Annotated in this window: 47 protein-coding genes and 1 tRNA gene (1 of these 48 cut by a window edge); 20 read left to right on the top strand and 28 right to left on the bottom strand. The window is 67.7% G+C overall.

The features are described 5' to 3' along the window. Window positions 1-134 precede the first annotated feature (134 nt). From FGL98_RS10645 to istB, 3 genes are read left to right on the top strand one after another with little or no spacing between them, the layout of a single operon-like run. Entirely contained in the window at window positions 135-551 is a 417-nt protein-coding gene (locus tag FGL98_RS10645) for a hypothetical protein (protein ID WP_146316741.1), read from the top strand. Continuing rightward, the gene (gene istA / locus FGL98_RS10640; RefSeq protein WP_146316740.1) at window positions 544-2,142 is read left to right on the top strand and encodes an IS21 family transposase; all 1,599 of its coding nucleotides are present in this window, start codon (window positions 544-546) and stop codon (window positions 2,140-2,142) included. The genes FGL98_RS10645 and istA overlap by 8 nt, the downstream gene beginning before the upstream one ends. After that, on the top strand, window positions 2,139-2,957 hold the full coding sequence (gene istB, locus FGL98_RS10635; protein ID WP_146316739.1) for an IS21-like element helper ATPase IstB: 819 nt from the start codon (window positions 2,139-2,141) through the stop codon (window positions 2,955-2,957). Before istA ends, istB begins: the two co-directional genes overlap by 4 nt. An 869-nt stretch (window positions 2,958-3,826) precedes the next feature. Here the strand turns inward: istB and FGL98_RS10630 are convergent. The 4 genes from FGL98_RS10630 to FGL98_RS10615 form a co-directional block, all read right to left on the bottom strand. Beyond that, the gene (locus FGL98_RS10630; protein ID WP_186526097.1) at window positions 3,827-5,938 is read right to left on the bottom strand and encodes an oxidoreductase; all 2,112 of its coding nucleotides are present in this window, start codon (window positions 5,936-5,938) and stop codon (window positions 3,827-3,829) included. Between the two features lie 54 nt (window positions 5,939-5,992). Then, window positions 5,993-7,426: an NAD(P)/FAD-dependent oxidoreductase gene (locus FGL98_RS10625; protein WP_146316737.1), complete on the bottom strand. Its 1,434-nt coding sequence runs from the start codon at window positions 7,424-7,426 to the stop codon at window positions 5,993-5,995. A 544-nt stretch (window positions 7,427-7,970) separates the two neighbouring features. Then, entirely contained in the window at window positions 7,971-9,101 is a 1,131-nt protein-coding gene (locus FGL98_RS10620) for a site-specific integrase (protein WP_146316736.1), read from the bottom strand. Between the two features lie 510 nt (window positions 9,102-9,611). Then, on the bottom strand, window positions 9,612-10,808 hold the full coding sequence (locus FGL98_RS10615) for an IS110 family RNA-guided transposase (RefSeq protein ID WP_146316735.1): 1,197 nt from the start codon (window positions 10,806-10,808) through the stop codon (window positions 9,612-9,614). Window positions 10,809-11,322: 514 nt separating this feature from the next. On the opposite strand from FGL98_RS10615, the gene FGL98_RS25400 reads away from it, so the two are divergent. Continuing rightward, the gene (locus FGL98_RS25400; RefSeq protein ID WP_186526096.1) at window positions 11,323-11,472 is read left to right on the top strand and encodes a hypothetical protein; all 150 of its coding nucleotides are present in this window, start codon (window positions 11,323-11,325) and stop codon (window positions 11,470-11,472) included. 60 nt (window positions 11,473-11,532) lie between these two features. Continuing rightward, the gene (locus FGL98_RS10610) at window positions 11,533-12,648 is read left to right on the top strand and encodes a tyrosine-type recombinase/integrase (RefSeq protein ID WP_146316734.1); all 1,116 of its coding nucleotides are present in this window, start codon (window positions 11,533-11,535) and stop codon (window positions 12,646-12,648) included. A 220-nt stretch (window positions 12,649-12,868) separates the two neighbouring features. On the opposite strand, the gene FGL98_RS10605 is transcribed toward FGL98_RS10610, so the two are convergent. The 15 genes from FGL98_RS10605 to sigK all read right to left on the bottom strand — a co-directional run bounded on the left by FGL98_RS10605 (window position 12,869) and on the right by sigK (window position 28,419). Further along, window positions 12,869-12,942 (bottom strand) — tRNA-Ile (locus tag FGL98_RS10605). 100 nt (window positions 12,943-13,042) lie between these two features. Continuing rightward, window positions 13,043-13,720: a response regulator gene (locus FGL98_RS10600; RefSeq protein WP_146316733.1), complete on the bottom strand. Its 678-nt coding sequence runs from the start codon at window positions 13,718-13,720 to the stop codon at window positions 13,043-13,045. Beyond that, the gene (locus FGL98_RS10595; protein ID WP_146316732.1) at window positions 13,717-16,248 is read right to left on the bottom strand and encodes a DUF4118 domain-containing protein; all 2,532 of its coding nucleotides are present in this window, start codon (window positions 16,246-16,248) and stop codon (window positions 13,717-13,719) included. Before FGL98_RS10595 ends, FGL98_RS10600 begins: the two co-directional genes overlap by 4 nt. 44 nt (window positions 16,249-16,292) lie before the next feature. Then, the gene (kdpC, locus tag FGL98_RS10590) at window positions 16,293-16,868 is read right to left on the bottom strand and encodes a potassium-transporting ATPase subunit KdpC (protein WP_146316731.1); all 576 of its coding nucleotides are present in this window, start codon (window positions 16,866-16,868) and stop codon (window positions 16,293-16,295) included. Window positions 16,869-16,876: 8 nt separating this feature from the next. Continuing rightward, window positions 16,877-18,895 carry a potassium-transporting ATPase subunit KdpB gene (gene kdpB / locus FGL98_RS10585; RefSeq protein WP_146316730.1) on the bottom strand — a complete coding sequence of 673 codons (2,019 nt, stop codon included), beginning with the start codon at window positions 18,893-18,895 and terminating at the stop codon, window positions 16,877-16,879. After that, complete coding sequence (gene kdpA / locus FGL98_RS10580) at window positions 18,895-20,538, bottom strand: potassium-transporting ATPase subunit KdpA (RefSeq protein WP_146316729.1); 1,644 nt, start codon at window positions 20,536-20,538, stop codon at window positions 18,895-18,897. The genes kdpB and kdpA overlap by 1 nt, the downstream gene beginning before the upstream one ends. Continuing rightward, window positions 20,538-20,642 carry a K(+)-transporting ATPase subunit F gene (gene kdpF, locus FGL98_RS10575; protein ID WP_222432112.1) on the bottom strand — a complete coding sequence of 35 codons (105 nt, stop codon included), beginning with the start codon at window positions 20,640-20,642 and terminating at the stop codon, window positions 20,538-20,540. Before kdpF ends, kdpA begins: the two co-directional genes overlap by 1 nt. A gap of 55 nt (window positions 20,643-20,697) precedes the next feature. Further along, window positions 20,698-21,504 (bottom strand): DUF1295 domain-containing protein, encoded by an 807-nt coding sequence (locus FGL98_RS10570; RefSeq protein WP_146316728.1) that lies wholly within the window; start codon window positions 21,502-21,504, stop codon window positions 20,698-20,700. Continuing rightward, a complete protein-coding gene (locus FGL98_RS10565) occupies window positions 21,504-22,760 on the bottom strand; it encodes an SAM-dependent methyltransferase (RefSeq protein ID WP_146316727.1) in 1,257 nt (418 codons plus the stop codon). The genes FGL98_RS10570 and FGL98_RS10565 overlap by 1 nt, the downstream gene beginning before the upstream one ends. Further along, on the bottom strand, window positions 22,757-24,025 hold the full coding sequence (locus tag FGL98_RS10560) for an SAM-dependent methyltransferase (RefSeq protein WP_146316726.1): 1,269 nt from the start codon (window positions 24,023-24,025) through the stop codon (window positions 22,757-22,759). The genes FGL98_RS10565 and FGL98_RS10560 overlap by 4 nt, the downstream gene beginning before the upstream one ends. Beyond that, window positions 24,022-24,759 (bottom strand): DUF1365 domain-containing protein, encoded by a 738-nt coding sequence (locus FGL98_RS10555; RefSeq protein WP_146316725.1) that lies wholly within the window; start codon window positions 24,757-24,759, stop codon window positions 24,022-24,024. The genes FGL98_RS10560 and FGL98_RS10555 overlap by 4 nt, the downstream gene beginning before the upstream one ends. Then, the gene (locus FGL98_RS10550; protein WP_146316724.1) at window positions 24,750-26,015 is read right to left on the bottom strand and encodes an NAD(P)/FAD-dependent oxidoreductase; all 1,266 of its coding nucleotides are present in this window, start codon (window positions 26,013-26,015) and stop codon (window positions 24,750-24,752) included. Before FGL98_RS10550 ends, FGL98_RS10555 begins: the two co-directional genes overlap by 10 nt. 65 nt (window positions 26,016-26,080) lie before the next feature. After that, entirely contained in the window at window positions 26,081-26,800 is a 720-nt protein-coding gene (locus FGL98_RS10545; protein WP_186526095.1) for a class F sortase, read from the bottom strand. A gap of 219 nt (window positions 26,801-27,019) precedes the next feature. Continuing rightward, the gene (locus tag FGL98_RS10540) at window positions 27,020-27,829 is read right to left on the bottom strand and encodes an anti-sigma factor (protein WP_146316722.1); all 810 of its coding nucleotides are present in this window, start codon (window positions 27,827-27,829) and stop codon (window positions 27,020-27,022) included. Then, window positions 27,826-28,419 carry an ECF RNA polymerase sigma factor SigK gene (gene sigK, locus FGL98_RS10535; protein WP_146316721.1) on the bottom strand — a complete coding sequence of 198 codons (594 nt, stop codon included), beginning with the start codon at window positions 28,417-28,419 and terminating at the stop codon, window positions 27,826-27,828. Before sigK ends, FGL98_RS10540 begins: the two co-directional genes overlap by 4 nt. A gap of 199 nt (window positions 28,420-28,618) precedes the next feature. On the opposite strand from sigK, the gene FGL98_RS10530 reads away from it, so the two are divergent. Genes FGL98_RS10530 through FGL98_RS10520 form a run of 3 tightly spaced genes read left to right on the top strand, consistent with a single transcriptional unit; the run spans window position 28,619 to window position 30,776 of the window. Continuing rightward, window positions 28,619-29,242, top strand: coding sequence for an ABC transporter ATP-binding protein (locus tag FGL98_RS10530; protein ID WP_146316720.1), 624 nt, complete (start codon window positions 28,619-28,621; stop codon window positions 29,240-29,242). Beyond that, window positions 29,239-30,012: an ABC transporter permease gene (locus FGL98_RS10525; RefSeq protein ID WP_146316719.1), complete on the top strand. Its 774-nt coding sequence runs from the start codon at window positions 29,239-29,241 to the stop codon at window positions 30,010-30,012. Before FGL98_RS10530 ends, FGL98_RS10525 begins: the two co-directional genes overlap by 4 nt. 47 nt (window positions 30,013-30,059) lie before the next feature. After that, window positions 30,060-30,776 carry a response regulator transcription factor gene (locus tag FGL98_RS10520; protein WP_146316718.1) on the top strand — a complete coding sequence of 239 codons (717 nt, stop codon included), beginning with the start codon at window positions 30,060-30,062 and terminating at the stop codon, window positions 30,774-30,776. Here the strand turns inward: FGL98_RS10520 and FGL98_RS10515 are convergent. Further along, window positions 30,749-32,146, bottom strand: a complete 1,398-nt coding sequence (locus FGL98_RS10515) for a sensor histidine kinase (protein ID WP_146316717.1) — start codon at window positions 32,144-32,146, stop codon at window positions 30,749-30,751. The genes FGL98_RS10520 and FGL98_RS10515 overlap by 28 nt on opposite strands. A gap of 113 nt (window positions 32,147-32,259) precedes the next feature. On the opposite strand from FGL98_RS10515, the gene FGL98_RS10510 reads away from it, so the two are divergent. From FGL98_RS10510 to FGL98_RS10500, 3 genes are all read left to right on the top strand, one after another. Further along, a complete protein-coding gene (locus tag FGL98_RS10510; RefSeq protein ID WP_146316716.1) occupies window positions 32,260-33,075 on the top strand; it encodes a COG4705 family protein in 816 nt (271 codons plus the stop codon). A gap of 470 nt (window positions 33,076-33,545) precedes the next feature. After that, window positions 33,546-35,975: an ATP-binding cassette domain-containing protein gene (locus FGL98_RS10505; RefSeq protein WP_186526094.1), complete on the top strand. Its 2,430-nt coding sequence runs from the start codon at window positions 33,546-33,548 to the stop codon at window positions 35,973-35,975. Continuing rightward, entirely contained in the window at window positions 35,968-36,672 is a 705-nt protein-coding gene (locus FGL98_RS10500) for a response regulator transcription factor (protein ID WP_146316714.1), read from the top strand. The genes FGL98_RS10505 and FGL98_RS10500 overlap by 8 nt, the downstream gene beginning before the upstream one ends. 54 nt (window positions 36,673-36,726) lie before the next feature. Here FGL98_RS10500 and FGL98_RS10495 read toward each other — a convergent pair whose 3' ends face one another. Beyond that, entirely contained in the window at window positions 36,727-37,068 is a 342-nt protein-coding gene (locus FGL98_RS10495; protein WP_146316713.1) for a hypothetical protein, read from the bottom strand. 16 nt (window positions 37,069-37,084) lie between these two features. Here FGL98_RS10495 and FGL98_RS10490 point away from each other — a divergent pair, with 16 nt between their 5' ends. From FGL98_RS10490 to FGL98_RS10475, 4 genes are all read left to right on the top strand, one after another. Further along, complete coding sequence (locus tag FGL98_RS10490) at window positions 37,085-38,128, top strand: sugar ABC transporter substrate-binding protein (RefSeq protein ID WP_146316712.1); 1,044 nt, start codon at window positions 37,085-37,087, stop codon at window positions 38,126-38,128. Further along, on the top strand, window positions 38,128-38,949 hold the full coding sequence (locus FGL98_RS10485) for an ATP-binding cassette domain-containing protein (protein WP_246136492.1): 822 nt from the start codon (window positions 38,128-38,130) through the stop codon (window positions 38,947-38,949). Before FGL98_RS10490 ends, FGL98_RS10485 begins: the two co-directional genes overlap by 1 nt. Beyond that, window positions 38,950-40,233 carry a sugar ABC transporter permease gene (locus FGL98_RS10480; RefSeq protein WP_146316711.1) on the top strand — a complete coding sequence of 428 codons (1,284 nt, stop codon included), beginning with the start codon at window positions 38,950-38,952 and terminating at the stop codon, window positions 40,231-40,233. Between the two features lie 120 nt (window positions 40,234-40,353). Next, window positions 40,354-40,959 (top strand): hypothetical protein, encoded by a 606-nt coding sequence (locus tag FGL98_RS10475; protein WP_222432111.1) that lies wholly within the window; start codon window positions 40,354-40,356, stop codon window positions 40,957-40,959. On the opposite strand, the gene FGL98_RS10470 is transcribed toward FGL98_RS10475, so the two are convergent. Genes FGL98_RS10470 through FGL98_RS10450 form a run of 5 tightly spaced genes read right to left on the bottom strand, consistent with a single transcriptional unit; the run spans window position 40,956 to window position 46,764 of the window. Continuing rightward, window positions 40,956-41,933, bottom strand: coding sequence for an aldo/keto reductase (locus tag FGL98_RS10470; protein WP_146316710.1), 978 nt, complete (start codon window positions 41,931-41,933; stop codon window positions 40,956-40,958). The genes FGL98_RS10475 and FGL98_RS10470 overlap by 4 nt on opposite strands. Before the next feature lie 25 nt (window positions 41,934-41,958). After that, window positions 41,959-43,359, bottom strand: a complete 1,401-nt coding sequence (locus FGL98_RS10465) for a GDSL-type esterase/lipase family protein (protein WP_146316709.1) — start codon at window positions 43,357-43,359, stop codon at window positions 41,959-41,961. A 56-nt stretch (window positions 43,360-43,415) separates the two neighbouring features. Beyond that, a complete protein-coding gene (locus FGL98_RS10460) occupies window positions 43,416-44,177 on the bottom strand; it encodes an enoyl-CoA hydratase/isomerase family protein (protein WP_146316708.1) in 762 nt (253 codons plus the stop codon). Beyond that, complete coding sequence (locus FGL98_RS10455; protein ID WP_146316707.1) at window positions 44,174-45,400, bottom strand: CaiB/BaiF CoA transferase family protein; 1,227 nt, start codon at window positions 45,398-45,400, stop codon at window positions 44,174-44,176. Before FGL98_RS10455 ends, FGL98_RS10460 begins: the two co-directional genes overlap by 4 nt. Then, entirely contained in the window at window positions 45,397-46,764 is a 1,368-nt protein-coding gene (locus tag FGL98_RS10450) for an MFS transporter (protein ID WP_146316706.1), read from the bottom strand. Before FGL98_RS10450 ends, FGL98_RS10455 begins: the two co-directional genes overlap by 4 nt. Window positions 46,765-46,887: 123 nt before the next feature. On the opposite strand from FGL98_RS10450, the gene FGL98_RS10445 reads away from it, so the two are divergent. Together FGL98_RS10445 and FGL98_RS10440 are read left to right on the top strand one after the other, a co-directional pair. Next, window positions 46,888-47,589: a FadR/GntR family transcriptional regulator gene (locus FGL98_RS10445; RefSeq protein WP_146316705.1), complete on the top strand. Its 702-nt coding sequence runs from the start codon at window positions 46,888-46,890 to the stop codon at window positions 47,587-47,589. A gap of 95 nt (window positions 47,590-47,684) precedes the next feature. Then, entirely contained in the window at window positions 47,685-48,128 is a 444-nt protein-coding gene (locus FGL98_RS10440) for a protein-tyrosine phosphatase family protein (RefSeq protein WP_146316704.1), read from the top strand. Between the two features lie 230 nt (window positions 48,129-48,358). Here FGL98_RS10440 and FGL98_RS10435 read toward each other — a convergent pair whose 3' ends face one another. Continuing rightward, complete coding sequence (locus FGL98_RS10435) at window positions 48,359-48,673, bottom strand: hypothetical protein (RefSeq protein ID WP_146316703.1); 315 nt, start codon at window positions 48,671-48,673, stop codon at window positions 48,359-48,361. Window positions 48,674-48,676: 3 nt separating this feature from the next. After that, entirely contained in the window at window positions 48,677-49,150 is a 474-nt protein-coding gene (locus FGL98_RS10430; RefSeq protein WP_146316702.1) for an Rv1352/Rv1906c domain-containing protein, read from the bottom strand. A gap of 177 nt (window positions 49,151-49,327) precedes the next feature. Here FGL98_RS10430 and FGL98_RS10425 point away from each other — a divergent pair, with 177 nt between their 5' ends. The 3 genes in view from FGL98_RS10425 to FGL98_RS10410 are tightly spaced (at most 2 nt apart) and all read left to right on the top strand, a layout consistent with a single transcriptional unit that may run on beyond the window. Beyond that, window positions 49,328-51,382: a hypothetical protein gene (locus FGL98_RS10425; protein WP_146316701.1), complete on the top strand. Its 2,055-nt coding sequence runs from the start codon at window positions 49,328-49,330 to the stop codon at window positions 51,380-51,382. Window positions 51,383-51,384: 2 nt separating this feature from the next. Then, on the top strand, window positions 51,385-53,472 hold the full coding sequence (locus tag FGL98_RS10420) for a type I restriction-modification system subunit M (RefSeq protein WP_246136491.1): 2,088 nt from the start codon (window positions 51,385-51,387) through the stop codon (window positions 53,470-53,472). Next, window positions 53,469-53,799, top strand: partial view of a restriction endonuclease subunit S gene (locus tag FGL98_RS10410; protein ID WP_146316700.1) — the beginning only. 812 nt of this gene lie beyond the right edge of the window; only the first 331 of its 1,143 coding nucleotides appear in the window; its start codon is at window positions 53,469-53,471; the stop codon falls past the right edge of the window. Before FGL98_RS10420 ends, FGL98_RS10410 begins: the two co-directional genes overlap by 4 nt.

Here is a 53,799-nt window from a genome sequence, read left to right as displayed (position 1 = left end):
CACCTTGAAAGTGCCTGTCCTGTAGAGATCCTGAGTTGTCGCAAACCCAAGTATCTCTTACAGCACAGGCACTTTCACGTCCCCCGACCGCGCGTCACACCTCAACCCGTGAAAGACGCAGGCTAGCACTGCCGGTGACCACCTACGAGAAGAGTTCGATGTCGGACATCGCGCTTGGGTCGCTTCGTACGAGCGCCATCGAGGAGGTCGTAATCGTTGGTCGCCGCGGCCAGGTGTTCGCCGCATGCAGTACGTCCGAGCTGCTCGCCATGTCCCGGCTACCAGGAGTCGACCTGGTAGCCGATCCAGCCGAGGCGACGGTGACCGAGCACGAACTGGAGGCCGTGAGTCCAGGTGGTGTCGCCTGCCATGAGCATGGGACCACTCTGAGCGGTTTTCTGCCAATCTCATGGGACCAGCTTGTTGCCAGTTATGGGACCACCCGGCGTGTCGTGCCGGTGGAGTCCTCGGGTCGCTCGTTGACTCGCCTCGTCGTATTCGTCGGCGTGGAGGTCAACAGCGGTGGTGTTCCGGGAGGTTGGAATGGTTGAGGTGCGTGAGGTCCTGCGCAGCTGGCTCGACGGGGTCGGGCTGCGCACGGTCGCGGCGCGGGCGGGAGTGGACCGTAAGACGGCACGCCGGTACGTGCAGGCCGCGCAGGACGCGGGCCTGTCCCGGGAGGCCGGTCCGGACGCGTTGACTGACGAGCTGATCGGGGTCGTGGTCGGCGCGGTGCGCCCGTCCCGCCCGAACGGGCACGGGACCGGCTGGGACGAGCTGCTGGCTCGTCGGGAGCAGATCCGTGCCTGGTTGGACGTGCCGGACGCGTTGAGTGTGGTCAAGGTCCACGAGCTGCTGACCCGGGCCGGCTGCACGGTGCCGTATCGCACGGTGCACCGGTTCGCGGTGGCCGAGTGCGGGTTTCGCGCGAAGGAGACCACGGTGCGGGTGCTCGATGGGGAGCCCGGGGTGGAGTGCCAGATCGACTTCGCGCAGATGGGCCTCATCATCGACCCGGAGACGGGCAAGCGCCGCAAGGTGCACGCGCTGATCTTCACCGCGGGGTACTCGCGGCACATGTTCGTCTGGTTGACGTACTCGCAGACGTTGGCCGCGGTGATCGCCGGGTGCGAGGCCGCGTGGGCGTTCTTCGACGGCGTGTTCCAGGTGATCATCCCCGACAATCTGAAGCCGGTCGTCACTGACGCAGACCCGGTCAACCCGAGGCTGAGCACGGGTTGGTTGGACTACGCCCAGCATGTCGGGTTCGCCACCGACACCGCCCGGGTCCGCCGGCCTCGGGACAAACCCAAGGTCGAGCGGACCGTGCAGTACGTACGCGGCAACTTCTTCGCCGGCGAGACGTTCGCCGACCTGGCCGACGCGCAAGCCCGCGCGACGGCCTGGTGCGCGACCACGGCGGGCACACGGATCCACGGGACCACCGCCGCGCGCCCGATCGAGGTATTTCAGACCGACGAGAAGCCGTGCCTGCTCCCGGTTCCCGAACCGTACGATGTGCCGACGTTCACCCGAGTCAAGGTCCACCGAGACTTCCACGTCGAGGTCGCCCGCGCGCTGTACTCGGTGCCCGAGGCCTGGCTGGGCCAGCACCTGGACGCCCGCGCCGACTCCCAGCTGGTCAAGCTGTCCCACCGCGGGCAGCTGGTCAAGACCCACCCGCGACAGCCGCCGGGCGGCAGGTCCACGGACCCGGCCGACCTGCCCGAGGTCAAGGCGGGGTACGCGATGCGAGACCTGACCAAGCTGATCGCCACGGCGGCGAATCACGGTGAGAACATTGGCATCTACGCCGAACGGTTGTTGGACGACCCGCTGCCGTGGACCCGGATGCGGTCGGTGTACCGGTTGCTCGGGCTGGTCCGCCGGTACGGGCCCGGCCCCGTCGAGGACGCCTGCTCCACCTCGCTAGACCTGGACGTCGTGGCCGTCGGCAAGATCGCCGCGATGCTCGAAAAGGCCACCGAGAGAAAAACGCCCGACCTGCCGACCGCAGCCGGGTCACAGTCCGGGCGGTTCGCCCGCGACCCCGGCGAGTTCGCCATGGCCGGCGGCGCCATCCAGCTGACCCTCATCCGAGGCGGACTGTCCGCCACCCCCGAACAGGAGACCAACCAATGACCACCACCACGCGTGAAGAGGCCGGACCGATCGACCCCGTGAGCACCGACCTGACACGAATCCTGCGCACCCTCAAGCTCGGCGGGCTGAAGGACACCCTGCCCGAACGCCTCGCCCTGGCCCGGACCCGCAAGATGGGCCACGCCGCGTTCCTCGAGCTGCTGCTGTCCGACGAGGTCACCCGCCGCGAGTCCCGCTCCGCGACACTACGCGCCCGCACCGCCGGCCTGGACCCCGCCATGCGGTGGGAGACCTGGACCGAACCAGACGACCTGCGCTACGACCGGGGCCTGGCCTCGGACCTGACGAGTCTCGCGTTCACCGAGGCCGGTCACAACGTGCTGATCCTCGGCCCCGTCGGCGTCGGCAAGACCCACCTCGCACACGCCCTCGGACACGCCGCGATCCGCCGGCGACTGTCCGTGGTCGCATCCCGCGCCGACAAGCTGTTCACCCGACTGAGAGCAGCCCGCCTCGACAACACCCTGGCCGCGGAGATGCGCCGCTTGGCCCGCGTCGATCTCCTCATCCTCGACGACTTCGCGCTCAGATCACTCGACGCGATCGAGACCAACGACTTCTACGAGCTGGTCGTCGAGCGACACCACAAGGCATCCACGATCGTGACCTCAAACCGTGAGCCGGCCGAGTGGCTGACTATGACCAGCGATGCGCTGCTCGCGCAATCCGCGATCGACCGGCTCACCTCCGCAGCACACACCCTGATCATCGAAGGCCCCTCCTACCGGCAACGAGACCGCCCCACCCGGCGCGCCGACCTTGACTCCGAAAGCGAGGACCACGATGCTCACTGACATGACCAAGTGGTCCCATCCTCGTGGCAACGAGGTGGTCCCATCACCCTGGCAAGTGACAGGTGGATCGACTGTCGGCTTCGCTCAACGTCGAGCGATCATCGATGCGGCCGCTCAGCGTGAACGGAGCGCAGCGCGCCGGATCGTGATGCGCTTTCGCCTGTCCCCGACCGAGCTCGTCGGTGACGATGCAGTGTCCGGAGTTGTATTCAAGCGTCCGGACGGCACGACCGAGACACTCGAGACATCCCTCGTTGTGCGAGCCATCGGATTTCGAGGTCGCGCGGCACCCGGCCTGCCATTCGACGACTCGGCTGGCGTCATCCCGAACGTGGCGGGGAGGGTGACGGATCCGACGACGAAGCAACCTGTCCGCGGCGTGTATTGCACCGGCTGGATCAAGCGCGGCCCAACGGGAGGGATCGGAAGCAATCGTGCCGACTCCGCCGAGACGATCTCCTCGCTGCTCAGCGATCTCGCTGAACAGCGTCTCGCTGAGCCAAGCGAGGATGTGCCTCGGCTCATCGACCTCATATCGGACCGTCGTCCGGATTTGGTCGATGCCCCTGGATGGTGGCGGATTGATGAGGCGGAGAAGAGGGCCGGTAGTGCGTCCGGCCGGCAGCGGGTCAAACTACCCACCTTCGAGGGGCTCCTGCGCGCGGCACGTGGTGGATAGTGCCTCTTCAAGTCACCGATGGACAGATCGTCGAGGGGTCGCCGTTACGGGCCATGACTCGTCCGCGCACGGCTGGTGTTGCCGGACAGGGTCCACACCTGGCTAATCCGACAAGTGTGAGGCCCGAGAGCCTATCGATTCCGCTCTCCCATGACATGCACGCTTGAGGTGCATGTGCCGCGACGGCGGGTCATCTCTGGCGATATCCCTGCAGAGTCAGCCGCAGCGGCTCGCGCTTGTACGCGTGTGCGATCGCGGGATCGGGCGACTCGAACTCGCGCGCCAGGCGATGACCATCGAACATCGCTTCGGCCATCGCGCGTGGCGATAGAGCGTCCCCGACGCAGTGGACGGCTTGGATCTCCGAGTCAGCCAGTGCCTCGCGATCACTGATGAGCTCTTGGTAGAGCTTGTCCACCGGGGCCCGCATTGTCACCAGGACGAGTGCGTCGGTCTCCAGCGAGAACGGCTCATCAAATTCGCCCAGTCCGACGACACGCCTGCGGTGGGTTGCGGTCAACGAGATGTTGCGATGCACCACCACACCGCTGCGGTGAAGCGCCGCTCGGATCGTGGGACTCTCCAACGTCATGTCTGCCTCGGCTGCCACCTGCACGTGGGGGGTGACGACGGCGACTTCGTACCCCTCATCTGCGAGGAGCTGAGCGAGGCCGGCGCCCATGTAGTAGCCCTCGGTGTCGTAGACCGTGATGTGGCTTCCCTCAGCAGGGCGTTGGTCTTCCACAATCAGTTGCTCGGGTGTGTACACCCAGTCGGCGTCTTCAACGAGTCCTGCCAGTGGCGCGTGTGTTCCGGGTGTGGCTCCTGTGCGCAGCCAGCGAGCTCCAGTCGCTACCACCACATGAGAGGCTCCGTAGTTGCGGACGTCGGTGGCGTCGAGCCTGGTCGATGGGATGAACTGCAGGTTTGGGAGCTTGTCGATCTGGATCTGTCGGTGGTCGATAAACCGTGTCCACTCCCGCATGCCGGACAGCCCGGCGACAGGCCGGAGATGCCCGCCGAGGTGCTCCGTCGCGTCCACCAGGTGCACCATCTCGGCTCCCCGTCTCGCCAGACCGATCGCAGCCTCCATACCTGCTGGGCCGGCGCCCACCACCAGGACGTTGACCTCAGGGTTGGTCAGAGGTTCGAAACGCTCCGGGTGCCACCCGCGTCTGAACTCCTCCCCTGCGGTCGCGTTCTGGGCACAGGCGAGATTGCCTCGGTCAAGGCTGCTGATGCAGTAGTTGATCCCCATGCATTCGCGGATGTCCTCGGTGCGTCCCTCCTGGACCTTCGTCGGGAAAAAGGGGTCCGCGATGGACTGACGGGCCGAGCCAACGATGTCGATGAGGCCGGATCGCACGGCCTGCGCCATAAGATCAGGGCTCGTCAGTCGCGACACTCCGACCACCGGTTTCTCCGTAGCTCGGCGAACCCGACCAATACGCTCGAGGTTCCGGCCTTCGGGAAAGAGTCGCGAGGGACTGATATCCGTCTCCCAGTCTAGACTTGACCCGAAGTTCAGGTCCCAGAGGTCGACCAGTGGGTCGCCCATCCTGACAAGTGCCACGCTGTCGTCAATGCTGTGCCCCCACGGACCTTGGGTTTCGATCGACAACCGTGTCGCAACGGCGCAGTCAGCACCCACGGCGCCACGTACCTGGCTGAGCGTCTCGAGCCAGAACCTCGCGCGGTTCTCCAAAGATCCGCCATATCTGTCGGTGCGATGGTTATGAAAGGGCGACAGGAACTGGGCGAACAGATAGCCATACCCCGCGAGCACGTCCACGATGTCGTAACCCACATCGCGAGCGCGCACTGCGGCGTTCACGAAGGACCGCTGAACCCGCTCGATGTCGTCTAGCGTCATAGTCTTTGGAGTCTCCGGCGGGTACGACGGCGGGGGTACCTCAGATGACAGGCCGGAGGCGGAGAGCGCGGGTTCACGGGAGAGTCGACGTAGCGCCTGAGCGCCACCGTGATGGAGTTCAATACTGGCCAGCGCGCCATGATCATGGACGGAATCCACCATCAACCTGTGCCGACAGGCGTCTTCCTCGTCCCAGAAGTCGCTTGAATGCAACGGCCACTCATCACTGCTGGGGCCGACACTGGAGAACTCCGTGGACACGGCCGCCCACCCGCCTTCCGCGCGAACCGCCCGGTACGCTGCCCAGGTGCCCGGACGGAGAGTCCCGTAGGCGGTGCCGTGAGGCACGTTGTAGAAGCGGTTGCGAAGCGTCTTGGGGCCGATAGCGATCGGTTCGAAGAGTATTTTGTGATGTTCAGCCGTCGACATGACGTTCACCATCTTTTGTCTGAGTCTCAGTTTGACGCATCGTCCAGTGGGTGGTCACCCGGCGAAGGATGTGGGATCTATGCGGGTGAGAACATTGGTCATCACGTCGACCCGCTTCTCCTCGTCCTGCTTCCGCTCCTGCCGGAGCATTGCCGCCTTAACTAACTGTCCGCCCAGGAAGCGGAACGGTTCAGGGGGTAGGCCGCGGCCAGCCGGCGGGCGCGTGAGGAACGAGGAGGCCAGTCCGTCGTCGGCCCCAGTTGACAGGCTCGCCAGGATGCGGGCGCCTAAGACGGAGGGGCCGACGCCGTCGCCCGAGTAGCCGGTGCCGAAATATACGCCGGGATGGTCCGGCAGCTCACCAAAGAAGGGCAGCGACGACAGCGAGTACTCGACGGGGGCGCGCCAGGTGGAGATCACCTCGGCGCCGGCCAGAGCTGGTACTGACCGGGTCATATGATTCATCAGGCTCGCACGACGCGGTGCCGTCCTGAACTGTGTGCTTGCACCTCGCACGCCCCAGCCCAGACCGAGTCCGGCTTTGCCGAAGAGGACTTTGTCATGTTCCAGGGGGCGCCAGTAGTCCAGGAGTCGGCCGGAGTCGGATACGTTCGTGGTGACCGGCGGCGTGTGTGACGGTGAGCCAGGCCGGACAACGACGTTGTCGGAGGCTGTCATGAGGAGGTGTCGTCGTAGCGCCGGGAACTGGTTGCACCATGCGTTGATGGCCAAAACCACCGAGTCGGCACGTACCGACCCATGGGTGCTGCGCACCACGGTCGCCCCGTGCTCCGAGTCCAAACCGGTCATCGGGCTGTGCTCGTGGACAGTGACACCAAGGGAGCGGGCGGCCCGAAGGAGTCCGCGGACGAGGCGGCCGGGATGGACGCCAGCGCAGCTGGGGTCGAGTACGCCAGAACGTACCGGGGCGCCGGCGATTCGCGTTGCGGTGTCCATGTCGACCTCAATGAAGGGGGACCCGCTGTGGGAGAGGGCAGCCGCGAGGGTGGTATTCCAGGCGCCGTCCTGGCTGCTATTCGTGGACGCCCAGAGCCAGCCGTTGCGTTCCAGTCCGGCCTCGATGTCGTGTTCTTTACAGAACCGCTCTACATAGTCGATCACCTCGACCGATGCTCGTGCGACGTCGAGCGCTTCGGTCTCCCCTCCGGCCTGCATAAGAGCCGGCAGTTTCGGCCACAAGTTCATAAGAATGCCGGCGTTGGCGCCGCTCGCGCCGGACCCGCATACCCCGGCCTCAAGTAGCACGACGTCAAGGCTCGGGTCTCGTTGCTTGAGCTCAATCGCAGTCCAGAGCCCGGTGAACCCGCCGCCGACGATGCAGACGTCGGCCCGGAGTGTCGACGTCAGGGCCCCACCGCCAGGGTGAGGTTCCTCGGCGGCAAGCGCATCCACCATCCAGTAGGACTGCCCGTCCAACTCGGGCGGGTCGAGGTGGCCAATGCCCGGGACCGTCCACGCGCGGCTCATCGGTGCTCCTCGGTGTCGATAGTGCGACGTACCGGGAGACCGTCCAACACTGCGTCCACAGTCACGCGGCACTCGATACGGTCCAGGCCGCCAGCACCCACCTCGAGACGGGTGTAGCTGTTTCCACTATCCGTCTGCGCAGCGCGCAGATGGGCCCGCGCATCCGGGGCTCCGCAGACACGCTACCAGAGTGTGATGCCACATCGATGAAGTTGCGGGACATCTTTGTTCTCAACGATATCGGCCGAAAGAGTGATGCGCAGACTTGATTGGTCGCCATTGTGCGAGCCTATTGGGGTGAGGTGCTCGAAGCCTGCCTGACGGTGGAAAGAGTCCGGCGACAATTGTCGGGATACAGACAAGAACCGTCTGGTCCATGATGTGAGTCAACTCTGGGCGAGTTACACCAGCATGACTGGAACAGCGGTACTCTTCGTCGTCGGAAACCGTTGCCCTGTACGTGAATTGGCGGGTGCCATCAGCCAGGCTGGTGATGGTGAGAAGGGAGTACATAGCGGCCAAGACCACCGGTGGACCCGGGCGGTCAAAGCCCGAGTTGGAGCACTGCGGACCCATCCAGCGGGTTCCAGTCGCGGTCGTAGACATCGACCATGGCGTCCGAGGTGTGGCGAGTCTGGCGGCGGACGGCGCGGGTGCTGGCGCCGTTGCGGCGAGCCTGGGTGACCATGCCCGCGCGCAGCGAGTGCCACCCGTAGTTCGGCGGGTGGTAGCCGGCCGCGCCCAGGCGACGCTTGAGCAGGGCATTCAGCCCCGAGCCCGAGATCGGGTCCGCGCCGATTCGGCCGAACTTATCGACGGGGCGCAGGAGGGGAGTGGACGGGTCGAGTGGCGGGGCCGTATCGGCGCAGACGTGCTCCCAGTCGGCCGGATTACTGGGAGTGACCAGTGTGAGCTCCATGGCTTCGGGCCGAGTCGCGGCCGCAATTAGGTGCAGCCAGCGGATGCGGGCGCAGGGCACACAGGTCACGGAAGCGGTGCCGAACGGGATGCCGAGCACCGCTCCGCGCCCCTCCTGGTCGGTCTTCGATCGGCCCAGCCGCACTTGAAGTCCGTCTGCGGTGACCGGCGCCGGGTGTAGCTGGGCGGTCGTCAGCGCGGCGGCCTCGGAACGGCGTAGCGCGGCGGTGAACCCGAGGAGGATCGCGAGGGTATCCCGGGCCGCGATGACGCCCGCCGGCCACCTGCGGTGGTCCATGGCGTTGATCAGGGCAGTAACGTCGTTCAGAAGCAGGGGATGCTTGGCGGCCCGGGGCTCCTGGCGGGTTCGGCGGACGGCCTTCACCGCGTTGGCTACGTCGGGGTGGCTGCCGAGGCCGCGTCCTGAGCCGGTCTGGTAGGCCATCCAGGCGATGGAGGCGACGTGCCGGCCGATCGAGGATGCCTTGAATTGTGGGGTTCCGTCGGCCCGGGTGAGCTTGGCCTCGGCGAGCACGTACATACCCACGAGCTTCGGGTCGACTGGCAGTGCGTCGAGGCTGTGTCGGGCGCACCAGGTGGCGTACTGGTTCCAGTCGGGCTGCAAGTATCGGCGGGTGTTGTCGGCGATGGTCCGCTGCGGCAGGTCGGCGTGCTCGGCCGCCAGAGCCGCCAGCTCGACGCGAGCATCGTTCGCGGTCAGGGTCGCGGTCGGAGGCCGTTCGTCGACTGTGTTCACGGGGGCGTTCTCCGAGGGTTGATGCGGGTAAGGCACTAATCCGTAGGCATCAACGCCGCAGGGGCGAAGCGACCAGGGGAGCATCGAGGAACACCTCGCGGCGCCGGTAAGCCTTGTACACAGCGATGTTGTGGTGGAGCGACTGCGGTGCGCGTCAGGCCCGTCTCGGTCGGCATGGGGACCACCAGACTCGCGTCGGGTAACCGATGGGAGCCGGCGCCCTCGCTTTGCCCGGTCGCAGGTCGACGGACAGCGATCAGCGCGGGCGAGCCGGCGAGGACGACAGACCGGGCCAGACTCACCAGGCGCTTTGCTGAATGGAGACTGCCTTGGGCTGGCACCTGAGTCGAGCGGTCGAGCAGCACGATTGGCCTTCGCCTTGTTGAGGTAGCCGATGACGCGGCGGGAGCAGAGCGCAGCGATACCGACGGCGCTACAGCGATGCGAGTTGTCCGGCCTACGCACGAGCTGCACTCACCGTGCGGGGGGGGGGTGTCCCTATGGTTCTTGTCAAGCCGCTGACGGGGCTTTTGTCGTGTAGGGGGTGCCATCGCGGAGCATCGCGTAGAGGACGTCGCAGCGGCGTCTGGCGAGACAGATGATCGCGGCGTTGTGCTTCTTGTTCTGGGCCCGTTTGCGGTCGTAGTAGGTCCGGGAGGCGGGGTCGTGCAGGGCGGCGAACGCGGCTTGGAACATGGCGTTCTTGAGTTTCTTGTTCCCGCCTCGGTTGGGGTGTTCGCCACGGATCGAGGACCCCGACCGGCGGGTGACCGGGGTCAGGCCGGCGTAGGCGGCCAGGTGTCCTGGAGTCGGGAATGCGGAGCCGTCGCCGACCTCGAGCAGGATGCGGGCGCCGGTCCTGACCCCGATGCCGGGCATCGAGGTCAGGACCGTGGAAAGAGGGTGCGCATCGAGCATCTCCTCGACCTGGCGTGCCGCGTCGGCACGCTCGGCCAGCAGTCCCGCCAGCTGGGTCGCGAGCTTGGGCAGCACGCGCTCGGCCGCCGTCGTGCCGGGCACCACGACGGTCTGCTCGTCCAGGGCGGCCAGGACGGCGTCGACGATCTTGGTATGGATGCGTGGCGCGCGGGGTTTGGCCACGGCCGTCAGCCGGCGACGTCCCGCGGCGCGCAGCCCGGTCGGCCCACCGAACCGGGTCAGCAGCTCCAGGACGGCCTTGTGGTGCAGCCAGCCACCGATCGCCCGCTCCAGGGCGGGGTGAATCTGGGTGAGCAGTCCGCGGATTCGGTTGGTGACCCGGGTGACCTCGGCTGCCAGGTCGTCGTCATAGCCGACGGTGACTTCCAGGTCTGCCAAGGCCTCGTCACCGACGTCCACACGCCGCAGCGCGTGCGGCATCGACCGTGCGGCTTCGGCGATGATGTACGCGTCTCGGGCGTCTGTTTTGGCGTTGCCCGGGTGTAGGTCGGCGATCCGGCGCATCGCCAGTCCGGGCAGGTAGGCCACGTCCACGCCGGCGTCGCGAGCCACGGTGACCGGTAGTGCGCCGATGGTCGCGGGCTGGTCGACCACGACCAGCACCCGGCCGCGGTTGGCGAGCTTGTCGAACAGTGCCCGCAGCTTGGCCTCGTCCTGCGGCAGCGGCTTGTCATGCACGCGTTCCCCGTCGGGGTCCAGCCCGCAGGCGTGGTGCTCTTCCTTGCCGACATCCAGGCCCAGGAACACCGCGTACTCCGGACGAGTCATGAACTCCTCTTCCTCCCACTTGATGAGCTGGTCACCAGATCAGGCGAAGGATGTCGGCACCCACGTTACGATCAGACCTACCTCGACAAGCCAGGTGGTCCGGTCCCTATTAGCGATCACCCACGCCACCAGTCCCGGTGACAACACCCCCCGGATCATGCGTACGACAGGGGGAATAAGTCATGCCGAGCCTGGCGACCAGGAGCCTTGCGTCAAGGCCCACGAACAAGGTAACGGGGGGGGGAAGTTGCCCCTGTCTGATTGGGGCCCTGTGGTGTTCGCCGCGCAACTCCTCGCCAGCCTTGGGCGGACGCCGGTCGGGTGCGGTCGTGAACTTGGCGCTCGCATCGCGGCAGAACCGCTGGCTGCCCGCCCGTCATCTGCTCCACGAGGAGTCGACCGGTGTCCTGTGGTCGGGTTGGCCAACGTCGACGGCCGTCCTTACCAAGGGAGTTCAGACGAGGGTCGCGGGTTCTGCGGGCGCGTCTCGCTGGGGGCACCGCTCCTCGTCGACATGATTGACACGCCATCATTCTCGCGCAGTCGGCGATCGACTCGGTACAGCGGAGCCGAGGTCGGCGACGGGCTGCTCAACTCCAGCCTGGGGGTGGTCAGCGTCAGCGGCGGGCTGCACCCCAGGCTGCTGGGTATCGTTCTGAGGTAACCCGGCCGGGTGGGAAGTTTTGACCTGGCGCCATGCCACAACGAAGGTCGCGACGCCGAAATGAATGTTGATGATGTCTGGACCGTCAAAGGACCTGACGGCAAGAAGCGGAAGACCTCACGTTACGGGACTGGGCTGCGCTGGAGGGCTCGCTGGCGCGAGTCGGACGGCAGCGCGCGCTCCAAGTCCTATCGGACAAGGGATGCCGCCGAGGTGTTCCTGGCGCAACTCAAGGTTGCGCCGTCACAGAGGGACACGGCTGATCTCACCGGCGTGTGGTTGACCGTCTGGTTTCAGACCAAGGCCGGGCTGGCACCGACGTCGGTCGCCGATTACGAGTCCATCCTGCGAGTCCACGTACGCCCCCGGTGGGGGATGGTGCCGCTGGAGGACATCAGGCACAGTGACGTACTTGCCTGGAGCGCGGGGCTCCCACTGTCCGCATCCCGGGTGTCGCGGGCGGTTCTGATCTTGTCTCAGGCGGTGGACTTGGCGGTGAGAGACGGGGTGCTGATCGGCAACCCTGTCGATGGTGTGACGGTCCGCAAGACGAAGAAGCGGGACGCGGCATTCTTGTCTGCCGACCAGGTGCGCGTGCTGCTGGACGTGGCGGGCACGGACCGACCGCTTGTTCACCTCGCGGTGACGACGGGGATGCGGTTCGGCGAGATTGCCGGAGCCCGGGTTGGTGACCTCGACGTGCGGCGTCGTCGGCTGCGCGTGGCGCGGACGCTGTCGACGGTTGGTGGCAAGAAGGTCGCGCAAGATCGGACCAAGGGCGGTCGCGCTCGCGACGTTCCCCTCACTGCGACAGTGACGGCGGAGCTGGCGGCCATTTGCGACGGTCGCCCCGCCGATGATCCGTTGTTCGTAACCACCCGGGGACACTCGTGGTCGCACGGGTCGTGGACCCGTAAGTGGGCGCGGGTGAAGGCGAAGGCGGGCGCGCCGGCCGCCCTGCACTTTCATGATTTGCGACACACGGCAGCATCAATGGCGATCGGCTCGGGCGCCGATGTGAAGCAGGTCCAGGCGATGCTCGGGCACGCGACCGCGACGATGACGCTGGACCTCTACGGGCACCTGTGGAACGACGATCTGACCGATGTGGCCGACCGGATCGAGGGTCTACTGGAGCCGGTTCCTGGGCATGTATCGGCGGGCAGCTCACGGTGATCAAAGCGGGCAAAATCGCTGTGTCACCGTGACACACGCGAGGAGGGCGCCGACAAACGTGCAGGTCAACGGCCTGCCTTTTTGGGCTCTTCCTGTGTCACCGTGACACAGAACCGACACTGGAGGACGGCTTTCGACTGCCAAAGGCTGTAAGTCGAAGATTCCACAAAAAGCCTCTGACCTGCAGTGATGTCGCCAAAACTGCAGATCAGAGGCTCTGTGGGGCGGCTGGGGCTTGAACCCAGGACCGACGGATTATGAGTCCGCTGCTCTAACCAGCTGAGCTACCGCCCCTTGTCGCGGATGACTTTATCCGAGAGCCTTCGGGCCGTGTGCACGGGACGCGCGGCTGCAGCTTCCAAAAGCACGGTAGGCGCCGCGCGGGGTGTGGCGCTCAGACCTCCAGCCGGTATCCGATGCCCGGCTCGGTCTGCAGGTAGCGCGGCCGGCCAGGCGTCGGCTCGAGCTTGCGCCGCAGGTTCCCGGTATACACCCGCAGGTAGTGGCTCTGCCGTTCATAGCCGTTGCCCCAGACAGCGAAGAGCAGGTCCTCCTGTCGGACCAGATGTCCTCGGTGGTGAGCGAGGGCCTCCAGCAGGCGCCACTCCGTGGGAGTCAGATGCAACGGGTGGCCGGCGCGGGTCGCGACACGTTCGGCGAAGTCGAGGCTGAAGTCGGCTGTGGCGATGCTCGGGGCGGGTGGCTCCTCCACGGCCGACCTGCGCAGACTGGTGCGGATGCGAGCCAGCAGCTCGTCGACCCCGAACGGCTTCGTGACGTAGTCGTCCGCACCCTCGTCAAGCGCTTCGACCTTGTCATCGGACTCGTGGCGCGCCGACAGCACGATGATCGGCAGCTGCGACATGGTGCGCACCCGCCGGATGACCTCCACCCCGTCGATGTCCGGCAGACCGAGGTCAAGCACCATGAGATCCGCGGGAGCGTCGGCAACGCTCTGCAGGGCCGACCTGCCGTCGAACGCGGACTCCACCTCGTAGTCCCGTGCGCGCAGGTTGATGCCGAGCGTGCGGACCAGCGCCGGGTCGTCGTCGACGACGAGGATGCGGGTCATTCGCGCCGCCCCACCGGCGAAAGTGGCCCCGATCCCGAGTTGGGGCCGACGGGCAGCTCGACAGTCATCGTCAGACCGCCCCCAGGAGTGTCGGCCGCGGTCACGCTGCCGTCCATTGCTTCGGTCAGGCCCTTGGCCACCGCCAGGCCGAGCCCCACCCCGGTGCCTCGCGGGGAGTCCCCATACCTCTGGAATGGTGCGAAGATCCCGGTGCGTTCCGACTCGGGGACACCTGGCCCGCGGTCGATCACCCGGATCTGCACGGCCGGTCCCAGTCGCTCCGCGGTCATCACGATCTCCTGTCGGCCGGGGGAGTAGCGCAGCGCGTTCTCGAGCAGGTTGGCCAGCACCCGCTCCAGCAGTCCGGCGTCGGCGGTGCAGACCAGCTGTGGGTCAGGTAGCCAGGTTCGCACACGCTGCGGAGTGCTGAGCGAGCCGATGGTGATCTCGAGGACCTCCCGCAGCAGCACGGTGTCGGTCCGAGCGGTGATGCTGCGGGACTGAATGCGTGACATGTCGAGCAGGTTCTCGATCAGTCCGTCCAGCTGGTCGGTGGAGGCCTCGACCTGTTCGAGCAGGTCACGCTGGTCGTCGGCGGACAGCGTGATGTCGACGCTGCGGAGACCGGAGACGCCGGCCTTGATGGCCGACAGCGGGGTGCGTAGGTCGTGCGACACCGCCGCGAGCAGCGCTGTCCGTGCGCGGTTGTCGCGCGCAAGGCCGACGGCCTGGGCCGCTTGTGCGGCCAGGTCCTCACGGTGCAAGATCTCGCTGGCGTTGTCGGCGAAGGCCTCAAGCAGGCCCCGCCGGGACGCGTCCTGGACGCCACCGACCAGCACCAGAGCATGATGCTCACCGACGTCGGCCCGGACAACATTGGACCCGTCCTGGTCCCGGTCGCTACCGGAGGCCAGGACCGTGTCGCCGAGGGTGCCTCCCCGGCTGCGATGGACCAGCGCCGCGCCGTCCGCCGCGAAGATGTCACGGGCCTGCTGCAGGAGGGCCGGCAGCGGGTCTTCGGCGAGCATCATCGAGTGGGCCAGATCGGCGAGGATGCGCGAGTCATGCTGCGCAACACGCGCATCCGTGGCACGCCGCGCGGAGGTGTGCACGACGGTGGCCACCGAGACGGCCACGAGGACGAAGAGCACCAGCGCCGCGGCGTTCTGGGGCTGGCTGATCGTCAAAGTCCCGAACGGCGGGGCGAAATACCAGTTGAGCACCAGACTGGAGAGCACTGCAGTCGCCAGCGCCGGCCACAGCCCACCGACGATCGCCGTCAGCACGGTGAGCGCCAGATAGATCAGCACCTCCAGCGGGAGGTCGTGCCAGTGACTGGTGATCAGCAGCAGCCAGGTCAGCAGTGCGACACCGGCGGTCGACAGCAACCAGCCATAGAGCTGGCGGCGTGCGCCGATGCTCGAGGTGGATCGGCCGGATAGAGACTCCGCGTGCGCCCGAGCGTGGGTGACCATGAGCACGTTGATATCGCCGGAGCCGGACACCACGGTTTCCCCAACACCACCGGACCACAGGCGTTGCCATCGAGTGCGGCTACTGGCACCGATGACGATCTGGGACGCGTTGACGCTGCGGGCGAAGTCGAGGATGGCCGAGCCGACATTGGTCCCGGTGACGGTGTGGAACTCACCCCCCAGATCGGTGGTGAGCGACCTGGCCGATCGGGCATGGGCCGGATCGATGTCGCGCAGGCCGGTGTCGGGCACCACCTGGACGGCGATGAGCTGCCCGCCGCCTCGGCCGGCGACTCGCGCTCCTCGGCGCAGCAGCGTCTCCTGCTCGGGTCCGCCGGTCAGGGCGACGACAACCCGTTCCCGGGTCGGCCAGGTCGCCTGGATGCTGTGCTCGGCGCGGTAGCTCGACAGGGCCTCGTCGACCCGGTCGGCAAGCCAGAGCAGCGCGAGCTCACGCAGGGCCGAAAGGTTGCCCGGCCGGAAGTAGCTGGACAGGGCGGCATCGACGCGCTCGGATGCATACACGTTGCCGTGCGCGAGCCGCCGCCGCAGCGCCTCCGGCGACATGTCGACCAGCTCCAGCTGGTCGGCGGCGCGCGCGACGGCTTCGGGCACCGTTTCCTGCTGACGCACACCGGTGATCTCGTAGACCGCGTCGTTCAGGGACTCCAGGTGCTGCACGTTCAGCGTCGAGATCACGTCGATGCCCGCATTCAGCAGCTGGTCGATGTCCTCCCATCGGCGGGTGTGCGGCGAACCGGCCGGGTTGCGATGCGCGAGCTCGTCGACGAGAACGACCTGGGGCCCACGGCGTAGCACGGCCTCGACGTCGAGCTCCCACAGCGTCGCGCGACCCGTCGGCAGGGGCGTCCGAGGCACCTGCTCGAGGCCGGCCAACGCTTCCTCCGTGTAGGCACGGCCATGCGTCTCCACCAGGCCCACCACGACATCGGTGCCGCGGTCTTGCCGCCGATGCGCCTCCTGCAGCATCTTCACCGTCTTGCCCACACCCGGCGCCGATCCGAGGTAGATGCGCAGACTTCCACGAGTCATAGGTTGATTGTGCTTCCTTCGGCCCGGTCCGTGCGAATGGGCGCTCAGCGAGCCTGGTGCTCGAGGGCCAGGTTGAGCTCCAGCACGTTGACTCGCGGCTCGCCGATGAACCCGAGGGTCCTGGGCTGGGTGTGCGCGTCGACCAGGTGACGCACGACCTTGATCGGCAGGTGTCGAGCAGCCGCAACCCGCTCGATCTGCAGCCGGGCGTAGGCGGGGGAGATGTGCGGGTCCAGCCCACTGGCGCTAGCGGTCAGAGCGTCCGGCGGCAGCTGGTTGCCGATGGGACCGGCTGCCGCGCGGCGCGCCTGCACCTGGCGCGTCAGGCGGGGGTCACCGGGCGGGAGGTTGGAGCCTCCGCTGGTGTTTCCGGCGTAGTCCGACGCGGAGGGACGGCCATGAAACCACTGCGGTCCGTTCCACTGCTGTCCGATGAGTGACGACCCGACGACGCGGCCGCTCGCGCTCACGAGCGAGCCGCCTGCCTGACCCGGCAGTGCCAGCCGACCCACGGACCAGACGAGCGCTGGATAGCCGATCCCGAGCACGAGGGTCAGGACCAAGAGCATCTTCACCGCAGCGCTGGTCTGGCGACCCAGTGCCGATGGGCGCAGTGACATGACAGGGCTCACATTCCTGGTAGGAGCTGGACAATGAGGTCGATAGCCTTGATGCCGATGAACGGAGCGATCACGCCACCGAGCCCGAAGATGAACAGGTTCCGTCGAAGAAGCGCTTCGACGCCGGCGGGACGGTAGCGGACGCCCTTGAGCGACAGCGGGATCAAGGCGATGATGATCAACGCGTTGAAGATGACGGCGGAGAGGATCGCCGACTGCGGAGAGTGCAGCTGCATCACGTTCAGTCGGGACAGACCTGGATAGAGGGGCGCGAACATCGCGGGTATCACTGCGAAGTACTTGGCCAGGTCGTTGGCGATGGAGAAGGTCGTGAGGGCGCCGCGGGTGATCAGGAGCTGCTTGCCGATGCCGACGATGTCGATCAGCTTGGTCGGGTCGGAGTCGAGGTCGACCATGTTGCCGGCCTCCTTGGCCGCCGACGTCCCGGTGTTCATCGCCACGCCGACATCGGCCTGAGCGAGGGCGGGCGCGTCATTGGTGCCATCCCCGGTCATGGCAACCATGCGGCCACCCTGCTGCTCCTGCCGAATGAGGCGCATCTTGTCCTCCGGCGTGGCCTCGGCGAGGAAGTCGTCGACCCCGGCCTCGGCCGCAATTGCCTTGGCCGTGAGCGGATTGTCTCCGGTGATCATGACCGTGCGGATGCCCATCATCCGCAGCTGGTTGAAGCGCTCGGTCATTCCGGGCTTGACGACGTCCTTCAGGTGGATCACGCCAATGGCGCTCGCGCAGCCCCGCGGAGGCTGCACCGCCACCACCAGGGGGGTGCCGCCGTCCGAGCTGATGCTGTCGCACTGCGCCAGCACTGAGTCGGGCAGGGCGCCACCGGTCTCTCTGAGCCACTTGGCGACCGCCGAGCTCGCTCCCTTGCGGACTCGGGTGCCGTCGGCCAGGTCGACGCCGCTCATCCGGGTCTGCGCGGTGAACGGCACCTCACGGGCGCCATCGGGCAGGTCAGCAGTGTCCTGGAGCGTCCCGTCCACCAGGGTCACAACCGAACGCCCCTCGGGTGTCAGGTCTGCCAACGAGGAGAGTCGCGCGAGAGCATGGGTCTGCGCCGAGTCCCCGCCGCCGACGACCACGATGCGCGCGGCCTGGCGGTTGCCGAGCGTGATGGTGCCGGTCTTGTCGAGCAGCAGGGTCGAGACGTCGCCGGCGGCCTCCACTGCGCGGCCCGACATGGCCAGCACGTTGTGCTGGACGAGGCGGTCCATGCCCGCGATGCCGATCGCCGAGAGCAGGGCGCCGATCGTGGTCGGAATGAGGCACACCAGCAGGGCGACCAGCGTGATCACCGTTGGCGGGTGACCGGCTATCCGGGTGAGCAGCGGGATGGTGCCGACGGCGAGCAGGAAGACCAGGGTCAGCACCACCAGCAGGACGCCGAGGGCGATCTCGTTGGGTGTCTTCTGCCGGGCGGCGCCTTCCACCAGGGAGATCATCCGGTCGATGAACGTCTCTCCGGGCCGTGAGGTGATCTCGACCAGGATGCGGTCGGAGAGGACGCTGGTGCCACCGGTCACGGCGCACCGGTCGCCGCCTGCCTCCCGCACGACGGGGGCCGACTCGCCGGTGACCGCGGACTCGTCCACCGTGGCAACACCGTCGATGACGTCGCCGTCGCCGGGGATCACCTCGCCCGCCTCGACCACGACCACGTCACCGGGCCGCAGGTCGGCGGCGGCTACGACCTCCTCGGCTCCGTCTGCGCCGCCGATCAGACGCCGTGCCGTGGCGGTGGTGCGGGTGCGCCGCAGCGACTGGGCCTGGGCCTTGCCGCGGCCCTCGGCGATTGCCTCGGCGATGTTGGCGAACACGATCGTGAGCCAGAGCCAGACGGTCACCGACCAGGCGAAAAGGCTTCCGTCGGTGATCGAGAGCACCGTGGTGAGGGCTGCGCACACCCAGACCACGAAGATCACCGGAGTGTGCACCAGGTGCCGGGGGTCGAGCTTGCGCAGTGCCGCGGGCATGGCCGCGATCGAGGTGCCGAGCAGGCTGGTCATCACAACGCCTCCGCGAGTGGTCCAAGAGCGAGAGCAGGAAGGAACGTCAGGCCGGTGACGAGCACGGCCACGCCGACCATCAGCCCGGTGAACAAGGGTGTATGCGTGGGCATGCTGCCCTCCGTGGAGCCCTGCCGCCGTTGGGCGGCAAGGGATCCGGCCAGTGCGAGGATCAGCGCGATCGGCACGAAGCGGCCCAGCGCCATGGCGGCGGCAAGTGTCAGATTGAGGAACGGCTGAGTGGCTGACAGGCCGGCAAATGCCGAACCGTTGTTGTTCGCCGCCGAGGTGAACGCGTAGAGCAGCTCGGTCAGCCCGTGTGGTCCGTGTGCGAGGATCGCGCCCCGTGCCACAGGCACCGCCAGCGCCGTGCCGGTGCCGATCAGCACCAGCGCCGGAGAGACGACGGTGGCAAGTGCGGCAAGGGTGATCTCCTTGCGGCCGATGGTCTTGCCGAGCAGCTGGGGGGTGCGGCCGACCATCAGACCGGCGATGAAGACGGCCAGAATGGCCAGCACGAGCGCACCGTACAGACCGGAGCCGACGCCACCGGGAGAGACTTCGCCCACGGCCATGTTGACCAGGGCGCCGCCACCGCCGATGGCGCTGTAGGACTCGTGCAAGGAGTCGACGGCTCCGGTCGAGGTCGAGGTCGTCGAGTTGGCGAACAGGGCGGAGTTCCAGACCCCGAAGCGCACCTCCACGCCTTCCATGGCACCGAGCGGCCCCGATGCGGCATGCACCTGGGCCCAGGTGATCACCGCGAGCATGCCGGTCCACAGGGTGGCCATGAACCCCAGCACGGCATACCCCTGTCGCCGATCGCCGACGAGCCGGCCGTAGGTGCGGGGGAGCGAGAACGGGATGACCAGCATCAGGAAGATCTCGATGAGGTTCGTGACGGCGTTCGGGTTCTCGAACGGGTGCGCGGAGTTGGCGTTGAAGTAGCCGCCGCCGTTGGTGCCCAGCTCCTTGATCGCCTCCTGACTGGCCACCAGCCCGCCCTGGATCGTCTGATGCCGGCCGGCGATCGTGGTGATGGTGTGCGCGGCGTTCAGGTTCTCGATGACCCCGCCCGCGAGGAGCACCAGGGCACCGACAAAGGCCAAGGGCAGCAGCACCCGAACCACACCGCGCGTCAGGTCGACCCAGAAGTTGCCGATCGTGCGGGCACCCGATCGCGTCAGACCCCGAATCACCGTCAGGGCGACGGCCAGACCGACCGCTGCAGACACGAAGTTCTGGATGGTGAGGCCAATGGTCTGCACGACTGGCGAGGCACCGTCTTCGCCCGCGTAGTCCTGCCAGTTGGTGTTCGTCACGAACGACACCGCAGTGTTGACGGCCGTCGTCAGGGACTGCTCGGCCCCTCTGGCCAGCGGCAGGTGTGGCTGCGCAACAACCAGCGCGAGAAGCCACAGGACGCTCACCGCGGAGAAGGCGCCGAGCGCGACCGCATAGGTGCGCCAGCTCTGCTCGGACCGAGAGTTGATCCCGGTGACACGGTAGATCGCGCGCTCGACCCGTAGGTCGCGCTCACTCGTAAAGACCCAGGCGAGGTAGTTGCCCAGTGGCACGTGGACGACCGCCACGGCGGCTGCGAGCAGCCCGATGGTCAAGAGACCGGCGGATGCGTCGCTCATCAGAACTTGTCCGGCCGCACGAGTGCATAGATCAGATATCCGACAAGCGCGACGGCGATGATCGCCGCGACCAGGTATTCAGTCATGCGACCAGCACACGTCACTCGGGCGACGGCAGCGACGTTCTTGACGCGGACTTCACGCGTCTTGACGTGCTTTTTACGACTTCGGCGTCGGTCGGGTGATCCGCGACCGGTCGGGAGGTCGAGGCACGAAGAAGCTGGTGCGTTCCTGGTAGGCGGCGTATCCGGGGCGCGATGCCAGGTGCCGTTCCAACCGGCGTGCGCCCGTCGCCACCACGAGGAACCACACCATGGCGGCCGGGGAGAGGACAGTGAGTGGGCCGGGCCAGACGGCAACGGCGACAAGGTAGACGCCGACCCACACCAGCGCGTCCCCGAAGTAGTTGGGGTGCCGCGACCACCCCCATAGACCCTGGTCCATGATGCAGCCGTGAATGTCATGGTCGGCCTTGAAGGCCTTCAGCTGACGGTCAGCGATGGACTCGACGACCATCCCGGCAACAGCCACTGCCCCACCAGCGGAAACAATCAGCCACGCGAGGCCGCTCGGAGGGCCGCTGCATGCTGCGACCTGGATCGGCAGCGAGATGAACCACTGGGCAACGCACTGGATCCCGAAGACGGCGCCAGCCGCAGCCGCCGCGCTCTTTCCGGCGACCAGCTCGGCATACCGGGGGTCCTCGTCGGTGCCTCGGGCGCGCCGCGCAATGTGTGCCGTCAGCCGAGCGCCCCACACCGTGACCACGATGGCCAGCAGGATCCGGCGTGGAAGGTCTCCGGTGCCGATCAACGCACACAGGATCGATACGAGCGCAAGGCCGGATCCCCAGACCTGGTCGACGATGCGAAAGCGATGGGCGCGCAGCGAGATCACGCAGGTCACGGACTGCAGGACCACGAGCAGCGCGAAGCACGCACCGGACAGTGCGAGGAATCCGCCCATCACGCGGGCCGGGGGACCGCGACGATCTGGTCGACGCCCATCCGACCCTGCTCGAAGGCGAGCAGGCCACCCGCGAGATAGAGCTCCCAGACGCGAACGACCTCCGGGCCGACAAGGGCGGTGAGCTCGTCTCGTCGTGCGTCGAAGCGGCCCTGCCAGGCGCGAACGGTCCACGCGTAGTGCTCGCGTAACGAACGCACAGCCTGCACCTCGAGACCGCCAGCTTCCATCAGATCGAGCGTCCGGCCCAGCGGACGCATCGTCATGTCGGGCGCGATGAACGCCTCGATGAAGGGTCCACCACCAGGGTGCCGGCCGTGTCGGCTCATCTGCTGCACGAGGATTCGGGCGTCCGGCGCAGCATTGCGCCGCAGTGTCGACACGTAGTCCGGGTAGCCGCGGTCTCCCGCGTGCTCACCCATCTCCAGGGATGCGACTGCGTCGTAGGGGCCGTCGTCGACATCGCGGTAGTCCTGCAGGCGGATGGAGACCAGGTGCGCCAGGCCGCGCTCTCGGATCCGGTTGTCGATGAATGCCTTCTGCTCCTTCGCGATCGTCACTCCGGTGACGTGCGCGCCGAAGTGCTCGGCGGCATGCAGGCTCAGGGCGCCCCAGCCGCAGCCGACGTCCAGCAGCCGCATCCCGGGACGTTCGCCGAGTCCGACGCTGCGACAGACCAGGTCGAGCTTGTCGGCCTGCGCGTCCTCGAGGCGATAGGTTGCCGTTTCACCACCGTCCAGTGGGGCGCCGGTGACGTAGGCGCAGGAGTAGGCCATGTGGTCATCGAGAATCAGCTGATAGAACTCGTTGGACAGGTCGTAGTGGTGGTGGATCACCGCGCGGTCGCGGCCCGGTGAGTGGAGCCTGCCATGGACGGCGATCTGGCTGTCCGGGGGAGTGGGGCGTCGACCGGCGGCCCCGGAGCGCAGCAGGGTGCGTAGGGCGGAGGCCACCGCCCACGGAGCGGGACGGTGTTTGCCCAGACCCCGGTCGCCGACCATGCCCCAGGCGTGCTGCAGCGCCGCAGTGACAGAGCCTTCCACGTCGAGGTCACCGGACACGTAGGCCTGTGCGGCGCCGAGCTCACCCGGGTGCCAGAGCAGCCGGCGCAGGGCGCGCGGGTTGTTCAGTCGGACCTTCGGCGCATCGTCCGGCCCTGCGGAGCTGCCGTCCCAGGCGGTAAGGCGGACCGGGAGCGGGCCTCGCAGAAGGGGGACCAGCGCATCCTCGAGGGAGTCGGCGATCGTGGAGGTCATGACGTCACCGGCCGGGTGAAGGTGAGCTGGTGGACGTCGAGGTATCCGGAGCGGAAGCCACCCTCGGAGTAGCGCAGGTAGAACGTCCACATCCGTCGGAACGTCTCGTCGAACCCGAGCGACTCCAACGCATCCCGCTCGGCTGAAAAATGTTCAGCCCACAGCTGGAGCGTCTTGGCGTAGCTGTCGCCCATGGGCAGGTCGTCGGTGATGTGCAAACCGGCGGTGGCGGCCTGGTCGCGAAGCATCCGCACCGAGGGCAGCGCCCCACCGGGGAAGATGTACTTGTGAATCCACGTGTACGTGTTGCGTGTCTCCAGCACCCGGTGGTGAGGCATGGTGATTGCCTGGATCACCAACGTGCCCGAAGGCGACAGGCATTCGGCCAGCTTGGCGAAGTAGACCGGCAAGAAGTCCAGACCCACCGCCTCGATCATCTCGACCGAGACCACCGCGTCATACGTCCCGGTGACCTCTCGATAGTCCTGCAGCGTCACCTGGACCCGGTCGGCGACACCGGCCTCTGCCACCTTCTTGCGGCAGTAGTCGAGCTGCTCCTGGGAGAGGGTCACCGAGTCCACGGTCGCGCCGCGTTGTGCTGCGCGCACAGCGAGCTCGCCCCAGCCGGAACCGACTTCAAGGAGGCGTGTCCCTTCGCCGACGCCGGCCTGATCGAGGATCCGGTCGACCTTCCGGCGTTGCGCATCGGCAAGGTCTGCACTGTCCGCGTTGGCCGGGTCGGCGAAGAGTCCACTGGAGTAGGTCATCGTCCCGTCCAGGAACGTGCTGAACATGTCGTTGGACAGGTCGTAGTGTCGTTCCACATTGTGCCGGGAGTGCTGCTCCGTCTGATGGTCTCCCTGGGGCTGTGCGGCCAGGTAGGCGTGCCGCAGCGCGCGCAGCGGCGCGGGGACGAGACCGTCGACACCACCGGCGAAGACGGCGATCGCCGCAGCGAGGTCGTCGGCCTCCCACTCGCCGGCGAGGTAGGACTCGCCGAAGCCGATCAGACCACTCTCGCCGATCCGGCGCATCATCGCGGCCTCGTCGTGGACGGTGATGGTGGGTGCCGTTGTCGCGTTGGCGCCACCGATCTGGTCGCCGTTCGGCAGCACCACCTGAAGTGGCAGGCGACCGACGGCGTGCCGGAAGATCGCCGCAGCAACCCGGCCGCTGATGGCGGCACGCAGGCCGGACGGGATGGAGAAGACGTCGGGCCAGCGGGTCGCGCGCAGCTGCGCAGCACTGGCGTTGTAAGTAGTCATACGAGCTCCTGGACTTGATGAGTGGGTCGGGGTTGCAGTGGCAGATGGCGCCACAGCCGGATCCCTTCCCATCGAATTTGGAGGGATACCAACCAGGTAGACAGCGGAAGTCGGTATGCGGCGCGCAGTCGGTCACCGGTTGACGTGACGCGATGACCGCGCCAGGTGGCCACGAACGGGCCACTGTCGCCGTGGTGCAGCGTGATGGTGGCGTGCAACCGGTCGGTCGGCTCGGGGACGGACATCTGATATCGGCCGGACACGTCGTTGAAGGGGGAGACATACAGCTGCTTGTCCGCACTGGCACGGCTTCGGTCATCCGTGCGCACGAGGTAGGCGTGGCGTTCGCCGTAGGTGTTGTGCACCTCGGCAATCACACACGCTGGGCGATCCTGCGCGTCATGGCACCAGTAGAGGGTCAGCGGGTTGAAGACGTGACCCAGCACGCGAGAGCTTGTCAGTGCAAGCACTTGTCCGTCGGTCAGGTCGATGCCGTTGTCCTCGGCGAAGCCGGCGATGTTGTCTCGCCAGCGGCGATTCGGGTTGCCGAGGTGATCGGCGGCGCGAAACCGGGCGAGCGGTGTGATCCATCGGGGCAGGTCCTGTGCGCGTCCGCGCGCGTCCACCTGGTCGAGGTCGACCAGCCAGCTGCACGACCGGTAACGGAAGCTATGGCGCACCGGCGTGGACCGAGCGTGCGAGACGGTGGTCAGAAAGAGTGACGTCACGTCCATTCACCTCCGAGGGACTGCGCTGCGAGAAGCCCGGACAGCGCGCCGTCCTCGTGGAATCCCCAGCCGTGGTACGCGCCGGCATACGCCACCACCGGGCCGGACAGCTCGGGTAGCCGGTGTTGGGCCGCAAGTGCCGACGCGGTGTAGAGAGGGTGCTCGTACTCCATCCGATCGATCACCTGCGTCGGGTCGACACGACCGGAGTCGTTGAGGGTCACCATGACTCGTTGCCCGGCTGGCGACGGAAGCCTGTGCAGCCTGGTCAGGTCGTAGGTGACCAGCACCCCGGCGCCGGCGTCTGCTGAGACTCGGTAGTTCCAGGACGCGCGGGCACCACGGTGCCGCGGCAGCAGGGACCGATCAGTGTGCAGCACGGCGGTGTTGCGGCTGTAGGTGAGTGCGCCAAGCACCTCTCGGGTCAACCGGTCCGGGTCGGGCTGCATCGTCAGGGCCTGGTGTGGGTGGGTGGCGACCACGACAGCGTCGAACTCGGTGGACCCACCGGTGGAGTCATGGACCGTTACGCCGGTGGCTGTGCGCTGTAGGCGGGTCACTGCGGTCGCGAGGCGGACGTCCTGGATGGGGTCGAGAACACGTTCGACGTAGGTGTGTGAGCCACCGGTCACGGTGCGCCACTGGGGCGATCCGGTGACGCTCAGCATTCCGTGGTGGTCCAGGAAGGTCAGTAGACTGCGGGCCGGGTAGGACATCGAGTCCTGTGGGTCGCAGGACCACACGGCGGCGATGAGCGGCCGCATGAAGTGGTCTCGAAAGTTCTCGGAGTAGGTCTGCGCCTCGAGCCAGTCACCGATGGAGACCGCGTCGCCGGTGTCTGCGGAGGCGAGCAGTGTCCGTGCCGCCTGGTGGAATCCGCGGACCTCGCCCAGCATCTTCAGGTAGGCGGGGTTGCCGACCGTTCGCGGGTCGGCGAAGATTCCGCGCAGGCCCCTGCCCCCGGCATACTCCCAACCGGGGGTCCCACTGATCGACATGCTCATGTCGGTCTCCTGGGTGGGCACGTCCAGTTCCGTGAAGAGCCGCTGCAGGGTGGGATACGTGCGGTCGTTGTGCACGATGAACCCGGTGTCGATGGTCACCGGGGAGCCGTCGGCAAGACTGATGTCGTGGGAGTGGGCGTGCCCACCGGGGCGGCTGTCCGCCTCGAAGACGGTCACCTGCGCCGAGCGGCGGAGCACGTGTGCCGCAGTCAGGCCCGCGACACCGGTGCCGATGACGGCGAACTTCTTGGGCGGCATGAGGTCCCTTCCGGATAGGTGTTGTCGGTTATTCGGACCGAACGCTCCGCCGGATTGGTGCGGGCCTATGCGGTCTCTCGCGCGTAGATGACGGTGTTGTCCAAGTGGTGGCTCCCGGCCTTGTTCAGGTCGCCCGAGCAGGTGATCAGGCGCAGCTGGGGGTCCGCAGTGTTGCCATAGACCGCGACGGTCGGGAACGCCGTCTTGGGATAGCTCTGGACCTTGTAGACCGTGTAGTGAACCGTCTTGCCGTCGGCGCGTTTCACGCTGACCGTGTCGCCGGGCTTGAGCGCTCCGAGCCTGAAGAAGACCGAGGGTCCACTGCGCTGGCTCTCGACGTGGCCGAGGATGACCGCGGGGCCGTCCTGGCCGGGCGTCGGCGAGCCGGTGAACCAGCCGGCATGGTCGACGGCGTTTCCGGCAGGGACCTGGAGGGTGCCGTCCTTGTTGAGGCCCAGCGTGATCAGGCCCGAGCTCACTCCGATGGCCGGGATGCTCAGCTGGGTCGGCCGGGATGCCGCCAGCGCCGCGGGGCCCTGGGGGGAGGTGGGCGGCGGGGCCGAGCCGGTCGTGCTCGTGCCACTTGCGCGCGGTGAGGTCGGGGCGGGAATACCGCCGGTCGTCTGCTGACCGGCACCCTGAGCGGATGCCGGCGGTGTTCGTGGGGTCGACGTGTGCCCGTGGATGCCGATCGCAACCAGGATGACACCGACGACGAGGACTGCTGCGACGCTGAGCACCGCCCACGTGGGGAGTCGGCGATGTGCGCGGGGTGAGGGGCTCATGGGATTCGAGCTCCTTTGATGATCGTGCGCACGAGGTCTCCTTCGATCAGCACCGCCACCGGCCGGGGCGGTCACCGGGTGATTCGAGACCGAGCTGCGGCGTGGATTGGTCGCGAGGAGAAGGACTCTGGCCGCCGGCTGCATGCGGTGCCGTTGGCGCATGACGGAGGAGGCCGAGTACTGGAGCAGTACTCGGCCTCCTTGCGCTCCTTGACCGGCTCAGGTGCTGAAGCTGAACAGCGCGACCGGAGTCGTCGTGGGTGACGTGGAGCCACCCGCCGGTTCGACGGTGATGCCGACGCCGGTTGCCTTGTCGGCCGCCCCGTTGAGCAGCACCGTCTGCGTCGCGCCGGACGCATTGGCGGGCATCAGGCCGGCACTGACCATCTTGCCGGCCGGGGTCTGATACCAGAGCTGGTAGGCGTGTCCGGCCGGCGGCGGCGCCATGTTGTCGGCGACGAGCACCGACTGGTCGAGCTTCTTCGAGCGCACCACGGTTGCCGTGGTCTGCCCAAGATGCTTGACATAGCGCTGTGCGTCCGAGGCATGCAGCACCTGCTGACTGGCCGACACCTGGGTAGGCGCCGAACCGGTCCACGGATGCCACGTCAGGCCGCCCACGACGATGGCGGCGGCGGCGACTGCTGCGGCGACGAAACGACGTACGCCGTGTCGGCGGCGGCGCTCTCGCGCCTGCTCGATCGACGCGGGTGCCGACTCGACGGAGACCGGCGAGGGGGCCGGCCGATCGTGCGCCGGGCCACCGTCGTCGCCCTCGTCGTCATGGTCGGAGACCAGCGGTGGCAACGGGCGCACCGTGCCGATCTGCTGCAGGATGTTGGCGCGCAGCGACGGCGGTGGGGTGACCGCGGAGGCCGACGCAAGGCTGCCTGCCACCGCCTGCAGCCCGACCAGCTCGGCCTGGCAGTGCGTGCACGCAGACAGGTGCTGCTCGAAACGGTATCGCTCGTCCTCACTGACCGCGTCGACCGCATACGCGCCGATCAGGCTGTGGATGTCGTCGTTCATTGCTCCACTCCCATCGTGTCACGCAGGCGGATCAATCCGTCGCGGATGCGGGTTTTTGCGGTTCCTTCGGGCAAATTCAGCAGGGCGGCGACCTCACGATGCGTGTAGCCGCCGAAGTAGGCCAGCTCGAGAGCCTCACGCTGGGTCGGCGTCAGCGTCTCCAGTGCCTTGCGCACCCGCTCGGCGTCCAGACCGCGGTGTGCACTTTCGACTGTGGTGTCATACGGGACTGCCTGCTGCTTCATGTCATACGTCGTATCCCGGCGGCTCTGCGCCTCGGAGGAGCGAACCCGGTCGACAGACTTGCGGTGGGCGATCGTCATCATCCACGAGAGGGCACTGCCGCGGGCGGCGTCAAAGCGGGCGCTCTGCCGCCAGATGTCGAGGTAGACCTCCTGGGTCACCTCTTCGGCCTGGGCCCGGTCACGGATGACGCGCAGCACCAGGCCGAATATTCGTGGGCCGGTCTGGTCATAGAGCCGAGCAAAGCTCGACTCGTCACCGCGTGCGCTTGCCGAGAGCAGTGTCGTCAGCGGGTCTCCGGGTGGTTCGCCGTCCGAGTCCGGCGTGGTGCTATGCAGTGGTCGCATCGCATCTCCCCGTGGCCAGGATGAACGTCGCAGCCGAGACCGAGTGTGCAAAATCGCCGAACATGCGGGTGCACTCCTTCGGTTACGGGGTCTTGAATCGACGGTGATTCGTCGCCGAAGCCTAACCGGATTGGTGCCCGGTCGAACGACGTGCGCTCGGCGGCGCGGCAGGCCACCCGGCATACAGCATGATGGCGTCATGGACGGACGCGACGTGGTGGTGGACCAGGTGGTCGTGCATCGCAACGGCCGCCTCATCCTGGACGGTGTGAGTGCGGCGTTCCGGCCGGGAGCGATCACCGCGGTGTGCGGCCCGTCGGGCAGCGGCAAGACGAGCCTGCTGCGACTGATCAACCGGTTGGACGTACCGACCTCCGGTGCGGTGCGGTACGGGGGAGTGGACGTCGCCGGTCTCGACGTGCGTGAGCTGCGGCGCCGGGTGGGCATGATCTTCCAGCGGCCGACACCGTTCCCCGGCACGGTGCGAGCCAACCTGCGGCAGGGGGCCGAGCGCTCCGATACGGACTACGCGCGAGTCCTGGAGCAGGTGGCGCTCACCGCGTCCATGCTCGACCGGGACACGGCCGACCTGTCCGGTGGTGAGCTGCAGCGGGTCTGTCTGGCCCGCACCCTGACGACCGAGCCGGAGGCACTGCTGATGGATGAGCCGACCTCGAGCCTCGACCCTGATGCCGCGCGCGTCGTCGAGGACGCAGCGCGCGCGCTCGCAGGAGCCGGTATGACGATCGTGTGGGTGACCCACGACCTGCAGCAGCGCGACCGGATCGCCGATGACGTCTTTGCCGTGGGAGACGCGCAGTGATCACCTGGGTCGGGCTGGCGGTCTCAGTGCTGCTGGTCGTGGTGGCGGCCGGACTGTCCGCCGCCCTCGGCCTGCGGATCGAACGGGACATCGTCGTGGCGGCGCTGCGGATGGCGGTGCAGCTGGCGGTCGTGGGCGGCCTGCTGACGCTGGTGGTCTCGCCGCATCGCACGATCTGGTGGTCCTGGCTGTGGGTGGTGCTCATGGTCGGGTACGCCGCGGATGTCACGGCTCGTCGTTCACCGGCCGTGCCCGGCCTGCGATGGGTGTCCCTGGCGGCCTTCGGCGCCGCCTCGGTGGTCACCCTCGGCGTGATCTTCGGTCTGCGCGTCTTCCCGGTGAATGGGCGCACGGTCGTCCCGATCGCGGGCATGATGGTGGGCAACTCGATGACGGCCACGGTCCTGGCGGGACGTCGGGTCGTCGAGGAGATCGCCGACAAGCGCGAGCAGGTCGAGGCCAGGCTCGCCCTCGGACACGACACCGCCGCAGTCTGCCGGCCCTACGTGCGCGCCGCCCTTCGCTCGGCGCTGCTGCCGCAGATCGAGAAGACCAAGGCCATCGGCATCGTCTTCTTGCCGGGCGCCATGACCGGTCTGATCCTGGCCGGGGTGAGCCCGGCCGAGGCGGTGCGGGTGCAGGCCGTGGTGATGTTCCTGGTGCTCGCGGCGGCGGCCACGACCACGGTTGTTGTCGCTGTTGGCGTCGCGCGGCGGCTGTTCACGGCCGATCTGCGGCTCGCCGACACCGTTCCCAGGCCCGCGCAGTAGGCGTCGCCCGGCCGCGGGATGGAGCGCCCCGACCGTAGGATGGGCGGATGTCTTCGCCAACTGAGGCCAACCCGGCGCCAGGGCCCCCGCGGGTCCTGGTCGTGGAGGACGAGCGCGCGCTGGCCGAGATCGTGCGGCGCGGCCTGGTCCACGAGGGGTTCGAGGTGGAGGTCGTGCACGACGGGGAGAAGGCGATCTGGGCGGCGCGGGAGCGCGACTTCGACGTGGTGCTGCTCGACATCATGCTGCCGTCGGCCAACGGCTACACCGTGTTGAAGCGGCTTCGAGCCGTGGACGTGTGGACCCCGGTGCTGATGCTGACCGCCAAGGACGGCGAGTACGACCAGGCGGACGCGTTCGAGCTGGGCGCGGACGACTACCTGATCAAGCCGTTCAGCTTCGTCGTGCTCGTGGCACGCATCCACGCGCTGATCCGGCGCAGCCGACCCGAGCCCAAGACGCTCTTGAAGGCGGGTGACCTGGTCATGGACCCCGTCGCCCATCAGGTGTCCCGAGGCGGTGAGCGGATCGATCTGACGCCGCGCGAGTTCACCGTCCTCGAGCTGTTCATCACCCGATCGGGAGCGGTCCTGTCCAAGCAGGACATTCTCGACCACGTGTGGGGCGAGTCCTTCGACGGTGATCTGAACATCGTCGAGGTCTATGTCGGATACCTGCGCAAGAAGGTGGACGTACCCTTCGGTCGGCGCACCATCGAGACGGTCCGCGGGCTCGGCTACCGGCTCTCGGAGAGCGACGGCTGAAGCGGCAACCAGATTTCGAAACACGCACCGCCCAGCGACGAGGTGGTCACGCCGAGCCGGCCACCGTGCGCACGCACGATCTCGCGGGAGATGGCCAGGCCCAGACCGGATCCGCCCGCGTCGCGTGACCTGCTCTCATCCAATCTGACGAATCGATCGAAGATGTGGTCCCGTTCGGCCACCGGCACCCCCGATCCGTCGTCCTCGACACGGATCACCGCACCGGCCGCGTCCGGCAGCAGGCTGAGCTGGACCACCGACCTCGCATGGCGCAACGCGTTGTCCCCGAGGTTGCGGACGACATGCTCGAGGAGGCCCCGGTCGCCGCGAACTCGCACGGGAGTGACGTGAGACACGGTCCGATGCTCGCCTCGGGCCCGGAGGCGGAGGGTTTCGTCGGCGACGAGGTCGTCGAGGTCCGTGTCGACGACCCGCAGGCGCATGCCGTGGTCATCGGCTCTGGACAGCAGCAGCAGACCGTCGACCAGCTGCTGCAGACGGGCCACCTCGGTGTCCACGAGCGGCCGCAGCTGCAACCAGGAGGCATCGGCGCCGTCCTCGGAGCCGACCTCCAGGGCAGCGCGAACGGTGGCCAGGGGCGACCTCAGCTCATGGCTCGCGTCGGAGACGAAGCGCTGCTGGGCAGACTGCGCCCGCTGCAGCCGCGCCAGCATCGCATTCATGGTCTGCGCCAGCGTTGAGATCTCGTCTCCGACCGCGGACACCGGGACGCGGTCGTCGAGTCGAGCGGCAGTGATCCGCTCGACCTGTGCCCGAATGCGCTCCACGGGGCGGAGGGTGGTCGTGACCAGCCACCAGGTGGCGATCGCGCTCAGGCCCACGAGCACGGGCACGGCCAGCAAGAGATACTTGACCGCGGCGGAGACCGCTTCGTGCTGGTCCTGCTGCGAGCTGGCGACCTGAACGACGTAGGCCTGGTCGTCGTGCGTGACGCCGACCGCGACGACCAGGGGAGTGTGTACGTCGCCGGGCAGCCAGAACTGGCGGACGCCGGTGACCGTGGTGTGGCCAGGGGTCGGCCGAGTCGGTGCCAGGGGCGTGCGCGCATGCGCGACCGAGCTGTAGGCGAGCCGTCCGGCAGCATCGAGAACGTCGACTGTGAACCCCTCCTGCACGTCCTGGCGCTGCGCATTGATCCCTGACGGCCCGGAGGACTCGACGATCGCCGCGACGTTCTGCGCCTGCTGGTGAGCCGCCGTGCTCAGGTTGGAGCTGAGCGTGCGCTGCATGAGGGTGGCCAGCACCAGGACACCGAGCAGCAGGGGAGCGGCGACGACCAGGGCGGTGAGGGCGGTGAGCCGGGGCCGCATACCCCGAGGGCGCAGACCGGCCCGGCGCAGACGTCGCATGCGGCCATTCTGCCTGCACCGGGTTGATGTGCTCACCGCGTTCTCTCAGGGTGCGTTCAGCGCTGCCCGGAAGGATCGCCGGTGGCCAGAGCACCCGATCCCTGAGGATGTCCATGGATACCGCATCAACGCAGACGGACCCATCGTTCGGGACGCGGCTGGCTCACCCGCACAGTGCGCGAGCGACGCTGGCCAAGGTGCCTGAGATCACGGTGCTGTTCTGGGTCATCAAGGTGCTCACCACCGGTATGGGAGAGGCAGCCTCCGACTATCTCGGGGGTGTCAACCTGGTGCTGGCCGGCGTCGTCGGTGTGCTCGGCTTCGCCGTCGCCATGTGGCTGCAGTTTCGCGTGCGCGGGTATGTCGCACCGGCCTACTGGTTTGCGGTGGCGATGGTGGCGGTGTTCGGGACCATGGTTGCCGACGGACTGCACGTGGGGGCCGGAATCGCCTATCCCTACTCGACGGCCTTCTATGCTCTGGTGCTTGTCGTCGTGCTCACCCTGTGGTGGCGCAGCGAGCACACGTTGTCCATTCACAGCATCACCACCCGCCGGCGCGAGGTCTACTACTGGGCCACCGTCCTGACGACCTTTGCGCTCGGCACCGCGGCGGGCGACCTCACCGCCGCGAGCCTGAATCTCGGATTCTTCCCCTCCGGGGTGCTGTTCGCGGTGCTGATCGCCATCCCCGCGATTGCGTGGTGGAAGTTCAACCTGAACGCGACGGTTGCCTTCTGGACCGCGTACGTGCTCACCCGTCCGCTGGGTGCTTCGTTTGCGGACTGGTTCGGCAAGCCGCCGTCATTTGGTCACGGGCTGGGCTATGGGGATGGCACGGTGACCGCACTGGCACTGATCGCCATCATTGCCCTCGTCGCCTGGGTATCCATGCACCAGTCGCCGGCGAAGGTGACTGACAGGGCGTAGCCTGCTGGTCCGACATCGACCGGAACGGACGCGACCAGCGCAATGATGTGCTGCGTCGCGACCTGGTCGCAACTACCGTGGAGGCGGGCACCCGCGGCTGCAAGGTGCTCAGCGGCACGTTGCACGACCCGTATACGGGCCTGACCGTAACCTTCCAGCACTCGTCGAGGTCCTACTCGCCGGTGCAGATCGACCACGCCGTCGCCCCCGGTGACGCGTGGGCGATGAGGCCTGGCGCTGGTCGGGCGACCAGCGCCGGCAATTGCCGAACGACCCCCTTGACCTGCTCGCGGTGGATCCGCACCACAACCAGGTCAAGGGCGATGGTGACGCCGCAACGTGGCGATGAGGTGCTCCGTCAAAGACCGGTCAGCCCCGGGCTCGGTGGCGCTCGGCCCCCTGACGTCCACCGGCGCGCCATGCGTCCACCGAGAGTCGACCTATGACGACGGCCCGCGATAATGGCGTTCATGGTGACATCCGCGGTCGACACGGTGCAGTCGGGTCCGGCCGTCCTTCGGGTGCGCGGGCTGTCGGTCAGCTATGGCCGGCTGGCCGCGCTGCAAGGTGTCGACCTGGACGTCTATCCGGGCGAGGTCGTCGGCATTGCCGGCGACAACGGCGCCGGCAAGTCCACCCTGTTGCGATGCATCTGTGGGGATCTCGGCGAGGTGTCCGGCGAGGTCTGGCTCGACGGGGAGCCCCTGACGTCGCGCCCGCCGCCGGGGTCCGCTCGCGGGATCGGTGTGGTCTGGCAGGATCTGGTGCTCTCGGACAACCTGGACGTCGCGTCCAACCTCATGCTCGGCAAGGAGCGGCGCACGCTGCTGATGTCCGAGTCCAGGTTCCATGCTCGAGCGCGGGCCGTGCTCGACGATCTCGGCATCCCGATCGCCGACTCGACCCGGCCGGCGTGGACCCTGACGGCAGCCGAGCGCCAGCTGCTCGCGGTCGCGCAAGCGGTGTCCCCACGACCGCGACTGCTGCTCCTGGACGAGCCCACGGCGGTGCTGAGCCGGGCCGACTCGGCTCACGTCGAGCTGCTCATCCGCCGGTTCCGCGACGAGGGCACCACGATCCTGCTCATCTCGCACGACGTGGATCAGCTGTTTCGCCTGACGCGCCGAGTGGTCGTCCTGCGGCATGGTCGGGTCGTCGCGCAGGTCGACCCGGCGCGATCGCACCCGGACGAGCTGCTTGCCCTCATGGCGGGCCACGACGTGCAGTCGGCTCCGCGCCGGCAGCTGAGCCGACTGCACGGCCTGGCCGGCCACCTGAGCTCGGCCGACCCGTCGGCCGGACTCACCCTCATCCTGTCCACTCTCGGCGCGGCTCTGGGGGCACAACAGCTCAGCCTGCACCTGCTCGACGAAGCCACCTTGAGATGCGTGGGCTCCGTAGGCCTGACCCCGGCCCTGGAGGATGCGTGGCGCAGCCTGCCGCTCTACGTCACGAACGGGCCGCTGTCGAGGGCTGCCGTGGAGAGCGCGGTCGCCGTGGAGCCGGACGTCAGGGCGAGCGAGGCGCTCGGCCCCTATGCCCGGCTGCTCGACGAAGCCGGGATTGCCAGCTGGTGGGCGGTGCCGTTCTCGCTCGGCAGCGGCGCCACCGGGGTTGTCAGCATCTACCGCTCGGATACCGGGTCGCCGGCCACCGATGAGCTGGATCTCGTCAACCTCTACGCCGGATATGCCGCAGCGGCACTCGAGCGGGAGCGGCTGCTCGCCGAGCTGACTGCACGGAACAAGGTGCTGGAGACGATCCGCGCGGTGCTGCAGACTCTGGCCGGCCCCGGCTCACTCGCCGATGGCATCGGCACGGCCCTGCAGACCTTGCGCGAAGCGGTGGGCGCGGACGAGATCGGCCTCTTCGGACGAGCCGCTGGTGAGCGGACCTCGCGCCGTGCGCATGCCGCACCGCCGGGTGTGGCGCACTCTGTGCGCCTCGCGTCCGCCGCCGATGCCGCACTCGATGCCGCCGACGCGGATGGACAGGTCCGGGTCCAAGTGGTTGCCCACGGTGGAAGCCGGCTGGTCGTTCGTCTGTCGGACAGCACGGTGCTCGCAGCGGAGTGGAGAACCCGCCTTGCGAGCGCCGATGAACGGGTACTGATCGAGGACGCCGCGCACTCCATCCTGCTCGCCCTGGAACGGGAACGCAGCGAACTTGCGCGTCGGGAGACGACGGCGCTACGACGCTCCCAGGAGATGCAGCGCCAGTTCCTGGCCCGCCTGTCCCATGAGCTGCGTACGCCGCTCACCGCGATCCGTGGTTATGCTTCCAGCCTGATGCAGACCGATGTGACCTGGGACGAAGCCTCGCAGAGCCGGTTCCTCAGCCGAATCAGCAGCGAGTCGGCCCGGCTGCGCACGCTGGTGGACGACCTGCTCGACTTCTCCAGGATCGAGTCGGGGGTGCTGCGGATACGGCCCGACTGGGTCGACCTGTCGCTGGTGATCGATGCGGCACGTTCGTGCCTGTCGCCACAGGCCGCTGACGCGATCGAGATCCATTGTGCGGCCGACGTCCCCGCTGTGTGGGCGGACCATGACAGGCTCGAGCAGGTGATGATGAATCTCATGGACAACGCGGTGCGTCACAACCCACCAGGGACCACCGTCCGCATCGACGTCCGGGCGGACGGACCCGACCACGTGGTCATCGGCGTCGTCGACGACGGGGTCGGGATGCCTTCTCGCGATGAGAAGGTCGGTGCGATGCAACCGCCGTTGTGGCGTGGTGCCACCGCTGGTGCGGGGCTGGGCCTGTCCATCACTCGAGGCATCGTCGAGGCGCACCAGGGGACCCTCCGGCAGGAGCCCCTGAATCCGGGAACCCGGTTCCTCGTCCGGCTCCCGGTGGAGTCCGACGCGCTGACCATGGAGCCGGACGATGCGTGATCCCTCCCCGCGGACCAAGGTGCTGGTGGTCGAGGACGACCCCAACATCGTCGACATGATTCGTGCCAACCTCACGGTGCGCGGGTTTGACACGGTGGTGTCGACCGACGGGTCAAGAGTGCTGCGCCTGCTCGAGACCGAACGCCCGGACATCGTGCTGCTGGACCTGATGCTGCCCGCAGCGGACGGCATCGAGCTGTGCCGGCAGATCCGCGGTCGTTCGACGATCGGCATCATCGTTGTCTCCGCCCGCGGCGGTGAGCGTGACAAGGTCGCTGCACTCAACGTCGGGGCCGACGACTACATGACCAAGCCCTTCGGCATCGAGGAGTTGCTGGCGCGGATCACCGCCACGTTGCGACGGAGCCGGCCGGCGTCGACTCCGGAGGATGCCTCGCCGGTGGTGCAGATCGGCGGCCTCGTCGTGGACCTGGCCAAGCAGCAGGTCAGCCGCGACGGCATCCCGATCCACCTGACTCCCACCGAGTTCGCTCTGCTGCGCGAGCTGGTGATCGCACCGGGCACGCTGCTCTCCCACGCGCACCTGCTACGCCGGGTCTGGGGTCCTGGGTATGAGACCGAGACGGAGTATCTGCGGGTCTACGTGCGCCGGTTACGGTCCAAGCTCGCGGTCGACGGGCAGGCGCCGCTGATCGTGACCGAGCCACGTGCCGGGTATCGGTTCGCCGCAACCTGAGCGGCTCACCAGCCGAGCGACGTTCACACTTTGTTGATGTCGGGGGTCGAATATTCACGGTCCGTTCACGCCGCCGGTCCTATGCTCAAGAACGTCAGTTCGCGCCAAACCGAGCCACCGTTCGGTGCTCAGGTGCCGGGCGCCCGCCCGGTGAGCCGCGGCTGCGTCGATCGTTAGGAGCAGTCCCTTGCAGAACACGAAGAAACTCGGCGTTGCGTCGGCGGCCCTGGTCAGCACGGCCCTTCTGGTAGCCGGCTGCAGCAGTTCGGGCTCGGGCTCGGCCGCGTCATCGGGGAGCGCGCCCGCCAGCTCGTCCTCCTCCTCTTCCTCCACCGCCTCGGCAAGCCCCTCCAGCTCGGAGGCAGCGCTTCCGACGACGTCTGCCACGTCGTTCAAGCGCGACTTCTCGAGCATGGCGGCGCTCAAGCCGCTCGCCGCGAAGGGGTCCGGCAAGATCGCCGTGATCCTGCCGGACACCGTCACGTCGGCCCGCTACACCGAGTTCGACGCACCCTACCTGACGAAGGCACTCACCGCGGCCGGTCTGACGGCGAGCCAGTTCACCGTGCAGAACGCCCAGGGCAGTGACGCGACCCAGCTCACCGACGCCCAGTCGGCGATCAGTGGGGGTGCCAAAGTCATTGTGGTCGACCCACTCGACAAAGGCGTCGGCGCGAAGATCGAGAACTACGCCAAGCAGCACAACGTGCAGGTCATCGACTACGACCGGTTGACGCTGGGGGGCACTCGCGCCTACTACGTCAGCTTCGACAACGTCAAGGTCGGTGAGCTCATCGGCAACGGCCTGGTCTCGTGCGCGAAGGCATGGGGCGTGAAGAAGCCCAATGTGATTGAGATGAAGGGTGATCCGACGGACAACAACGCGACACTGTTCGCGCAGGGCTACGACTCGGTGCTGAACCCGCTGTTCAAGTCGGGTGGCTGGACCAAGGTCGCCGAGCCGGCCGGGACCTGGGACCCGCCGACCGCCGCAACCGAGTTCACTCAGGCGTTCACCGCGCACTCCAACGCGAATGCGGCGCTGGTGCCGAACGACGAGAACGGCGCTCCGATCATCACCTACCTGAAGAACCACAACGTCAAGCCGAAGTCGTTCCCGGTGACCGGCCAGGACGCCACTCTGGTGGGACTGCAGAACATCTTGTCCGGGTACCAGTGCGGCACGGCATACAAGCCGATCTATCTCGAGGCTCAGGCTGCCGCAGCGCTCGCAATGTATCTGCGAGCCGGTGTGAAGCCACCGGCCGGCCTGGTCAACGGCACCACTACGGACACGACGAGCAACGTCAAGGTCCCGTCGGTGCTGCTGAAGCCGGAGTGGGTGACATCGGCCAACATGAACTCCACGGTCATCGCCGACCAGTTCGTGACGGCCAAGCAGCTGTGCACCGCCAAGTTTGCGGCTGCTTGCAAGGCTGCAGGGATCACGTCGTAGTGAGCGACGAGCAAGCAGGAGTGCGTCCGGCCGGGAGCCCGGCCGGACGCACGCTGCTCGATGACACGCCGCCGTTGCTGAGCCTGCGGGGAGTCGGCAAGCGCTTCGGCCCGGTGCAGGCGCTGAGCGACATCAACCTCGATCTGCCCGCCGGGCAGGTCACTGCACTCGTCGGTGACAACGGCGCCGGGAAGTCAACGCTGATCAAGGCGATCGCCGGGATTCACGCCATCGACGGTGGTGAGATGCTCTGGGAGGGCAACCCGGTCCAGATCCACGGCCCACGCGATTCCTCGCATCTGGGGATCGAGACCGTCTATCAGGACCTGGCGCTGTGCGACAACCTGGACATCGTCCAGAACATGTTCCTCGGTCGCGAGGCGCTGCGCGGCGGCGTGCTCGACGAGGCCACGATGGAGACCAAGGCCAACCAGACCCTGAGCGAACTGTCCGTGACGACAGTCAAGTCGATCCGCCAACCGGTCTCGTCGCTGTCCGGTGGACAGCGGCAGGCCGTCGCCGTCGCGCGGGCGGTGATGTGGGACGCGAAGCTGGTCATCATGGACGAGCCCACCGCGGCACTCGGAGTCTCGCAGACCGCCATGGTGCTGGATCTGATCACGCGGCTCAGCGCTCGCGGCATCGCGGTCCTGGTCGTGTCCCACAACCTGAACGACGTGTTCCAGGTGGCCGACCGGATCGCCGTGATGTTTCTCGGCACTCTCGCCCGGACGGCTCCGATCGGTGAGTTGACGGTCAGCACGGCCGTCGAGCTGATCACGACCGGCAACCTCACGACCAGCACCGACCGGGAGTCCTGAATGTCATCCTCACCACAGCAGACACCCCCGCCGGTCACCGATGACGTGACACCACCCGACGAGGTGCTCGCCGGCGTGCCCGAGCTGGCTTCCGGGTCGCTGAGCGCCTACGTCCGGGCCTGGCTCGCACGGGTCCGGTCGGGTGAGAGCGGCGTGCTGCCCGTCATCGGCGGCCTGATCGTCATCATCATCATCTTCCAGCTGAAGAACTCGGTCTTCCTGTCCGCGAACAACATCATCAACCTCATGGTGCAGGCGTCGATCTACGTGCTGTTCGGCATCGCCGAGGTGTTCGTGCTGCTCCTCGGGGAGATCGACCTGGCGCTGGGATTCACCGGCGCTATCGGTGCAGTGTTCGCAGTGTGGATCACCGGACCGCCGCACAACCAGCCGTGGTTCGTCGGTGTCGTCCTAGGTCTTGCGGTCGCCACCGTCATCGGCGCCGTGTGGGGTCTGCTTACCACGCGCCTGCGCATCCCATCGTTCATCGTGACCTTGGCCGGGCTGCTCGGGCTGCAGGGTCTGCTGATCTTCCTGATCAACAAGCTGGCTGGGCAGAGCAGCGGCGGCACCATGTCGGTCAGCAACGGCGTGATCAACGGCATCGCCTACGGGCACATGAGCAATGTCCTCGCGTGGGTCGTGCTTGTCGTGGTTGTCGTGACGTACGCCGCGATCACCGTGCTGCGCGACCGACAGCGTCGCTCCGGCGGACTGGTCACCCAGCCGGTCGGCCTCGGCTTCCTGAAGATTGCCGCGATCGCCGTGGCCGGCGTCGTCCTCGTGCTGGTATGCAGTGCGGGAAGCGGTGTGCCGTGGGCGGTTCCGATCGTGCTCGCGATTGTGCTGGGCTGGACGTTCCTGCTCGGTCACACCCGGTTCGGACGGTATGTCTACGCCATCGGCGGCAACGCCGAGGCCGCTCGCCGCGCCGGGATCAACCTGTCACAGATCCGGCTGATCGCCTTCGCGCTGTCGAGCCTGACGGCCGGTGCGGCCGGGATCTTCTATGCTGCGCGGCTCGGCTCGATCTCCAGCAACGTCGACGGTGGGCAGTACGTGCTGCTCGCCGTGGCCGCAGCTGTGATCGGTGGCACGAGCCTGTTCGGTGGGCGCGGCAAGATCGTGCATGCCCTGCTCGGTGGCCTGATCGTCGCCACGATCTACAACGGGATGGGGCTGCTGAACCTGTCGGCGGCCACCCAGCTGATGGTGACGGCTCTGGTGCTGCTTGCCGCGGTCACGGTCGATGCCCTCAGCCGGCGCAACCGCACCACCACCTGAGCTGCACGACAACGGCCGGGCGCCGCGGGGCGCCCGGCTGTTGACGTAAGGGCTGTGGTCGTGATGCGGAATTCACGGGCGGCACGATGCCGTGCGAGGTCCATTGGGTAGTCTCGCCGCATGCTGGTGTCTGACCTGCGGCACTTCCTCGACCTGCCCGACGACGCGCCCGGTCCGGCACGGCGCCTGGCGGATCAGTTGGCCTCGATCGTCCGCGCGGCCACCGCCGGCCCCCTGGCAACCGAGTGGGTGAGCGCGCTGCATTGTCGGCGCTACCCGCGGCATCGGCCGTGCCCTGGACGGGTGGTGATCGTCCGAGGCGAGGCTCCGACTCCCGTCCGTTGGAACTGCCCGAGCTGCGGGGACGAGGGACTGATCAGCGGGTGGGCGGACTCGCCGTTCGATCTGCGGCAGCGGCGTCTCGCGGCCGCCGGCCGGGCGCATGCGGTGGTCGTCTCGGAGGACACAGCCAAGGCGCTGCGAGATCTGACCTTGGCTGACCCCGACTGCGAACGGTTGATCTTTCAGATCCGGAGCGTGAACTCGGATCTTGTCCTACCGGCGACTGCAGAGGACCTCGAGGACCTGCTGGAAGCCACGGCCGCCGAGGCCAACCACGAGTCCGACCGCAGGCGCCGGAATCGGCTCGATGCCGCTTACCTTGAGCTTGAGAACGTCCTGCTCGCGCTACCCTCGCAGACCAGAGAGCAGCCCGGGCACCCTTAGGAGGATCGCCAGGGTAGTCGTCGGCGAGCAGAGTCGATCGCCGTCCTTGCGGCGGAGACTGGCCGGAAAGAGCGCGCGGCCGTCGTCAATGCGGCACGTTCGTCATCGGCGAGCTGCAGGTCCGCTGCGGCGACGTTGGTCTCGAGCTGTTCGACGCTGGAGGCGCCGGGGATCACCACGACCTGCGGCAGGCTCAGCAACCAGGCAAGCGCCACCTGCGCCGGCCGGGTGTGATGCGCGTCGGCCACCTCGCGCAGCAGGTCCAGCAGTGGTGCGGCACGCCCGAGGTTCTCCGGGCTGAACAGCGGGTTGGTGGCCCGCACTCCACCGGGCCGGTGATCCACGTCGTAGCGGCCGCCGAGCAGGCCCTGGGCGAGCGGGCTGTAGGCGATGACGATCCGACCTTCCTCCTGAGCGAAGGGCACGAGGTCGGTCAGTGGGGCGGCGTGTGCAAGGGAGAAGTGTACCTGATTGCTCACCACGGGCCTGCCGAGCGCGGCATCCGCCATCCGCCAGCGAGACAACGAGTAGTTGGAGACGCCTACTGCGCCGATGCTTCCGTCCAGCAACAGACTTCGCATACCGCGCATGATCACCGAGTCCGGGACCACGGGGTTGGGCTGGTGGATCTGATAGAGCGGGATCCGGTCCAGCCCGAGGCGCCTGGCGCTGGCGTGCTCCCGGCGGCGCACCATCGGTGGCAGCGGCGCGATGGGAAAGAGCTTGCTGGCGACGATCACCTGGTCGCACTCGCTGCCGAGCGCCTCACCGAGGATGCGCTCGCTGCGGCCGAAGCCGTAGATCTCGGCGGTGTCGAAGAGCGTGACGCCCAGCTCGCGGGCCCGGCGCACGATCGCGGCGGCCGTGTGCCCCGCATACCCCTGCCCGTATCCCCACTCGCGCGAACCGAACTGCCAGGTGCCGAGCCCGATCCGGCTGACCTGGCCCAGACCCTGGACCTCGAGGTGATTCATCCGACCAGCGTAGTCTCGGCACGTCTCAGCCGGTCGACGACGTCGGGGCCTGCGTAACCGAGGGAGCCTCGGGCCGTTGCAGGGCATGCTGGTCTGCCAGTGCGATTGCGAGCTCGCCGGCCGGTGTGGGGTGGAACGGTGCCGCGCTCTTCACGCCCTGGACAAATGGTGTCTCGCTGCACAGCCCATGACCGCTGAAGTCGGGTGATGCCGTCTGGAATGAGGCTGCCTGTGCACCGGACTGCAGGACGTGGTTCAACGCGGTGCGCTTGGAGAGGGTCGCCTGCTGCTTGTCGGTGGTGACGCCCAGGTGGGACAGGCACCTGACGTCGTCACCGAACGGGTCGTAGTAGAGGTTGATCACGACCTGTGGGTGTTTGGGCAGCGCCTGCAGCCGCGACAACAGCTGGAGGTAGTTGGTGCTGAACTGCGAGAGATCCTGTTGGAACGCCGCTTGGTCGGCATTGTTGCGGCAGCTGACCGAGACGGCACAGATGCGCAGCTGGGTGGACCACTGGACGTCGTTGGCACCGATGCTGACGATCACCGTGGTCGCGGCGGCTACCGCGGGTCGGCTCAGCTGCGCCGGCACGGTGAGTGATCCCGCCTTCTGCGGGCCAAGGAGGCCGTCCGCGGTGGTCGCCCCGCTGCAGGCCAGGTTGGTCACGGGCGTGGAGCTGCTGCGGGCCAAAGCGATTGCGTAGGAGTCGATGCTGCGGTGGCAGGCGCGGTCGGTGGCGGTGGGGTGCGACACGAGGGGGTTGCCAAGACCCGCTGCGGTGGAGTCGCCGATCACCACGATGGACCCGCTGGCGGGTGAGGGGGCCCTCGTTACCGGGGCATGCAGATCGGGGGCATCACCGACCAGCGCCTGCAGGGAGTGCACGTGGCTCAGCTTGGCCGGTGCGGAGTAGGCGGTGGTCATGATCGCGCCGAGGTTGATGGCCTCGGTGATCACGGCGATGGAGACGATCAGGGCGAGGCTGCGCCCCCGGCCGCGGCGCATCCATCCGGCGATGGCGCCGGCAAGCACGATGGCCACCAACCCCACCATGGCCACCTGCCAGTAGAAGTAGCGGCGGAACCCTTGCACGAGAGCATCCGCGATCGACGTCGTGGGGTTCGTGCCCGAGCTGGTGCTGGCGAACTCCTCGAGCTGCTTGCTCAACGTGATGTGGGTCAGCTGGATTCGTGGGCGGATCGGGCCGGCGAACTGCACGGTCGTCGGCAGCTTTTGTCCGAACAGGTCGAGCTCGCCCGGGCCGGACAGCTGGGTCGAGGGTCCGGCCACGCCGACCTGAACCGTCTGGCCTGCGGCCGAGACGCTCTGTGCCGGGGTTACGGCCAGGGCCACCGCTATGGATGCGGCGGCGACCAGGATCGTGATGATCAGGTAGGTGATCGCGGTCCGGATCCGTCGACTCATCCCTCATCTATACCGCACCGTTGATGGAGGTGTGTCCAGTGAGGCTCACGACCCGGTCAGGACGCCTCCGCGCAGTCATGCCTGTGCACGAATGCTGCTACGGCTGAGTGGAACGCCCCGATCTCGACTGTTGGTGCGTGACGTCCCGGGGGCGTCTCGAGAGCGGGTCGGCTGAGGGCGAGCAATGTCTGCTTCGCCGCACCGAGGGACGCGGACGGCAGGGATCCCACCTGCACCGCCAGACGGTGTGCCACCTCGTACGCCGTGCCGTCGGCGACCACGCGGGCAACCAGCCCGCACGCGTGCGCCTCCTGCGCACGAAGCGACCGGCCGGTCAGATAGAGGTCCGCCGCGATGGCAGTGCCCGCCTTGGCGCTGACCCTCGCGGCAAACGCGGGGGAGGCGAGGATGCCAAGGCGCGCGATCGGCATACCGACGACCGCAGACGATCCAGCGACGACCAGGTCGCACGACAGCGCGAGCTGGCAGCCGGCGCCGAGCGCCGATCCTTCGACCGCCGCGATCACCGGCACCGATACGTGCTCGATTGTCTCGAAGCACTGCTCCATCACAGCGAAGCAGCGCTCGACCGATGACAGGTCCGCGTCCTCCCACTCGGTCAGGTCGGACCCCGCCGTGAAGGTGTCGCCGTGGCCCTTCACAACGATGACCCGAGTCTCCGGCGCCTGGCTCGCCGCAATCACCCCATCAGCGAGATGTCGCCAAGCGGCCTCGCCCAGGGCGTTGCTGCGGTGTCCGTCGCCGACGATGATGGTCACGACTCCGTCGGGCTCACATCCCGCGTCCTTCGAGGTCATCGGCTCACTTCTCCTTGATCGATCAGAGACTGGATCTCGTGCTCCGAGAGGCCCATTGAGGTAAGAATCTCGACCGTGTGTTCACCGTGGAGGGGTGCCCCATGTCGCAACTGCGGGGGTGTGGCGGACAGCTTCACCGGCGAGCCGAGGGTGCGGATGCTGCCTTCGGAGGTATGCGGGAGGTCGACGACCATGTCCCGCGCCGCGACCTGCGGCTGCGCCAGCGCCTGCGGCACGGTGTTGATGGGACCGACCGGCACGCCGACGCCCGTCAGGATCTGAGTCCACTCCGCAGACGTGCGGGCGGTCAGCGCATCGGCGATGCGTGGCAGCAGGGTGTCTCGAGATGCCAGCCGTCCCGCGTTCGTGGCGAGCGTCGGATCGGCGCCGATGTCGTCCAACCCGACGGCGCCGGAGAAGGTCTGCCAAAGGGTGTCGTTGCCGACGGCGACCATGATCTCACCATCGGCGGTAGGAAAGGCCTGGTACGGAACGATGTTCGGATGGGCCGACCCATACCGGCGAGGAGTGTCACCGGTGGCGAAGAAGTTCTGCGCGACATACGTCATCCAGGCAAGTTCACCGTCCATCAGCGAGATGTCGACCTGCTGCCCACAGCCCGTGCTGTCTCGAGCGTGCAATGCGGACAGCACGCCGATCGTCAGCCACATGCCCGCGGCCAGGTCGGCGGCGGCAACGCCGAACCGCACTGGTGAACCGTCACGTTCCCCCGTGACGCTCATCGCGCCGGACATCGCCTGCGCGATCGCGTCGTAGCCGGCCCGCCTGCTGAGTGGTCCGGTCTGACCGAACCCGCTGACGGATCCGTAGATCAGGCGCGGGTTGCGACTCGACAGCTGGGGATACCCGAGCCCGAGGCGTTCTGCGGTGCCGGGCCGGAAGTTCTCGAGCACGACATCGGCGTCGTCCGCGAGGCGCAGTGCGATCTTCTGACCGGCGTCGGACTTCAGGTCCAGCGCCAGCGAGCGCTTGTTGCGGTTGACCGCGTGGAAGTATGCGGCGTCGTCGCCCTGGAACGGTGGGCCCCAGTGGCGAGTGTCGTCCCCGGCGCGCGTGTCCTCGATCTTGATGACATCGGCGCCGAGGTCCGCGAGGATCATGGAGGCGAACGGACCCGAGAGGATCCGGGTCAGGTCCAGCACCCGCATCCCGGCGAGGGCGCCGGCGTGCTCCCGCCACGCTCCGAACGTGTCCGTACTCATGCGTTGGCTCCGTTGTGCAGCGATCCGGAGTCGGACGCCGGTGCGGCGGCGTGGGTGGTTCCTTCGTCGGCAGGCTGGGTCCCGGTGGCGCGGTGCGGCATGAGGATGAGCGCGGCGAAGGCGAGGACGCAGCATCCGACGATGTACCAGCTGATGCCGATGCTGGAGTTGGTGCGGCGCAGGATCAGCGCGGCCAGCAGCGGCGCCGGGCCGCCGGCGATGACGGAGGCGAGTTGATAGCCCAGGCCCGCGCCGGTATACCGCAGGTTGGTGCCGAAGCTCTCGGCGATCAGTGCGGCCTGCGGACCGTACTGCATGTCGTGGAAGACCAAGGAGAGCACGATCGCGAGCAGGATCAGCCCGGAGTGCTCGGTGTTGAGCAGGCCGAAATAGGGGAAGGCAAAGATCGCCGTGCAGATGATGCCCGCGCCATAGATCGTGCGGCGGCCGAAGCGATCGGACAGGTGCCCGAAGAACGGTACCGAGAACAGCCCGAGCGCGGCCGCGACCAGGGTGTCGTTGAGCAGCTCGCCCTTCGACACGTGCAGGTGCTTGGTGCCGTAGGTGAGGACGAAGGTGATGAACAGGTAGAACGGAGCCTGCTCCGACAGGCGCACGAATGCGGAGGTGAGGATCTCCATCGGCTGCTTGCGAATGACCTCGAGAAGGGGCTGCCGGACGACTTTGTCGACCTTCTTGACCTGGACGAACTCCGGGCTCTCGGAGACTCGGAACCGGACATAGAGGCCGATGGCCACGAGCACGATGCTGGCGAGGAAGGGGACCCGCCATCCCCAGGAGTCGAATGCGGCGGACGACGTGGTGGCGCCCACGATCTTCATCATGCCGGTGGACAGCAGCAGGCCGATGGGGACTCCGAGCTGGGGCCAGCTGGCCATGAGTCCGCGACGTTCGGCTGAGCCCCACTCCATCGACATCAGCACGGAGCCACCCCACTCGCCGCCGACGCCGATGCCCTGGGCGACTCGCAATAGGACCAGGATGATCGGTGCGGCGATCCCGATGGAGTTGGTGCTCGGGAGCAGGCCGAGCAAGACGGTGGCACCGCCCATGAGCAGCAGGGTCGCCACGAGGGTGGCCTTGCGGCCGATGCGGTCACCCCAGTGCCCGAAGATTGCTGCGCCGAAGGGGCGCGCGGCAAAGCCTACGAACAACGTGGCGAAGGACTCGAGCACGCCGGCGAAGTTGGAGCTGCCGGGAAAGAAGAGTTTCGGGAAGACGAGGGCTGCGGCGGTTCCGTAGAGGAAGAAGTCGTACCACTCGATGGTCGTGCCGATGGTGCTCGCGATCACCGCCCTTCGTCGGAGCACGGGGAGGTCTGGGTGCACCGTTGTCGAGGACATGAGCCGGTCCTTTCGCAAAGTGGCTATGCCACTGATCCAATTGGTCAAGGGCTAGTATTGGCCCAGTGGATCAGCCACGTCAAGGGTTGGAGATGATCCGATGGGCGAACGGGAGGGGCTCTTATGTCGGACACGCTGAAGCCGGTCGGCCGCACCCGGCTGTATGAGCAGGTCATCGACCGGCTCGGCGAACACGTCGCCGGCGCCGGCCTGTCCAAGGGGTCGCGGCTGCCCACCGAACGTGAGTTGGCCGCGCGACTAGGGGTGAGCAGGGCGTCCATCGCGCAGGCGATCGTGGCCCTGGAGGTGCAGGGCATCGTCGAGACCCGTCATGGTGGTGGCATCTATCTGTTGCGCGCGCGATTCGACGCGGAACCCGTGCCGGACCTGATGGCTCGCCAGAAGCGACTGCCGGAGGTGCTGGACGCACGAGACGCCTTGGAGACCAAGCTGGCCGCGCTGGCGGCTGCCCGCAGGTCCGATGACGATCTGGCCGCCATCGATGCCGCGCTGGAGCTCATGCACGCACAGGTCAACGCGGGTGAGCCCGCGATGGAAGGCGATCGGCAGTTCCACGCGGCGATCGTGGCGGCCGCGCACAGTCAGCTGCTGGCGGACTTCTATGCCGAGATCAGGGTGCCGATCGCCGAGAGTCGTCTCGAGTCGCTGCGTCAGCCAGGGCGCCCGCGCCAGTCGTTCGCCGATCACGAGCGGATCGCGGCGGCGATTCGGGCCGGTGACGAGGCGGCCGCAGCGCGCGCGATGCACGAGCATGTGGACCACGTCAGCCGGGTGCGTCTGCTGACCTGGAACCCTGAGGACTGACGGCCAGGAGCCACACGCCGCAACACGGTGTGGGCGACGTCCTGGGTGCTTCGTCGTCGCGATTGCGGCGAGACCCTGTCGTCTACGCTGTAGTGGTGGGCACAAGGTGGGACCCGTTGGCGGCCGGTGTGCTGCGGCTGCCGTCCGGTCGGCTGGTGCGCGGTCGGGGGCTGAGCAGGCCGCTGCCCTCAGGGCTGCTGCCGGACTGGGGCGCCTACCTGTTCGGTGAGCCGCCACCATCGGTCGGCTGGGAGTCGATCTGGGTCCGTTGGCCGGACTTCGGTCTGCCGGACGACAACAGCGAGTTCGCGGCAGCCGTTCGTGAGCTGTGGGACCGGTCTATCCGAGAGCGCGTGGAAGTCGCGTGCTACGGGGGACATGGCCGCACGGGCACCGCGCTTGCCTGCGCGGCAATCCTCGACGGCGTGCCGGCAGACTCGGCCGTCGCCTACGTGCGTGAGCACTACGACCAGGGCGCGGTGGAGACCGAGGCACAGGCCGATTACGTGCTGCGCTTCGATTCGATGTCACGGGACTGACGGCACGCCTGGTGAACCGTCATCGTGGCGGTAGTCGTATGGGTAGGTGCCCAGGGACTCGGGTCACGATCCCCGCGATACGCCCACACGAGGAGAGCTTCGAGCAGGACTGCCCCGAGTAGGAGCAGTTGTCCAGCGTGGCTCCCCGCCCACGCCCACAACAGCTGGTTGGGCATCATGCGGTCCCCCTTGTCCCCGTGGTTGATGTCTGATCGATGCGGATGAGCGGCTCAGCTGCGCGTCGGCCGGCCCCGTTCGACCGCCGCCGCGTGAGTCTTCTCCGGTGGGTGCGACGTCAGGTGCCAAGCGCGGCAGTGCGTGCATCGATACGCGCGGCACTCGTGGCGCCGACTCACATTCGGGTCGCCGAGCGCCTCGGCCGCGATGCGACGGGCGGCGGCGGCGTCCTGCAGGGCGCGCCGTGCTGCGCGGCGATCCGGGAAGCAGTACTTGCCGGTGGCCGAGCACGTCCGGGTCGGCGGGTAGTGCGCCCGCCGCCACAGTCCCAGGCGGTCGGTGAGTCGTTTACTCCGTTTGCGGACCATGGCTCAGCGGCGGGTCCAGGTGTTGCATCCGCTGGTCTCGAAGAACCTGTCGGACGCCAGGATCGTCACCAGCGACTGACCGGCCGAGTTGTTGTTGGCCAGGATGCTGTTGAGATCACCATTGGTGTTCCGCAGTCGTGCCCAGTAGCAGTTGCCGCTGTCCGGGGTGGACGAGACATAGGTGCCGGGCTTGATGTCCTTGCCCACGGCATACGTGCCGTCGCCGCCGATCGTGGCGGACGGCCCTTTGGGCTTGGCCGTGACGGTCACCGTCTTTGCGGGTGCCGTAACGGTGGCCGTGGCGGTGTCGGTGACGGTCGCAGCCGGCGCGGGTGAGTCGTGAACGGTGACCGTGGGCTCCGGGGTGGTCGCCGCGCTGGCGGTGCCGCTGCCGCCGCCCGAGGCACCGACCGCGCCGATGCCGAGTGCGATCACGGCGGTCGCGCCGTAGCCGATGACGTGCTTGAGATGCTTCATGCGGGTCCTCCTGCTGCGGGGCCGACCGAGGTGGTCAACCGCTGCCGAGAACTCTGCAGCGCGCCGTCGCGGATAGTGCGGTGAGTAGTCGATAAGGGGGGTTATCAGAAACCAGGCGAGGGTTGTCACCGCGCACGGATACGCTCACCACACGCCCATCAGCCGAAAGGAGGTGCCATGACGACAGCGACGGCGGAGCCCCGCACCTGGATGACCCTTGCCGACGTGGCACGTCTGGCGCAGGTGCAGCGGCCGGTGGTGTCGATGTGGCGCAGTCGCCACGCCGACTTCCCGCAGCCGACGGCAAAGCGAAGCGGTCACCCCGTCTTCGACCCCGCGAGCGTCGGCAGCTGGCTGCAGCGGACCGGCAGGGGCAACAACCCGGATGCGCTGGCCGATGCCGTCGCCTTCGCCCACCCCGCCGACGATGTCGCGCCCCAGACGCTGAGCGCGCTGCTCACGCTGTCGGCGATCACCGGCGAGCAGCTCACCGATCTCGGCGTCGACTATGCGCGGGTCCTGGCGACAGAGGTCGACCCGGACGACCGTTTCCTGCGCCGCGAGCTCGAGGCGCTTCCTGCCGACGCCGCGCAGACGCTGGCGTATGCCGACAGCCTGGCCGACGCGGCCTACTCACCGGCCCGTGCGCTGGACACCCTGATCGAGGCGCGGCTGCGCCACGACGGGGGTTCGGGCCGGCGGACGGCAGTGAGCTCCGAGCTGTGCGCGCTGGTCACCGCGACGGCGCGGGCGCTTGCCGTCGCGCTCGGCATGGAGCCGCTCACCCTGGTCGACGCGTCGCGCGGTGGCACCAATCTGGTGCCGGCTGCAGCCATCGATGGCGAGGACTCGGCCACGGTGATCCTGGGGGACCATCCAGGGGAGTGGGTGAGGTTGTCGCAGCAGCGGATCCGAGCACACGGCATCGTCACCGAGACGTGCGCGACCGACGACGGACTGCCCGTGCTCGACGGGCCCGCCCTGGTGATGTCGCAGCTGCCCGATGGCCCGCGGCCACTGATGACCGACCGACAGATCCTGCACGAGGTGGGCGAGCTGACCCTGCGGATGAGCGACCGGCAGTGGGCGCTGGTCGTGGCGCCCGCATCGGCGCTCGTGGACCGGCTGCGCGATCGCGAGGCCGAGCGTGACCGGGACGACATCCTGCGCGCCGGCCGGTTGCGGCTCGCACTGCGGCTGCCGAAGGGGCTGCTGCCGCATGGGGGGCGCCGGCAGCTCGCGCTGTGGCTGCTCGGCTCGGCCCACCCGGATGTGCCGGCAACGCAGCGGTGGACCGTGGTCGGTGATCTGACCGACGTGCCGTTGGACGAGTCGGTGCGCGATGAGATCGCCACCGACGCCGTCGCCGCGTTGGGTGACGTGCACGTCGTGCGTGGTCACGCCTTCCGGCACGCGCGCCTGGTCAGTGCGCCGGCGCTGGTGGCCGCCCGCGGTGACCTGGTGACGGCGGCGCCCGCCCCCGTGTCACCGGCCACGCCGACACCGGCGCAGACCGTGCTGGAGGTCGAGCGGCTGCAGGCCGCGGCCGGGCTGACCGGCCGACTCGTGCGACCGACTGGTGCTGCCGCGGATGCCGTGCCGATGACGATCACCCTTGGTCGGGCGATGCAGGCCGGGCAGGTCCGGCTGCTGCCCGGGCACCGCATCCGGCCACGCGACGTGCAGGCGGCCGATCCCGATGCATTAGGCGGTGTCGTGTTGATCGGGCCGGAGGAGCTGACCGGCGCAAGTGCCTGGGGCAGCAGGCGGATCGACCGGCTGCGACTGCACTGCGACTACCCTGCGGCGGCGCTGACCGAGCCGGGCGACGTGGTCTTCTGCACCGGCCGGCGGGTCAGCGCGCAAGTCGACCGACGCGGCGGGTCGGTGGTGTGCTCACCGGCGCGGATCCTGCGGATCACCGGCGGCGGTGAGCCACGCGGAGCCCTGGTGCCCGACGTGCTCGCCGCGGACCTGGTGCGCCAGCCGGTGGCCGCGAAGGCCTACCGGACCTGGACCGTGCGACTCGTCCCGACGAGCCAGCGCGCAGCCCTCACCACCAGCGTCGATGATCTCGCACGGCAGCGCGATGACCTGCAGCGCAGGCTCACCGCCCTGACTGCGCTGCAGCAGACGTTGACCGACGGGGTCGCCGTGGGAGCTGTCGAGCTGGTTTCGGCGACAGGTGAGCCCCTGACCAAGGACAATGCGATGACCGCCAAGGGAGAGTGAACGTGCCACCGAAGAAGAAGCCGTCAGACCAGGCGCCGTCAACGGTCAAGGAGCTGAAGGACACGCTCTGGAAGGCCGCGGACAAGCTGCGCGGCTCGATGGACGCGTCGCAATACAAAGACGTGATCCTCGGGCTGGTCTTCTTGAAGTATGTGTCGGACGCCTTCGAGGAGCGGCGCGAGCAGATCGAGGCCGAGCTGGTCGCCGACGGGTGGGCCGCCGACCAGATCGCCGAGGAGCAGGACGACCTCGACGAGTATGTCGGTCACGGCGTCTTCTGGGTCGCACCCCAGGCCCGCTGGGGCTACCTGGCCGAGCACGGCAAGGGGCTACCGGCCGCGGCGGGGGAGCCGGCCAAGTCGATCGGTGACCTGGTGGACGACGCGATGGACCTGCTGATGGGGTCGAATCAGTCGCTGCGCGGCACCCTGCCGCGGCTCTACGGCCGCGACAACGTGGACCAGCGCCGCCTCGGCGAGCTGATGGACCTCTTCAACGGCGCACGCTTCACCGGTCAGGGAGCCACCAAGGCGCGGGACCTGCTCGGCGAGGTCTACGAATACTTCCTGGAGAAGTTCGCCCGTGCCGAGGGCAAGCGCGGCGGCGAGTTCTACACTCCCGCAAGCGTGGTCCGCGTGCTGGTCGAGGTGCTCGAACCGTCGCACGGCCGGGTCTACGATCCGTGCTGCGGGTCGGGCGGCATGTTTGTGCAGACCGAGAAGTTCCTCGAGTCGCACGGCGAAGAGGCGTCCGACATCGCGGTCTACGGCCAGGAGAACAACGAGCGCACCTGGAGGATGGCGCAGATGAACCTGGCGATCCATGGCATCGACACCCAGGGCCTCGGTGCGCGCTGGGGCGACACCTTCGCCCGCGACATCCACCCCGACCTGCAGGCCGACTATGTGATGGCCAACCCGCCGTTCAACATCAAGGACTGGAGCCGCAACGAGGACGACAGCCGGTGGCGCTTCGGGGTGCCGCCCAAGGGCAACGCCAACTACGCATGGATGCAGCACATCATCAGCAAGCTCGCGCCCGGCGGAACCGCCGGTGTGGTGATGGCCAACGGGTCGATGTCGTCGAACTCCAGTGGGGAAGGGGATATTCGGGCCAACCTCGTGGAAGCGGATCTGGTGTCGTGCATGGTGGCGCTGCCGACTCAGCTCTTCCGCAGCACCGGCATCCCGGTGTGCGTCTGGTTCTTCGCCAAGGACAAGTCGGCGGGGGCCAAGGGTTCGATTGACCGGACCGGACAGGTGCTCTTCATCGACGCCCGCGAGCTGGGCTACATGGTCGACCGAGCCGAGCGCGCGCTCTCCGACGAAGACATCGCGAAGATCGCTGCCACCTATCACTTGTGGCGGGGCACGGCTTCTCATACACGGCTGGTTGAGCCGGGCGAGCGCGAAGCGCGAGCACGTGTCGAAACCCCCGGCGACGAACACGCCAACTCAACCACCTCCGTCCCGGCACGGACTGGGGGGCCGGCTACGCGGACTAACCAGGTGTCCTCGCAGGGTTTCGACACGGGCTCCGCAAGCTCCGCCCTGCTCAACCCGGCGGCTCGGACACCCGCCAGACCCATCTCCCCCGCAAGCGGGAGGTACCCCCTGTCCGCTCCGCCGGCCCCCCAGCCCGCGCCTGTCGGTGACGCAACCTCACCTCTCGACGGACTCACCACCCCCACGGCACCCCACCGGCTGGTTGAGCCGGGCGACGGGCCATACCGGCTGGTTGAGCCGGGCGACGGGCCATACCGGCTGGTTGAGCCGGGCGACGGGCCATACCGGCTGGTTGAGCCGGGCGAGGAACGAGCCCGTGTCGAAACCCCCGGTGACACACACCCAGACCCAACCACGGCCTACGTCGACATCCCCGGCTTCTGCAAGAGCGCCACACTTGCGGAGATCAAGGAGGCCGGATATGCGCTGACCCCAGGTCGTTACGTCGGCGCACCAGAACTCGAGGACGACGGCGAACCGATTGACCAGAAGATCGAGCGGCTGAGCAAGGAGCTCTTCGAAGCCATGGACGAGTCAGCCCGACTTGATGCGGTCGTCCGTGAGCAGTTGGGGAGGCTGGCATGAGTGATCGCTGGCGTCGGACGACCGTCGGCGATCTCACTGACAATTTCAATTTCGCGAGGCGACCTATTAAGTCGAGCAGTCGTGTCGCTGGATTGACTCCTTACTACGGCGCGTCGGGGATCGTGGATCGGGTCTCAGGTCACACACATAACGGCGACTTCCTGCTCGTATCAGAGGACGGTGAGAACCTCAGGAGCCGATCCACACCGATTGCGTTCATGGCCCGGGGAAAAATCTGGGTGAACAACCATGCGCACGTCGTCCAATGCGGCTCGTTTGAAGAGACGAGGTTTCTTCAGTATCTGTTGTCAGTAACCGACGTGACTG

It is taken from the genome of Leekyejoonella antrihumi (assembly GCF_007845645.1).
GTDB classification, from domain to species: domain Bacteria; phylum Actinomycetota; class Actinomycetes; order Actinomycetales; family Dermatophilaceae; genus Leekyejoonella; species Leekyejoonella antrihumi.
Note: the sequence above shows the minus strand (reverse complement) of the source record. Positions and strands in the feature narration are given on the sequence as shown.

What these genes read in the sequence shown, in the direction of transcription:
- kdpC (WP_146316731.1), bottom strand. Translation starts at nt 16,868, where the DNA reads ATGTCACTGCGCCCATCGGCACTGGGTCGCCAGACCAGCGCTGCGGTG.
- FGL98_RS10625 (WP_146316737.1), bottom strand. Translation starts at nt 7,426, where the DNA reads ATGAGCCGCGCGTGGACGGTCCCGGGCATTGGCCACCTCGACCCGCCC.
- FGL98_RS10565 (WP_146316727.1), bottom strand. Translation starts at nt 22,760, where the DNA reads ATGACCTCCACGATCGCCGACTCCCTCGAGGATGCGCTGGTCCCCCTT.
- FGL98_RS10550 (WP_146316724.1), bottom strand. Translation starts at nt 26,015, where the DNA reads ATGCCGCCCAAGAAGTTCGCCGTCATCGGCACCGGTGTCGCGGGCCTG.
- FGL98_RS10450 (WP_146316706.1), bottom strand. Translation starts at nt 46,764, where the DNA reads ATGTCCTCGACAACGGTGCACCCAGACCTCCCCGTGCTCCGACGAAGG.
- FGL98_RS10445 (WP_146316705.1), top strand. Translation starts at nt 46,888, where the DNA reads ATGTCGGACACGCTGAAGCCGGTCGGCCGCACCCGGCTGTATGAGCAG.
- FGL98_RS10600 (WP_146316733.1), bottom strand. Translation starts at nt 13,720, where the DNA reads ATGACCCGCATCCTCGTCGTCGACGACGACCCGGCGCTGGTCCGCACG.
- FGL98_RS10515 (WP_146316717.1), bottom strand. Translation starts at nt 32,146, where the DNA reads ATGCGACGTCTGCGCCGGGCCGGTCTGCGCCCTCGGGGTATGCGGCCC.
- sigK (WP_146316721.1), bottom strand. Translation starts at nt 28,419, where the DNA reads ATGCGACCACTGCATAGCACCACGCCGGACTCGGACGGCGAACCACCC.
- FGL98_RS10570 (WP_146316728.1), bottom strand. Translation starts at nt 21,504, where the DNA reads ATGGGCGGATTCCTCGCACTGTCCGGTGCGTGCTTCGCGCTGCTCGTG.
- FGL98_RS10630 (WP_186526097.1), bottom strand. Translation starts at nt 5,938, where the DNA reads ATGTCGACGGCTGAACATCACAAAATACTCTTCGAACCGATCGCTATC.
- FGL98_RS10595 (WP_146316732.1), bottom strand. Translation starts at nt 16,248, where the DNA reads ATGACTCGTGGAAGTCTGCGCATCTACCTCGGATCGGCGCCGGGTGTG.
- FGL98_RS10470 (WP_146316710.1), bottom strand. Translation starts at nt 41,933, where the DNA reads ATGAATCACCTCGAGGTCCAGGGTCTGGGCCAGGTCAGCCGGATCGGG.
- FGL98_RS10610 (WP_146316734.1), top strand. Translation starts at nt 11,533, where the DNA reads ATGAATGTTGATGATGTCTGGACCGTCAAAGGACCTGACGGCAAGAAG.
- kdpB (WP_146316730.1), bottom strand. Translation starts at nt 18,895, where the DNA reads ATGACCAGCCTGCTCGGCACCTCGATCGCGGCCATGCCCGCGGCACTG.
- FGL98_RS10430 (WP_146316702.1), bottom strand. Translation starts at nt 49,150, where the DNA reads ATGAAGCATCTCAAGCACGTCATCGGCTACGGCGCGACCGCCGTGATC.
- FGL98_RS10480 (WP_146316711.1), top strand. Translation starts at nt 38,950, where the DNA reads ATGTCATCCTCACCACAGCAGACACCCCCGCCGGTCACCGATGACGTG.
- FGL98_RS10540 (WP_146316722.1), bottom strand. Translation starts at nt 27,829, where the DNA reads ATGAACGACGACATCCACAGCCTGATCGGCGCGTATGCGGTCGACGCG.
- FGL98_RS10500 (WP_146316714.1), top strand. Translation starts at nt 35,968, where the DNA reads ATGCGTGATCCCTCCCCGCGGACCAAGGTGCTGGTGGTCGAGGACGAC.
- FGL98_RS10615 (WP_146316735.1), bottom strand. Translation starts at nt 10,808, where the DNA reads ATGACTCGTCCGGAGTACGCGGTGTTCCTGGGCCTGGATGTCGGCAAG.
- FGL98_RS10475 (WP_222432111.1), top strand. Translation starts at nt 40,354, where the DNA reads ATGCTGGTGTCTGACCTGCGGCACTTCCTCGACCTGCCCGACGACGCG.
- FGL98_RS10490 (WP_146316712.1), top strand. Translation starts at nt 37,085, where the DNA reads ATGGCGGCGCTCAAGCCGCTCGCCGCGAAGGGGTCCGGCAAGATCGCC.
- istA (WP_146316740.1), top strand. Translation starts at nt 544, where the DNA reads ATGGTTGAGGTGCGTGAGGTCCTGCGCAGCTGGCTCGACGGGGTCGGG.
- FGL98_RS10520 (WP_146316718.1), top strand. Translation starts at nt 30,060, where the DNA reads ATGTCTTCGCCAACTGAGGCCAACCCGGCGCCAGGGCCCCCGCGGGTC.
- FGL98_RS10530 (WP_146316720.1), top strand. Translation starts at nt 28,619, where the DNA reads ATGGACGGACGCGACGTGGTGGTGGACCAGGTGGTCGTGCATCGCAAC.
- FGL98_RS10460 (WP_146316708.1), bottom strand. Translation starts at nt 44,177, where the DNA reads ATGACCTCGAAGGACGCGGGATGTGAGCCCGACGGAGTCGTGACCATC.
- FGL98_RS10545 (WP_186526095.1), bottom strand. Translation starts at nt 26,800, where the DNA reads ATGAGCCCCTCACCCCGCGCACATCGCCGACTCCCCACGTGGGCGGTG.
- FGL98_RS25400 (WP_186526096.1), top strand. Translation starts at nt 11,323, where the DNA reads ATGATTGACACGCCATCATTCTCGCGCAGTCGGCGATCGACTCGGTAC.
- FGL98_RS10510 (WP_146316716.1), top strand. Translation starts at nt 32,260, where the DNA reads ATGGATACCGCATCAACGCAGACGGACCCATCGTTCGGGACGCGGCTG.
- FGL98_RS10425 (WP_146316701.1), top strand. Translation starts at nt 49,328, where the DNA reads ATGACGACAGCGACGGCGGAGCCCCGCACCTGGATGACCCTTGCCGAC.
- kdpA (WP_146316729.1), bottom strand. Translation starts at nt 20,538, where the DNA reads ATGAGCGACGCATCCGCCGGTCTCTTGACCATCGGGCTGCTCGCAGCC.
- FGL98_RS10435 (WP_146316703.1), bottom strand. Translation starts at nt 48,673, where the DNA reads ATGGTCCGCAAACGGAGTAAACGACTCACCGACCGCCTGGGACTGTGG.
- FGL98_RS10465 (WP_146316709.1), bottom strand. Translation starts at nt 43,359, where the DNA reads ATGAGTCGACGGATCCGGACCGCGATCACCTACCTGATCATCACGATC.
- FGL98_RS10505 (WP_186526094.1), top strand. Translation starts at nt 33,546, where the DNA reads ATGGTGACATCCGCGGTCGACACGGTGCAGTCGGGTCCGGCCGTCCTT.
- FGL98_RS10555 (WP_146316725.1), bottom strand. Translation starts at nt 24,759, where the DNA reads ATGGACGTGACGTCACTCTTTCTGACCACCGTCTCGCACGCTCGGTCC.
- FGL98_RS10560 (WP_146316726.1), bottom strand. Translation starts at nt 24,025, where the DNA reads ATGACTACTTACAACGCCAGTGCTGCGCAGCTGCGCGCGACCCGCTGG.
- FGL98_RS10455 (WP_146316707.1), bottom strand. Translation starts at nt 45,400, where the DNA reads ATGAGTACGGACACGTTCGGAGCGTGGCGGGAGCACGCCGGCGCCCTC.
- istB (WP_146316739.1), top strand. Translation starts at nt 2,139, where the DNA reads ATGACCACCACCACGCGTGAAGAGGCCGGACCGATCGACCCCGTGAGC.